Source organism: Pseudomonas sp. NS1(2017) (assembly GCF_002269425.1).
GTDB classification, from domain to species: Bacteria; Pseudomonadota; Gammaproteobacteria; order Pseudomonadales; family Pseudomonadaceae; genus Aquipseudomonas; species Aquipseudomonas reactans.
Window position 1 is genome coordinate 5113925 of record NZ_CP022960.1, and the last position, 57671, is coordinate 5171595.

Here is a 57671-nt window from a genome sequence, read left to right on the forward strand (position 1 = left end):
TTTTTCGCCGGCAAGCCGGCTCCTACACGGGACCGCGTATCTACGATGCGAAGCGAGTCGCTCTTGATTTTGATCTTAGGCGCCCCGTTAAACACGCTGGCCGAACGCAGGCTTGAATCCGTGGGTAACCCGGCAGGACGCCGGGTTAGCCGCGCTGGGCCAAGGATGGCCCATCGCGGCGGCCCACGGATTCAAGCCGGAGTGAGGGCACACCGAGCCTAGGCGAGGTGCCGAGTGTTGGGGCGAAGCGTTTTTGGTTACTTTTGGCGCTCTTCCAAAAGTGAACCGCTGTAAGAGCGGAACCATAGGCAGCCGTTACCTAAATAACGGATATGCACACCGAACGACCGCTATCGCAGCCCCACCCACACAGCCTCAAGCAAAAAACGAATAAACCACCGCAGTAATCGCCACCAACCCCACCGCCGTGACAAACACATTGGACGCCTGCCCACGGTACTTGGCCATAGCCGGCACCTTGCGAATGGCATACATCGGCATCAGAAACAGGATCGAAGCAATGATCGGCCCCCCCAGCGCCTCAATCATCCTGAGAATGCTTGGGTTCAACGTCGCAACGATCCAGCACACCACCAACATGAACGCCGCCGTCATCCGGTCCAGACGCTTGGCCTCAGGACGACGACCAGTCTTCAGCACCAACCCCTTGAGGCCTTCACTCGCACCGATGTAATGCCCCAGGAACGACTTGGCAATCGCCACAAACGCGATCAACGGTGCCGCAAACTCGATGGTCGGATTATTGAAGTGGTTTGCCAGGTACGACAGGATCGACAAATTCTGTGCCTTCGCCTCGGCGAGCTGCGCCGGCGACAGGGTCAGCACGCAACTAAACACGAAGAACAGCACCATCACCACCATCAGCAGATGCGCGCGCGACAGGATCTGCGAGCTGCGCTCATCCGCGTGGACGCCGTACTGGCGCTTCTGGTCCACCGCAAAGGCCGAGATGATCGGCGAATGGTTAAACGAAAACACCATCACCGGGATCGCCAGCCACAAGGTATTGAGCAGCGCGGACGGCGCCGGGACCTGGCTGGCGGTGCTGAGGATGCCGCCATTCCAGTGCGGGATCAGGTACACCGCCAAGAACAGCAACGCGACGATAAACGGGTACACCATCAAGCTCATGGCCTTGACGATCACCTGCTCACCGCAACGCACCACGGCCAGCAGACCGAGGATCAACACAAACGACAGGAGCGCCCGTGGTGGCGGCATGATGTGCAGTTGATGCTCCATGAAGCTGCCGACCGTGTTGGTCAACGCCACGCTGTAGATCAGCAGGATCGGAAAGATTGCGAAGAAGTACAGCAAGGTGATCAGCGCGCCGGCCTTGATGCCGAAGTGCTCTTCAACCACATCGGTGATGTCGGAGCCTTCACGGCCGGACAGCACGAAACGGGTCAGGCCACGGTGGGCGAAGAAGGTCATCGGGAACGCCAGCAGCGCGAGGATCACCAGTGGCCAGAAGCCGCCCAGGCCCGCGTTGATCGGCAAGAACAGCGTACCGGCGCCAATGGCGGTGCCGAACAGGCCAAGCATCCAGGTGGTGTCCTGGCGGCTCCAGCTTGTGAGGGTTGCAGGTGTCGTTGCATAGCGTTCGTCGACGCTATTGGCCTGATCATTCATCCGGTCGGATCTCCGCATTTACACGGCCGGGACGAGTCAGAAAAACCTGACAGGCAGCGCCCCGACCATAGAAGGGGCCGGATTGTCCGGGATTCTTGTGAATAAGCAAAGACTTAGCTGAGGAACGGTGGTGCGGTGCAGGCCCGCAGGGGCACCTGTATACGGCGGTATTCGGGGCGTGCGGCTGAATGCGGAATATACATTCCCACACAAATCTATTTTAGAATCGCACGTGATCCTGTAGTTTTCATCCAGCATCCGCCGTTTATCCAGAGAGCCCTGCCATGCCGCGCGTTTCCCGCAAACAAGCCGAACTCAATCGCGAAATCATCGTCGAGGCTGCCACGCATCTGTTTCGCGAACGCGGTTTGCACGGTATTAGTCTGTCGGACGTCATGGCCGCCGCCGGCCTGACCCACGGCGGCTTCTACGGCCACTTCGCCTCCAAGGAAGCCCTGGCTACCGAAGCCTGCCAGCAGGCGTTCGAGCAGGCGAACCTGGGCTGGCAGGCAAAAATCGATCGCAGTGAAGATCAGCAGGCTGCCCGCGAGGCCGTGATGGGGCCTTATCTGACTGCCACCCATCGCGACAACCCTGGCGATGGCTGCCCTGTGTCGGCCTTCGCCCCGGACATGTGCCATGAGCCCGCCGACACTGCTTTGCAGCACACGTTTATTGAGGGCGTCGAGAAGTCCCTGGAGGTCTTTGCGCAGCTACAGGAGGGAGATCGCCAGGCAATGCTGGCCAACTACGCGATGATGATCGGCGCAGTGACCCTGGCGCGTGCAACACGTGGCAATGACCTGTCGGATGAATTCCTGGCTGCTGCACGAAATTCCCTACTGGCCGTTGACAGCCCTTCCTCCGTCCCAGCATGATCGGGCCATGAACATTTTCCAGCGCTGCCTCACCCGCACCACCACCACGACCGCTTCCGGCGGGTCGCGCGGTGGCTGTGAGTGCTTGAGCTAGACACTTCACAGATTCAACCCAAGGCCCCGCCAGCAATGGACGGGGCCTTTTTATTGCTCCGCCCGTTCGGCAACCACAAGGAGCAACACCATGGCTGACGCCCTGCTGATCATCGACATGCAAACCGGCTTATACGATGGCCCGGAAAAGCCCTTCGAGCGCGAACGCGTGCTCGCCACTATCAACCTGCTGATTCAGCGTGCACGCCATGCTGACGCCCCGATCTTCGTCGCCCGCCACACCGGGCCGGCAGGCTCACCGATTGAAGCAGGGAGCCCGCTCTGGCAGTTGTGGCATGGGCTGGAGGTAGACGAATCTCGCGATCACCTGTTCAACAAGACCCGCCCCAGCTGCTTCCTAGGCACAAATCTGGAACAGCAACTAAGAGCAGCGCAGGTCAAAGACCTGGTGATCGCCGGTATGAAAACCCAGTTCTGCATCGACACCACTTGCCGCGTAGCCGTGGAATTGGGGTTTGCCGTGGTGCTACCGGAAGACGGCCATACCTGCATGGACACACCGGCACTCAAGGCCGAGGCGATTATCGAGCATCACAATGCGACCCTTGCCGGTGCGTTTGTGAAGCGTACATGCGCGGCCGACGTCCGCTTCTGATCGCACAAATACGGCATACTCCTCCCCTCAAACCCTTCAGGAAGAGCCTTCCGATGACCGCTACTGTTTTGGTCCTGGTTGAAACCATCAACGAATACCTGCCCATCATCGAGGGCAATGATTTTCATGTGATCCTGGCGCCGACACCCGCCGAACGCGCCGAAGCCATCAAGGCCCATGGCAGCCAGATCAAGGCCGTGCTGACCCGCGGCCCGCTGGGCTTGTACGCCGAGGAAATCGCCGCCCTGCCCCTGCTGGAAATCATCTGTGTGATCGGTGCCGGCTACGAGCACGTAGACCTGCAAGCCGCCAGCAATCGCGGGATCGTCGTGACCAATGGCGCCGGGGTGAACGCGCCATCGGTGGCCGATCACGCCATGGCGTTGCTGCTCTCGCTGGTGCGCGGCATCCCGCAGACCGACGCCGCCGTACGCCGCAGCGAATGGCCGAAAGTGATGCGCCCATCACTGGGCGGCAAGCAACTGGGCATCCTCGGCCTGGGTGCTGTTGGCCTGGAAATCGCCAAGCGTGCAGCCCTGGGCTTCGGCATGGAGGTGAGTTACCACAACCGCCAGCCGCGCGATGACGTGGATTACACCTACTGTGCCACTGCGGTGGAACTGGCGCGCACTTCGGACTTCCTGATCCTCGCTACACCCGGCGGCGCCAGCACCCGCCACTTGATCGATCGCCACGCCCTGGATGCCTTGGGCCCGAATGGCTACCTGGTCAATATTGGCCGTGGCAGCGTGGTGGTCACCGCCGACCTGGTCGCGGCCCTGGAGCAACGCCGCATCGGTGGCGCCGCATTGGATGTATTCGACGACGAGCCCCAAGTGCCCGACGCCCTCAAGAAGCTCAGCAACACCGTGCTCACCTCCCATGTGGCCGGCCTGTCGCCCGAAGCCGCCCATGACACCGTGCAGCGCGTGGCCGACAACCTGGTGGAATACTTCGCCGGTCGCCCGGTCCTCACGCCGGTCGCCCTGCCCCCGCCCACTAAATGACCGATCAGGCACGCTGATCATCATCCAACACGCTAACCTATTAAGCCGCCCCGACCTTGTCGCTGGGCGGTTGTGCGCATTAGATTAGGAAATAGTCCAAGGCCTTTAGAATAAGCAGAAGGGATAAGCATGGCGCTGAACGACCAATCGACCCAGATTCGCCCAGGCGAAGAACTTGATGCCAGCCTGATCGATCCCTACCTCAAGGCCCATATCCCGGGCCTGAGCGGCACACCCACCATCAGCCAGTTTCCCGGTGGCGCGTCCAACCTGACCTACCTGCTGGAATACCCTGGCCAGGAATTCGTGCTGCGCCGCCCGCCCTTTGGCCATAAGGCCAAGTCCGCCCACGACATGGGCCGCGAGTACCGCATTCTCAACCAACTCAAAGACGGCTTCCCCTATTGTCCCAAGGCCTACGTGCATTGCACGGACGAATCGGTGATCGGCGCCGAGTTCTATGTGATGGAGCGCGTCAACGGCATCATCCTGCGCTCCGACCTGCCGCCTGAACTGGGCCTGGACGCCGCCAAGACCGAAGCGCTGTGCAAAAGCTTTATCGACAAGTTCGTCGAACTGCACCAGGTGGACTACAGCGCCTGCGGCCTGGCCGACCTGGGCAAGCCGGAAGGCTATGTAGAGCGCCAGATCCGTGGCTGGAGCGATCGCTACGAAAAAGCCCTGACCCCCGACGCGCCGCGCTGGGAAGCAGTCCGCGCCTGGCTCAACGACAAAATGCCGGCCGACCACCCGACGTCAAGCATCGTGCACAACGACTACCGCTTCGATAACGTGATCCTCGACCCGCACAACCCGATGCAGATCATCGGCGTGCTCGATTGGGAGCTGACCACCCTCGGCGACCCGTTGATGGACCTGGGCAACACCCTCGCCTACTGGATCGAAGCGGCCGACCCGGCGCCGGTGCAACTGATGCGCCGCCAGCCGAGCAACGCGCCGGGCATGCTCACCCGCCGTGAATTCGTCGACTACTACGCCGAACGCGCAGGTCTCCAGATTGACAACTTCGACTTCTACTACACCTACGGCCTGTTCCGCCTGGCCGGCATCGTGCAGCAGATCTACTACCGCTTCTTCCATGGCCAGACCCAGGACAAACGCTTTGCGCAGTTCATTCACATGAACAAGCTGCTGGAGCAGATGAGCCTGAACGTCATCAGCAAATCGTCCCTTTAAGGAACCGCTATGTCCAAGACCCACCTGTTCGACCTCGATGGCAAGATCGCATTCGTTTCCGGCGCCAGCCGTGGCATCGGCGAGGCCATCGCCAAGCTGCTGGCCCAGCAAGGCGCCCACGTGATCGTGTCCAGCCGCAAGCTGGAAGGCTGCCAGCACGTGGCCGACGCGATCATCGCCGATGGCGGCAAAGCCACGGCCGTGGCCTGCCATATCGGTGAAATGGAACAGATCACCCAAGTGTTCGCCGGTATCCGCGAACAGTTCGGGCGCCTGGATATCCTGGTCAACAACGCCGCGACCAACCCACAGTTCTGCAACGTGCTGGACACCGACCTCGGTGCGTTCCAGAAGACCGTTGACGTGAACATCCGTGGCTACTTCTTCATGTCCGTGGAAGCCGGCAAGCTGATGCGCGACAACGGCGGCGGCAGCATCATCAACGTCGCGTCGATCAACGGGATCTCCCCCGGTGTATTCCAGGGCATCTACTCGGTGACCAAGGCCGCCGTGATCAACATGACCAAGGTGTTCGCCAAGGAATGCGCAGCCTTCGGCATTCGCTGCAACGCCCTGCTGCCGGGCCTGACCGACACCAAGTTCGCCTCGGCGCTGGTGAAGAACGACGCGATCCTGAAAATGGCCCTGGCGCAGATCCCGCTCAAGCGCGTAGCCGACCCGAGCGAGATGGCCGGCGCGGTGCTGTTCCTGGCCAGCGACGCATCCAGCTACACCACCGGTGTGTCGCTGAACGTGGACGGTGGTTTCCTGTCCTGATCTCACAAACGACACCCCACCCTGTAGGAGCGAGCTTGCTCGCGAAGAAAGTCACGCCACCGCGAGCCTCCAGACAGCCCGCGTTATCGTTGACGACCCTCGCGAGCAAGCTCGCTCCTACAGAGGTGAGGCATTCGGCGGCTGCTGTCGAAAACTCACCGCCAGGCGGTTCCAGCCACTGATGCTGGACACCGCCATGGTCAGGTCCACCAGTTCCTGCTCGCTGAACTCCAGCCGCACGGCGGCGAACAGTTCATCCGATACCGTCGAGGTCGGCAGTGTCGCGACCGATTCGCTCCAGGCCAACGCGGCCTTTTCCCGCGCCGTGAAGAACGGCGAATCGCGCCAGACGCATAACGCGAACAAACGTCGCTCGGTCTCGCCGCGCTGAAGTGCCGCCATCGAGTGCATGTCCGTACAGAAACCACAGTGGTTGAGCTGCGAGACACGGATCTTGATCAGTTCCAGCAAAGGCTTTTCGATGGACAAGCCGAAGGTCGTCGCCTCCAGCATCAGCATGCCTTTGAGCGCCTGCGGCGAGGCGGTGTAGTAATCCAGGCGGGGTTCCATGGGGGCGGCTCTCTGGCGGTAGGTGCAATGACTGTCCAGCCTAGAACCCACAGGGCATAAGCCCTATAGCCAATCGGCCGGTTTCTGCAGAGACCATTTTGCGCCTGCCGCGCACGCGCGTACGCTTGGCGCAAAGTAAATGCCCGGAATAAGACATGGAACTGCACGTTGTGATCAATGGCCGCAAGGATCTGGCCGAACAGTTGTACCAACAGTTGCGTGAAGCCATTGGCTCCGGGCGCCTGGCGGCCGGCGCGCAGCTGCCGCCCAGCCGCTTGCTCGCCGAGCAATTGGGCGTGTCGCGCAAAACGGTGTCGGATACCTACGCCACCCTGACCTACGAGGGATTGCTGATCGGCAAGACCGGCCGCGGCACCTTCGTCAACGCCCGTGCACCACAGACCGAACGCCTGCAAACCGCCACCGACCTGGCGTGCGCCGCCAACCTGGCGAAGTGGCAATCACTGCCCTCGCCCATGCGCCATCCCACTCGCGACAGCACGCTGCGCTATGAATTTATCGGCGGCGCCACCAGCCGCAACCAGTTCCCCCAGGATGAATGGCGGCGCTGCACCCAGGACGCCCTGCGGCGCATCGCCCAGAACAGCGGCTTCTACAGCCAACCCGAAGGCTTGCCCGCACTGCGCAGTGCCATCGCCGGGCATATCGCGTTCTCACGCGGGGTCAACTGCCGTGACAGCGACATAGTGGTCACCAACGGCGCGCAACAGGCGTTGGACCTGATCGCCCGTGTCGTGCTGGAACCCGGCAGCATTGTCGCCATGGAAGACCCCGGCTACAGCCCCGCGCGCCAGATGTTCATGGCGATGGGCGCCAGCGTCGCCAGTGTGCCGGTGGATGAACAGGGTATTCAGGTCGAGCGGATTCCCGACGGCACACGCCTGATCTACGTGACGCCCTCGCACCAATTCCCCCTCGGCATGCCGATGAGCCTGCCGCGCCGTGAAGCCTTGCTGGCGCGGGCGTTCGAGCTGGGCGCGATCATTATCGAGGACGATTACGACAGCGAATTCCGCTACGAAGGCAGGCCCACCGACTCCCTGCAAAGCATGGACACGCGTGGTGTGGTGACCTACGTCGGCACGTTCTCGAAAACCTTGCTGCCGGAGCTGCGCCTCGGTTACGCGGTGCTGCCACCCGCAATTTATGGCGCAGTCCTCAAGGCCAAGCAACTGACCGACCAGCACAGTTCCACACTGCCGCAATGGGCCTTGGCCAAGTTCATCAGTGAAGGCTACTTGCTCAAGCATATCCGTCGCTGCCACACGGTCTACGCCGGGCGCCGTGAACGCATCCTGCAACGTCTGGCGGGCGACTTGTCGCCCTGGTTCGAAGCGGTACCTACTGTGGCCGGGTTCCACATGGCGGCGCTGTGCAAAGTACCGGTGAACATCCCGTTGCTGATGGAGCTGGCGCGCCGGGTAGAAGTGGGTTTGTACCCCTTGGATGTATTTTTCCACGATGCGCCGGTACGCCCTGGTTTGATCATCGGCTTTGGCGCCATCGAAACCCTGGACATCGACCCGGCGCTGGACAAGGTGCGCGATATTCTCCAACAGATTGGCTAGCGGATTTTCCGCCGGATTGGTCATTGGTCCTGGCTCAGTCTGGCTCTAGCCTGTGCACTGACCCGACCTCGGAGACTATCGCCATGCCAGCCTGTGCCTTTAACACTGTCCATGTCCGTGCGGCAGCCGGGCGCTCAGCGGAACTCGGCGAGCGCCTGCAGCAGATAGCCGACGCCGTGCGCACCGCCCCCGGCTGCCTGGATTACGGGGTGCAGCGCGACCCGATAGACCCCGACCTGTGGACCGTCACGGGACGCTGGTCCTGTGCCGAGCAGCTCAGCACACACTTCGCATTACCCGCCCTGCAAGGCTTTATCGAATTGACCCGTGAACACCTGGCCCGTCGCCTGGACTTCGACCACTGAAGCATTGGTCTCCTGGTCTTAGCCAGGATTGGTCATTGGTCACCCAGGCCTTGCGGCGTAGGGTGAAGAGGTCTCGAACTACTCGGAAACTTCGCCATGAAACGACTGCTCGCCGCCGCCCTGATGCTCACCTCGCTCAGCGCCTTTGCCCATGAACCGGTTTATAACCAGGAGTCGATCAAGGTCTTGCAAGAACACGCCTTGACCAATGTCCCCGGCAAGAAAACCATCATGCTCACCGTGGACTACGCCCCTGGTCAGGCCACTGTTCCCCATAGCCACACCGGTACTGCCGTGGCCTATGTGCTGGAAGGCGCGATCACGTCGCGGGTGAATGATGAAAAGGCCAAGACCTACCAGGTCGGCGAATCGTTCTACGAACCTGCCGGTTCCCGGCACTTTGAATCGAGTAATGCCAGCCAGACAAAACCGGCCAAGTTACTGGTGGTGATGGTGCTGGATGACAAGGCTGAAGTGCTGACGCCCCTCAAGCAGTAAGCACTAAGGTCGCTGGAACCGCCGGCGCAGGTCCTCGATCTGTGGCCGGCACGCACAGCCTTCCAAATGATCATTGACCATCCCCATCGCCTGCATCAACGCATACATCGTGGTTGGACCCACATAGGTCCAACCGCGTTTCTTCAGGGCTTTGGACAAGCGCACCGAAGCCGGTGACGTGGGGTTGCCCGCCCAATACGCCATGTCCACCACCTCAGGGCGCTCGTCTTCACTGGGCTCAAACGTCCACAGCCAGCGCGCCAGCGAACCCGTCTCATCCACCAGCTCACAGGCCCGGCGCGCGTTGTTGATGGTGGACACGATCTTGGCCCGATTGCGCACGATGCCCGGGTCCTGCATCAAGCGCTCGATATCTGCCTCGCCGTAATGCGCCACCCTTCTGAAATCAAACCCGTCGAACGCCACGCGAAACTGCTCTCGCTTGCGCAGGATGGTGATCCACGCCATGCCCGCCTGAAACCCCTCCAGGCAGATTTTCTCGTACAGCTGGACGTCATCCGCCACCGGTACGCCCCACTCCTGGTCGTGGTAACGCGGGTATTCCGGCGCAGTCGTGCGCCAGGTGCAGTGGGTCTGCCCGGTTTCGTCAGTGGTCAGTCCTGGTGTGTCCATCCATCACCTCATGTGCCGAGCGGCGGATGATAAGCGAAAAAATTTCCACGGCGCCAACCGCTCAAGCATCGCCCTCACCGACCAACTGGTCAGACCGGGACCTGGCAACCGCCAAATAATTGCTTGTGATTTCAAAAATACCGGGCGTAGACTGGCCGCGCACTGGACTTACCGGTAAGACCACAACAATTAAGCCCTGGAACCACCAGGGCACCGAATAGAGATCCCTCCCATGCTCAGATGGTGCTCGCGTTCGATTTTCCTGCAAGTCGTGATTGGCCTGATGCTCGGCATAATCTGCGGCATGGCCCTTCCCGAATTCTCCTCGCAACTCAAACCCCTGGGTGACGGCTTTATCAAGCTGATCAAGATGCTGATCGGCCTGATCGTGTTCTGCGTGGTGGTCAGCGGCATTTCCGGCGCGGGCGACCTGAAGAAAGTCGGGCGCATCGGCCTCAAGTCGGTGATCTACTTTGAAATCCTGACCACCGTCGCCCTGGTGATCGGCCTGGTGATGGCCTTCAGCACCGGTATCGGCCAAGGCGCCAATATCCACCTGGAGCAGTTGTCGTCCGCCGGCCTCAATGAACTGGCCGACAAGGGCCAACACATCCGCGGCACCAGCCAGTTCCTGATGGACCTGATCCCCAACTCGGTGATCGGCGCCTTTGCCGACAACAACGTGTTGCAGGTGTTGCTGTTCTCGGTGCTGTTCGGCAGCGCGTTGAACCTGGTGGGCGAAGCCGCCTCGGGTATCTCGCGGCTGATCAACGAACTGAGCCATGTGATCTTCCGCATCATGGGCATGATCGTGCGCCTCGCGCCCATCGGTGTGTTCGGCGCGATTGCCTTTACCACCAGCACCTACGGCCTGGATTCCCTGCAACACCTGGGCAGCCTGGTGGGATTGTTTTACCTGACGTGCTTTGCCTTCGTCGGGCTGATCCTCGGCCTGGTGATGCGCCTGTCGGGCCTGCGCATGTTGCCGCTGCTCAAGTACCTGCGTGAAGAACTGCTGATCGTGATGGGCACCGCCTCCTCCGACGCCGTGCTGCCACAGATCATGCGTAAACTCGAACATCTGGGCATTGGCAGCTCCACCGTGGGCCTGGTGATTCCGACGGGGTACTCGTTCAACCTCGATGGGTTCTCCATCTACCTGACCCTGGCCATCGTGTTTATCGCCAATGCTACCGGCACGCCGCTGTCGATGACGGACCTGCTGACCATCCTGCTGGTATCGCTGATCACCTCCAAAGGCGCCCACGGCATTCCCGGGTCGGCGCTGGTGATCCTGGCGGCGACGCTCACGGCGATTCCGGCGATCCCGGTGGTGGGCCTGGTGCTGGTGCTGGCGGTGGATTGGTTCATGGGCATCGGTCGCGCATTGACTAACCTGATCGGCAACTGCGTCGCCACTGTGGCCATCGCCCGCTGGGAAAAAGACATCGACCTCCAGCGCGCCAACAAGGTGCTGGACGGCCAGCAAGGGTATGCCTTCCAGGCCAAGAAACCGGTGTTGCCGGCGCATCAGGAGTTCTGATTTTGCGGGGCCGGGTGGCCGGCCCTTCATTCATTCTTAAGGAGCGTACGACGTGATCAGCACCTCAACCGTCGTCAATTCAGTGGTAGAAAAACTGCGCGCCGCCTTGGCGCGTGGCCAGTGGCGCCGGGGTGAAATGCTCCCCGGCCAACGCGAACTGGCCGAACAGATGGGCATCAGTCGCCCCAGCCTGCGTGAAGCAGTGATCGTATTGGAAACCCTCGGCCTGGTGCGTTCCATGCCCGGTAAAGGCGTGGTGGTACTGGAAACCAGCGTCAGCGAGCCGCAACCCAGCGATGCGGTGGCCGACGCCAGCCTGGAAGACATCCTGCAACTGCGCTACACCCTCGAACCCTTCATCGTCGGCCTGGTGGCCCAGTCCATCAGCAGCAAGGAAGTCGGCCAACTGCGCCTGACCCTGATGGACATGCGCGAAGCCCTCGACGCCGGCGACGCCGAAGCCGGGATGAACGCCTACATCGGCTTTCACGAAGAACTGTTCGCCCTCACCTCCAACCCGATCTTCCAGAACGTGGTGCAACAGACCAGCAACGCCCTCAAGCAAAGCGCCCAGGTGCTGCGCAACTCGCCGGAACACCTGGCTGAACGCCTGCAGGAAAACGAAGCCGTGGTGCGCGCCATCCGCAACAAGAACAGCGCCCTGGCCAGCGCCGAGATGCGTCGGCACATCCTTCAGGAAGGCTTGCGCATGGGCATTCGCTTGAACATCCCGGACGACCATCTGGGCAGCTGATTTTTTGGAGACAGGCCATGACCGCCCACGCCTTGCACTACGAACCGATCCTGCCGACCCTGCGCCTGGTCGCCGGTAAAAAGCCTTCGGTCGATGACATCTACCCGCGCCTGTTCGATGCCATCCTGGAACAGCGTATCGCCCCGGCCAGCCGCTTTACCGAAGAAGGCCTGGGCGAGATCTTCGGGGTGAGCCGCAGCGTGATTCGCCGCGTATTGGCAAAGCTGTCTCATCAGCAAGTGATCATTCTGCGACCCAACCAGCGCGCCCAGGTGGCTGCGCCGGATGCGCAGCAAACCCGGGAAATCCTGGAAGCGCGGCGGCTGACGGAAATCACCGTGGTGCAACTGGCTTGTGCGCAAGCCACCCCGGTACAAATCCGCCAGTTGCGTGAGCTGATCGCACGGGAACGCGACTACATCGAGCGTGATCAGCGTGGACCGGCGATTCGGTTGTCCGGGGAATTCCACCTGCAACTGGCCGCCATGGCACGCAACGCACCCCTGGCACAGTTCCTCAACAGCCTGATTCCGTTGACGTCGTTGATTATTTCGCAAGATAAAAATCATTCTATTCTTGACGAAACATGGCCTCACCGCATTGCCATTACAAACTCAATCGAAAGCGGCGATGTAGACGGGGCGAAAAGCTCAATGGACCTGCTACTTCTTGTCCTTGGAGCGAAACCAACCATCGCGACGCCCGTCGAAACTAAAAGAACTCACAAGACTAAAACCGTGTAGCAAGCCGGCTCGCCATTTCAGCACGCGAGCCAGCGCACCACACATCAAAGCCCGTCTTCAGCGTCTTTGATTTGCTTTTGAACTTCTTCGTAAGCCCCCATCCAAGGGTCATAGTTGTTCTTATAATGATCTATGAGCCATTGTGGCGTTTTGGGTCTCACCGCCTGAGTTTCATTTATAGGGGACAACTCCAACCATTTAATTTCCACGATTGGCGTTAGTGCAATTTCATCGCGAGTACCCAGTCGCCGTTGGTACTCCTCACCGCTGACAACACCATAAATTTCTGGATCAATTATATTGGCACACCTGAGCACCTGCCCGACTGCGAGGTATCCAGCATCTTCTTTCAGCACGTATGATTTAAACCAACCAAGGGAAATTTTATAAAGATTAGGGTCTAACGCATCCTCCGCGACAAGCGAGCCGAAGTACTGCTGTAGCAGCGCCCCCTTGCCTCTACCAATTACCGCCTGAATCTGCTGCCACAATGTGTTACTTATATACGGATAGACCATAAAGCCACCAGCCAACTTAGCATCCGCATGCGTAGAGGCACTAACCTTATGTATAGAGCCTTGCGCAAGAGTTGCAATTTTCGCCGACAAGAGAAAACCAGTTCCGCTTGCTGCCGTGGACGAAATCGCACACCCCACAAGCTCGTCACTTTTATATGTCGCTACACTACCTTCCTCGATACATTGCATTTTCTATACTCCTCAGCAGTAAATTCACGCCTCTTAATCTGCTCGCCCGCTCCGCCCCTGGCTACTGTCAAACTTAACAGGTCAACCATTGAGCCGAACTGAAAACACCTGAACACACAACAGAAAAATAATAAAAAACAATACCTTATCACCTTTCAGTCAGTACAAGCCAAACACCGCTTGTCGTATTACTCAATGCGTAACTCCACCCTTATTATTTTTTGTTTTAATACGGCGCAAGCTTAATACCTTTATGTTCGCCGATGCAGGCTTACCAATTACACTCGCCAATAATAAATATGTGTGAGAGCAATTTCGTATGAACCGCGCGGGGGTCGATCCGGTTATTGTTTACAACTGGCCGCCATGATAGGTGCCCTCTCGGCACAACCTCTCAACAGGCTGGTACCATTGACTTCACTGATCATTGCGCAATTTGAAGCGAAAGCCTGCACGTATTGCGCGTGGCAGGAGCACTGGGCAGCCCACCCTGACTGACTACAATTACAACGCTGATCTACGAAATCCCCGACAGCACGGACGGTTATAGAACTGCAGAATTGCATTCATTCCCAAAGCCTTGCACATGGATGAATAGCACTATGCACCCCCTCACTTTCGCACTGGTCATTGGCCTGGTTGTGACACAATTCAGTGCCTATGTACGGGCCAGCGACGCGTTAACTGCCGGGACTTACATCATCACCCCGGCAGCCCCCGTGTGGTTGCTTGAACAACCCTACGCGGATGGCCCGATGTTAACCGCCCGCACCTTCGGTGGCAGCGCTTACGGTGACTACCACGTCAAGGCCAGCCTTGAGATCAGCTGTCACCCACAGAGCCCGACCGCCAGCCTTGCACTGCAGATCACTCCGGCTGCGCTGGGCTTTGACGTCACCCCCTTCGAAGGTCCAGATGCCAGCGCCGATGGGCCGTTGCGCATCACTACGGCGACACGCACGAGCATCGAACACTCGGTAAACGGCGTCTGGACCTACGGCGGGGCATTCCAGATCGGTACAGTATTTGCGCTCAATGCGACTGTTCCCCACGACGAACTAGCCTACTGGGCCAGCGATGCCTCGCGCGGCCAGACACTAAAACTCTCAATAGCGCCCGCCAAAGAGGGTGACAAGCCGCTGACCGCAACGTTCTTGTTGCCTGCCAACAACAACGGGTTGAAAAGAGTCATTCAGCCCTGCCTCGGTAACGCCAGTTTCTGAGCAAAAAAAAGCCCCGTATCTCAAGATACGGGGCTTTTCGTCTTACCGCTGAATCAAGCCGGTTGCAGCACCGACTGACCGCTCAACGCCAGGTCCAGCAACTCACGGTTGGCCACCGCGTACATGGCGTAGTCCGTACCCACAGCGGCACGAATTTCCACCATCATCGCCACCCAACGCTCCGCCATGTCCTTGTGCTGCTCAAGCCACAGGGCCACACGGGCTTCCATGTCTTGTGGCGCGTCGGCCATTTGCAGCACGGAGATGGTGATTGCGCGTTGCTGCCAGTCCACGTCATCGCGGAAGGCTTCACGGGCCTGGGCCTGCCAGTTGTTGGCCACCGGCAGATCACTGATCTGCTGCAGGTACCATGGCAGGTCCAGGGCGCTGCCGACGGCGAAGTAGGCCTTGGCCACTTCGGCGGCGTCATGCCCGGTCACGTCAGCGGCTTCGATGATCGGCAGCAAGGTGTACAGGTGCGTCGTGCCTGCAACCATACGCGCCAACAACTCCGGCACACCGGCTTCGGTGTATTTGCCGTAGCGGTTCTGCCAGCCTTCGCGGGTCGGGCCTTCCAGCAGTTCGTCGAGCTTGAGGCCCAGCGCTGCCAGGTGCGGACCGAAGTGCGCGGTGTCACGACCAGCGTCTTGCTCGTTGCGACGGCTGCGCAGGAACCAGCGTGTAGCACGGCGGCCCAGGCGCATCAGTTCGTCCATCAGCTCCAGTTGCACGTCAGCGGAAACCTGGTGGTCCAGGGCTTCAATCTGACGGAACCAGTGCGGGAGGTGGAAGATGTCACGCACGATCACATAAGCCCCCGCCACGTTCGCCGGGCTCATGCCGGTCGACTCTTTGAGTCGTTGAACGAAGGTGATGCCCATGTGGTTGACCAGGTCGTTGGCGATCTGGGTGCTGACGATCTCACGCTTCAGGCGGTGGCGACGCATGGCCTCGGAGAACTTGGCGACCAGGCTCGGCGGGAACGCGGTCTCCATGTCACGGGTCAGGTAGTCGTCATCCGGCACCAGGGACTTGAGCAGCGCTTCCTTGAGGTCGATCTTGCTGTACGAGATCAGCACCGACAGCTCCGGACGGGTCAGGCCCTTGCCATTCGCGGCGCGCTCGGTGAGCTGCTCCTCGGTCGGCAGGTACTCGATGGCGCGGTCCAGCTTGCCACGGCCTTCCAGGTCGCTCATCAGGCGCTTGTACTCGGCGGCACGCTCGTAGGCACGGCGTGCGGCCAGGGACAGGGCCTGGGTCTGCTTGTAGTTGTTGCCCAACACCAGGTTGCCGACTTCGTCGGTCATGCTCGCCAGCAACTGGTTGCGTTGCTTGTCGGTCATGTCACCGGCCTGCACCACTTCGTTGAGCAGGATCTTGATGTTCACTTCGTGGTCGGAGCAGTCCACGCCACCGGCGTTGTCGATAAAGTCAGTGTTGGAACCGCCGCCATTGAGGCCGAATTCCACGCGACCCAGTTGGGTCATGCCGAGGTTGCCGCCCTCGCCCACTACCTTGCAGCGCAGTTCGTTGCCGTTCACGCGCAGGGCGTCGTTGGCCTTGTCGCCCACGTCGGCATGGCTCTCGGTGCTGGCCTTGACGTAGGTGCCAATACCGCCGTTCCACAACAGGTCCACCGGTGCCTTGAGCAAGGCGTTCAGCAGTTCGGTCGGGGTCAGTTTGTCGGCTGAGATGTCGAAGCGTTCTTTCATCTGTGGCGAGATGGCAATGCTCTTCGCGCTGCGCGAGAAGATACCGCCGCCTTCGGACATGATGCTGGTGTCGTAGTCGGTCCAGGCCGAACGCGGCAGCTCGAACATGCGCTGGCGCTCGACGAAGCTGGTCGCCGGGTTCGGGTTTGGATCGATGAAGATATGCAGGTGGTTGAACGCTGCGACCAGTTGCAGCTTGTCGGACATCAACAAACCGTTACCGAACACGTCACCGGCCATGTCGCCGACGCCGACCACGGTGATGCTGTCTTCCTGCACGTTGATGCCGCGCTCACGGAAGTGACGCTGCACACCGACCCACGCGCCCTTGGCGGTGATGCCCATTTTCTTGTGGTCGTAACCAGCGGAACCGCCGGACGCGAACGCGTCACCCAGCCAGAAGCCGTAGTCGATGGCGATGCCGTTGGCGATGTCGGAGAAGGTCGCAGTGCCCTTGTCCGCTGCGACGACCAGGTACGGGTCATCGTCGTCATGACGCACGACGTTGGCCGGTGGCACCAGGGCGCCATCCTTCAGGTTGTCGGTGATGTCCAACAGGCCCGAGATGAAGATGCGGTAGCAGGCGATGCCCTCGGCCGCAATCTCGTCACGGCTGCCGCCCAGTGGCAGGCGACGCGGCAGGAAGCCGCCCTTCGCACCCACCGGCACGATGACCGAGTTTTTCACTTGCTGGGCTTTTACCAGGCCGAGCACTTCGGTACGGAAGTCTTCTTCACGGTCGGACCAACGCAGGCCGCCGCGCGCGACGTTGCCAAAGCGTAGGTGCACGCCTTCAACCCGTGGCGAGTACACGAAGATTTCAAACTTCGGCACTGGCTTAGGCAGTTCAGGGATCGCGTGCGGGTTGAACTTGAAGCTGAAGTACGATTTGTTCTGGCCGTTGGCGTCAGTCTGGTAGAAGTTGGTGCGCAGGGTGGCCTTGATCAGGTCCAGGTAGCGACGCAGGATGCGGTCTTCGTTGAGCACCTGGACGTCGTCCAGGGCCGAAAGAATCGCTTGTTCCAGGCGTTGCTGCTTGTCTTCCAGGTCTTCGGCGGTGAGCTTGCGCGCCAGGTAGAAACGGGTCTTGAACAACCGGGTCAACTCGCGGGCGATATCGGTGTGGTTGTTCAGGGTGCTGGCGATGTAACCCAGGTCGAAGCCCAGGCGGATCTGCTTCAGGTAACGGGCGTAGGCACGCAGCAGCGCCACGTCGCGCCATGGCAGGCCGGCAGTTAGCACCAGACGGTTGAACGCATCGTTTTCGGCGTCGCCATGCACGATGTGCACAAACGCATCCTGCAGGGTGTCGTTAAGCTGCTGGATGTCCAGGTTCACGCCTTCGGCGGCGATGAACGCAAAGTCATGGATCCAGAACTCACGGCCATTGGCATGACGCAGGCGGTACGGGAATTCACCCAGCACACGCAGGCCCAGGTTTTCCAGGATCGGCAACACGTCGGACAGCGCCAGCGGGGTGTCGGCGTGGTAGAGCTTGCAATGCAGCTCGCGTTGATCGGACCCCTGCCCCATTGGCTGATAAAAACTCATCACCAGTGGGTTGGCTTCGGTCAGGCTGTTCAGGTGCTGCATATCGACTACGGCCGAATGCGCAGCGAAACGCTCGCGGTAACCGGCCGGGAAGCCTTTCGGGAAATCCGCCAGCACGTTGGTGCCGTGGGCCTCGCCAAAGCTTTCGACGACGAGGCTGGAGTAGTCGTCCTGCCAACTGCGGCACGCCTGTACAACTTCTTTTTCCAGTTGCAGCGGGTCGATGTCCAGGCGGTTCTTCGGGTCTACGCGCAGGATCAACTGCACACGGGCCAGCACGGACTCGGAGAAGAAGGTCCAGAACTCGCAGTCCGAGGCCTTCAGGCGATCCATCAGCACTTGCTGGATCTTCTGGCGCACTTCGGTGGAATAGATGTCGCGTGGCACGTAGGCCAGGCAGTAGCAGAAACGACCGTATGGGTCTTTGCGCAGGAATACGCGGATCTTGTTGCGTTCCTGGATCTGCACGATCGACATCACGGTGCTGAACAGCTCGTCGACCGGGGTCTGGAACAGGTCGTCACGTGGCAAGACTTCAACGACTTGTGCCAGTTCCTTGCCCAGGTGAGCCTTGGGCTGGAAGCCCGAACGGCGTTCGATTTCCGCAACCTTGCGACGGATATACGGAATCACCCGCACGCTTTCGCCATACACCGACGAGGTGTACAGGCCCATGAAGCGGTGTTCCTTGATCACTGTGCCGTCGGCGCTGATTTCGCGGATCGACACGTAGTCCGGATACGCCGGGCGGTGCACGCGGCTCGGGTGTGCAGCCTTGGCGAACGACAGCACCGTCGGTTCACGCAGGTAGGCCACGGCGTAGTCTTCGATGCGCAGGTCGTCGGCGGTGAGGCCGGCGCGCAGCAGTTTGGTCAGGCCGAGGAACGAGCTGGCGTCATATTCGATATGACCGCCGTCGGCCTCGTCACGTACCACGAACTCCTCATAGCCGAGGAAGGTGAAGTGGTTGCCCACCAGCCATTCGAGGAAGTTCTTGATCTCGGCTTTTTCTTCGCCGTCGATGCTGAACTGGCTGGCGTCGATACCGGCCAGCAGGTCCTGGACCTTGGCTTTCATCGGTTCGAAATCGGCCACGGCCACGCGCACTTCGCCCAATACCTGCTCAAGCTCTTTGCTCAGCACATTCAGTTCGGCGGCGTTGGCACAGCGGTCGATCTCCAGGTACATCAGCGATTCTTGCAGGATGCCTTCGCCCTGGGTGCCTTTTGGCAGGATCTCCAGCAGCTCGCCCTTGGCGCCACGGCGTACGCTGAGCACGGTGGTCTGCAAAGTGTGGATGCTGTAGCCGCGACGGTTCAGCTCGGTACGCACCGAGTCCACCAGGAACGGCAGGTCATGGTGCAGCACTTCGACCGCCGTGTGGGTCGACTGCCAGCCATGACGTTCGTAATCGGGGTTGTAGACCCGCACTTGCGGTTGGGTGTGGTCAAAGCGCTCAAGCAGGCGCCACGCAGAAAGAGTGCAACCGGCCAGGTCGGAAAGGCGACGCTGGGTCAGTTCGTCCAGGGAAATGATGCCGAAGAATTGTTCAGCAAACAGCGCCACTTGTGGCAGTGCCTGTTCACTGATGTGCTGCGCCAGTGCCGCTTGCAGTTGATGCTGGAAGTCGGCCTTGCTGGCTGCGGTGAAGAACGCCATCTGTGGTACTCCGCTTGGGCTTGTTATTGATGGAAGCGTCGCGTGTTATCCCCTTGCGGGGAGACCGTCAGCGCTGTTCGCTGGTACTGATATAAGCACACTAGCGAATCAGGGTGACAGGTGGGTGAAGCTGGACAAGACAATGAGGTCACATACAACTTCCATAAGATGCGCACCTTGCCGGGTGACGGTACGACGGGCAGGTCAGGCGCCTGGCTCATGCACATCCGTTGCGCAGCTTAACGAGTGTGGGAAGCCCACTGCTTGCGACGCTGCGACATATTCGGTCATCGGTAAGCAGGCGTGGGGTTGCGACTTGGGCAACCCTCAATATCCGGCAAAAAAACCGGCTATTTCAATGTCCGCGAGTACCAGAAATGACTGATATTGCCCGTCAGGTCATGCACTGGGTCTGACACAGGATGCAGCACAAAATTCGCCGCAATGGCACAATTGCCCGCATTACGCCCTACCCCAGACAGGATTCCCGATGTTGCAATTGAAAACCGACGCCCTGATGGTCACCCCGTGCGACGACGAAGAAGACAATATGGCGATGCTGTGCTGCCACGGCAAGAACGGCGAGATGTTCATGCTGACCCGTTACCCGGATGAAGACGAAGTGGAACTGACCTGGGATTACGAACCGTCGACCCTGGATGGGCTGAAAATCACCCTGGGCGCCACAACCCTGCTGGTTGAGCTGGCCGCAGGCGATGCCGATGCACTCGGCGGCAAGGACCAGCTTGAGATCACCCACGCCACTAGCGCGTCGGACCTGGCCGAAGTCGAGGAAACCCTGCAAAACATCCTCAAAGGCACTGGCACCTACGTCCGCGCGTGATGCCTCGCACACAAAAATCCTACAAGTTTTGCCAAAAATACCCGTTACGCCGTTAGTCGCCAGCCCCTTCGATGCATTAAAGTAAGCCTCCCAAGCCCGGTGTTTTTTCTCGACCACCGGGCTCATCTCTCCAGGAACCGTCATCGATGGAACATCGTGAAGCGCTGCTTGCGCTGCGAACCTTTCTTTCTACGCAGATTCTCGGCCAGGAAAAACTCATCGATCGCCTGTTGATCGCCTTGCTCGCCGACGGCCATATGCTGGTGGAAGGCGCGCCGGGCCTGGCCAAGACCAAGGCCATTAAAGAGTTGGCCGAAGGCATCGAAGCGCAGTTCCATCGCATCCAGTTCACCCCCGACCTGTTGCCCGCCGACATCACCGGCACCGAGATCTATCGCCCGGAAACCGGCAGCTTCGTGTTCCAGCAAGGGCCGATCTTCCACAACCTGGTGCTGGCGGACGAAATCAACCGCGCCCCGGCCAAGGTCCAGTCGGCCTTGCTGGAGGCCATGGCCGAGCGCCAGGTCAGCGTCGGGCGCAGCACGTATGACTTGTCGCCGCTGTTCCTGGTGATGGCCACGCAGAACCCCATCGAGCAGGAAGGCACCTACCCGCTGCCCGAAGCCCAGCTCGACCGTTTCCTGATGCATGTGAAAATCGGCTTTCCGGACGCCGCCGTCGAGCGACGCATCCTGCAACAAGCCCGTGGTGAAGCGCTCAACGGCGAAACCAAGCCAGAGCGGCGTGTCAGCCAGCAAGCCATCTTCGCCGCGCGCAAGGAAATCCTCGGTCTGTACATGGCCGACGCCGTGGAGGAATACCTGGTGCAACTGGTGATGGCCACGCGCACGCCGGCCAAGTTCGACCCGGAAATGGCCGAGTGGATCGCCTACGGTGCCAGCCCACGCGGTTCCATCGCCCTTGACCGCTGTGCCCGCGCCCATGCCTGGCTGGCCGGTCGCGACTTCGTCAGCCCGGAAGATATCCAGGCGGTACTGTTCGACGTGCTGCGCCATCGCATCATTCTTTCGTTTGAAGCCGAAGCCGCCGGCATTGACCAGGACCGTGTGGTGCAGCGCATTCTCGACGTCGTTGCCGTCGCTTGAAACCCATGAACGCCGGTGATGGGATCCGCGTCACGCTCAGCGAATTGATCGAGATGCGCCATCGCGTGCGCGAAGTGCAGCTATTTTCCACGCCGAGCCAACGCAGCCCGTTGATCGGCCTGCATCATTCCAAGCTGCGCGGGCGCGGGGTCGACTTCGACCAGGTGCGCGTATACCAGGCCGGCGACGATGTGCGCACCATCGACTGGCGCGTGACCGCACGCACCCAGGAGCCGCACACCAAGCTGTTCCATGAAGAGCGCGAACGGCCGATCTTCATCATGGTGGAGCAAAGCTGCCGGCTGTTTTTCGGCTCGGGGCAGATGTTCAAGTCGGTGCTGGCCGCCCAGGCCGCCAGCCTGATCGGCTGGGCCGCGCTGGGGCATAACGACCGTGTCGGCGGGCTGGTGTTCGGCGACAACGAGCACTACGAAATCAAGCCGCGCCGCAGCAAGCAAAGCCTGCTGCAATTGCTCAACCGCCTGGTGCGCGTCAACCAGAGCCTGAGCACCGAAAGCCGCCCTGAAGCCGACGCCCTCGGCATGGCCCTGCGCCGTGGCCGCGAAGTGCTGCGCCCCGGCAGCCTGGTGATTGTGATCTGCGATGAGCGCGCGTTGACTGAAGGCGCCGAGCAACAGTTGAGCTTGCTGTCGCGGCATTGCGATCTGCTGCTGTTGCCGATTTCCGATCCGCTCGACCACGCCCTGCCCGCCGCCGGGCTGCTACGTTTCGCCGAACGCGGCGCCCAGTTGGAACTGGACACGCTGAATTTCGACCTGCGCCAGGCCTACAAGGCCCAGGCCGAAGCGCGCATTGCACGCTGGGAGCTGCTCGCGCAGAAACTGCGCGTGCTGTTGATGCCCCTGAGCACCCAAAGCGAAATGGTCGAGCAACTGCGCGAATACCTCAACCCGCAACGTCCGGTTAAAAAACAATGAGCAGCCTTGACCAACTGCAACCGCTGATCGCCCCACCCGCCATCGGCTTCTGGCCGCCCGCGCCGGGTTGGTGGCTGTTGCTGCTGGTGATTCCGTTGCTCGGTTGGGGCCTGTGGTCACTGCGCCGTTTTCTGCCGACTCGCCGCCCCATCGCCCGTGCCGAACAACCGCTGGACCCGCTGCGCATCGCCGCCCTCGCAGAGCTTGCGTTAATGCCCAAGCCTTACGATGGCGCGCCTGCCGGTGCCTGGCTGCAACAACTCAATGGCCTGCTCAAGCGCCTGTGCCGCAACGACTACCCCTACAGCCAGAGCCACACCCTCAACGGCCGCAAATGGCTGGCGTTCCTCGACAACCGCTGCCCCGCCGCCGGCCTCACGCGCTGGATGGTATTGGTAGAAGGCGCCTACAAACCCGAATGCAAGCTCGATGACAAGGCCATCGCCGGCCTGACCCAGGCCGTCGACACCTGGATTCGCAAACATGTTTGAGTTCGCCTGGCCGTGGATCTTCGCCCTGTTGCCCTTGCCGTGGTTGATGCGCCTTGTGCTGCCGGCCGCCGACAGCGGTGAGCCCGCCTTGAAGGTCAGCTACCTCAGCGACCTTGAAGGCCTGGCCCGTCGCCGCGCCCGCGTCAACCTGCCCGGCTGGCGCCAGCAAGCGCCGTTCGTGGTGCTGTGGTTGCTGCTGCTGACCGCTGCCGCGCGCCCGGAATGGCTCGGCGAACCGTTACCGATTGCCGCGAGTGGCCGCGATCTGCTGGTGGCGGTGGACGTTTCGGGGTCCATGGACTTCCCGGATATGAATTGGCAGGACGAGGACGTGAGCCGCTTGACCTTGGTCAAACACTTGCTCGGCGACTTCCTCGAAGGCCGCGAAGGTGATCGCGTCGGCCTGATCCTCTTCGGCAGCCAAGCCTACCTGCAAGCACCACTGACCTTCGACCGCCGCACCGTGCGCGCCTGGCTGGATGAAGCGCGCATCGGCATCGCCGGCAAGAACACCGCCATTGGCGACGCCATCGGCCTGGCCCTCAAACGCCTGCGCCAGCGCCCGGCGCAGAGCCGCGTGCTGATCCTGGTCACTGACGGCGCCAACAACGCCGGGCAGATCGACCCGCTGACCGCCGCGCGCCTGGCGGCTGAGGAAGGCGTGAAGATCTACCCGATCGGCATCGGTGCCGACCCAGAACAAACCGGTTCCCTGGGCATCCTGGGCGTGAACCCGAGCCTGGACCTCGACGAACCAGCACTCAAGGCCATCGCCGAAGCCACCGGCGGCCAGTACTTCCGTGCCCGCGATGGTGAAGAGTTGCAGGCGATCAAAGAAACCCTCGACCAACTGGAACCGGTCGAACAACAACCCACCCAAGCGCGCCCGGCCCTGGCGCTGTACAGCGCGCCGCTGGCCCTGGCCTTGGTGCTGAGCATGTTGCTGGTGATTCAGGAGCGCTGGCCGAACAACGCACTGCAACGGCTGTTCAATAAATTGTCGAGCAAGGGGATATTCCTGCAACAACACCCTGAGTGGCGTCAGCGCCTCAAGCGCCTGCGTTTGCGGAGGCGCCGATGATCGACCTGTGGCCGCACTGGTTTCGCCCGTGGTGGTTGTTGCTGCTGCCGTTGCTTGGCTGGCTGCTGTGGCACCTGTGGCACCGGCAAAAGCGCGCCGGGCGCTGGCAGATGATCCTGCCGCCGGCCTTCCACGCGGTGTTGCTCAGTGGTGGCAGCGGTCGCGAGAGCAAATCGCCTTGGGTAGTGCTGGGCATTGCCTGGCTGCTGGCCGTGCTGGCATTGCTCGGCCCGAGCTGGCAGCGCGTGGAGCAGTCCAGCCAGAAGCCTTCCGACCCGTTGGTGGTGCTGCTGGAACTGACCCCGGAAATGCTCGCCACCGACAGCCCGCCCAACCGCCTGGAGCAGGCACGCCGCAAGCTGTACGACTTGTTGCAGGCGCGCACCGATGCGCAAACCGCCATCGTTGTGTATGCCGGCAGCGCACACACCCTGGTGCCACTGTCGGACGACCTGGCTACCAGCCGCAACCTGCTGGAAGCCTTGCGCCCGTCGATCATGCCCGAGCCCGGCCATCGCGCCGACCTGGCCGTCGAGAAAGCCCTCGGCCTGCTCAAGCAAGGTGGCCTCGGCCAGGGTCGCCTGCTGCTGATTGGTTCGTCGCTGTCCAAACAGGAACGCCAGGGCATTCGTCTGATACTACAAAGCGCCCAGGCGCCCACCCTGTCGATCCTTGGCATCGGCAGCCGCGAAGGCACGCCTGTCACCCAGGAAAGCGGTGAGTTCCTCAAGGACGAACAAGGTGCGATCCTGGTACCGCGCCTCGACAGCCCGACACTCAAGGCCTTCGCCAGTGAAATGGGCGGCCGCTACCGCGCTGCGCGGCTGGACGACAAGGACCTGCGTCAACTCGGCGTGCTTGACCCGCCACAAACCTTGCGCAACGACGGCCAACTGCTGCACCTCGACACCTGGGCCGACCAGGGTTACTGGCTGCTCCTGCCCTTGTTGCTACTCGCTGCCTGCGCCGGGCGGCGTGGCTGGTTGTTCTGCCTGCCGCTGCTGCTGTTGAGCGCGCCGCAGCCCAGCTATGCGTTCGGCTTGCAAGACTTGTGGCTGCGTCCCGACCAGCAAGGCCAGTACCTGCTGAAGAAAAAGCGCCCCGCCGAAGCCGCCGAACACTTCCAGGACCCGCAATGGAAAGGCGTGGCGCTTTACGAGGCCGGCAACTATGCCGAGGCCATCAAGCTGTTTGCCGAGGGCAATGACGCCTACTCCCACTACAATCGGGGTAACGCCCTGGCCAAGTCCGGCGAACTGGAAGCCGCCATCGACGCCTACGAACAGGCCCTCGAAGCCCAGCCCGACCTGCAACCAGCGCTGAAAAACAAGGCGTTGGTGGAAGCCCTGATGCAGGAACAGGCCGAACCGGAACCCACCGAGCCTGCAAAAAACGAGGATGACGAAACCACCCAACCCGGCCAAACTGCGCAACCGGGCGCCAGTGGGCAAAACGCCACAGGTGGCGAGCCGTCATCCCAAGGGCAAGGCGAAACCGGGACTGACGACACCCAACCCGGCAACACGCCGCACACCACGGGTAACGAAGTGCCGGGCAGCGAACTGGGCGACGAACAGACCACCACCCCGCCGCTGCGCCCCAATGATGCCAGCCTCGACGGTGAGCACCGCCAGGCCCTGGAGCAATGGCTGCAGGAGATCCCGGACAACCCCGGCGAACTGCTGCGCCGCAAATTCTGGTACGAACAGCAACAACATCAGGACAAGACTCGATGAGCCGCCGCACCACCCTACTGCTCCTGCTCGCCCTCTCGGCAGGCCACGCCCAGGCGGCGAACCTGACCGCCAGCGTCGACCGCAGCCGCGTCAACTCCGGGGAAACGGTGGAACTGACGGTGGAGTCCAGCGACGTTACGCAGTTCGGCAAGCCCGACTTGTCGCCGCTGGATGCGCAGTTCGAAGTCAGCGGCACGCGCCAGATCAACCAACTCACCACCCTGGGCGGCGATAACCACGCCACCACGCGCTGGATCATCACCCTGCTGCCCAAGGAAAACGGCACAGTGGTCATCCCGCCCCTGCAAGTGGGCGAGTACAAGACCCAACCGATCAGCCTGCAAGTGGTCGAAACCGCCAGCCAGAACACCGCCGCCGAGCTGGCACCGGTGTTTGTCGAGGCCAACCTCGACCAGACCAGCGTCTACGTCCAGGCCCAGGCACTGTTGACCGTGCGCGTCTACCACTCGGTGTCGCTGTATGACGACAGCAGCCTCACGCCCTTGCAGATTGCCGATGCGCGCGTGGAGCAGTTGGGCGAGTCGCGCACCTACGAAAAGGTCATCAACAGCATCCGCCATGGCGTGATCGAAACCCGCTACGCGATCTATCCGCAGCACAGCGGCACCCTGGCGATCCCGGCGCAGACCTTCAGCGCGACGCTGGTGGAGTCGCGCCCGCCCCAGGAAAACACCCTGCAAGGCACCAAGCCCGGCAAGCTGATCCACGTCAGTTCTGCGCAGTTGCCGCTGGTGGTCAAACCCAAGCCCGCGCTGTACCCCGCCGATACACCATGGCTGCCGGCACGCAGCCTCACCCTCAGCGAACACTGGAACCCAGAGCCTGAGCATGTGCAGGTCGGCGACTCCCTGACCCGCAGCCTCACGGTCAAGGCCGAGGGCCTGTCCAGCGCGCAACTCCCGGCCCTGCCCAGCACCGAGATCAACGGCCTGCGCCGCTACCCGGACCAACCGGTGCTCGGCAACCAGATCAACGAGCGTGGCCTGATCGGCAGCCGCGAAGACCGCGAAGCCCTGGTGCCCACCCGCGCCGGCAGCCTGGAACTGCCCGCCGTGGACGTGGTGTGGTGGAACACCCATGAAGATCACCTGGAGCGCACCAGCCTGCCCGCGCGCACCGTGCAGGTCGCGATCAACCCGAGCCTGGCAGTGGACACCCCGGCCACGCCCACCGTCATCACCGCCCCGGACGATGAACGCCTGTGGCTGTGGCAACTGAGCACGTTGGTCCTTGCCTGCACGACCCTGCTGGGTTTTGGCCTGTGGTGGCGTGCACGTCGACAACCGGCCGTGCTACGCGCCGCGCAAACCGGCCCGAGCCCGCGTACGCTGCTCGACGACCTCAAGCGCGCCACCCAGGCCAACGACCCGCAAGCCACCCGCCAGGCGCTCGACGCCTGGGCGCGGCAGCAGCCGGAAACGCTCGCGGATATGGCGGCGCGGTTTGTGCCGCTGTCGGATGCGTTGGATGGGTTGAATGGCGCGCTGTACAGCGAGAGTGGGCATTTCTGGCTGGGTGAGGATCTGTGGCGTGCGGTGAAGGCGATTCCGATGGCTGAGCGTGAGGTGGATCCGGCGGCGGATACCACCAGCTTGCCGCCGCTCTATCCCAAATAACCCGCCTGCTGTGGTAAGCGAGCTTGTTGTGGTGAATGGGTTTGTTGTGGCCAGTGGGCTTGTTGTGGCGAGCGGGCTTGCCCCGCGTTGGGCTGCGAAGCAGCCCCATTCAGGATTACCGCGATACCGAATTGTAAGGTTTTAGGGCCGCTTCGCGCCCCAACGCGGGGCAAGCCCGCTCGCCACAGTCAGGTCGCTCGGCAGATCCTGTGTCATGCATTGTTAAAGGCCAGCAATCCATATCGCTTTAATTTGCAGGAAGTTTCCTAGACAATCCCACGGCCTTGCGCCTGCTCACTCCACTGGCTAGCCTTCGCTCCGTCGCTGCACATCAGCGATCGGGTGTGAGATCCCGTGAATTTGTAGGCGCCATGAGCAACATGCTCTATGGCAGCTGTGTGCGGGCAGACTTCGGTCTGGCCGGGTGCGCCTACAAATCCGGTATCTCACCCCGCACATAGCTGCCACCTTTTGACGTGTGAGATCGGCAAAAGAATGGCTCCAAACCCTGTAGGTACTTCCATGAACAAAATCGTCCCCGACCCACCGCCCACCTTCACCGTGCACCACGATCTCAGCTTCGAAGACGCCCTCGCCCAGATCTGCGACCTGCTGCGTTGCGCAGCCGCGACCGCTGCTGGCACCACCCAGGCGCTGAGCAGTGATCAGCGCCACATGGCCGGCGCCACCGAGCACTTGATCAACAGTGCCAAAACCCTGGCCGACCGCGCACTGGAATGCCTGAAACTCCCCTGACTCCGGCCAATGTCTGCGCGCATAAGCGCGCAGATATTGAAGGGGTAATATTTTACAGGCGGAAAATCATCACCCGCTTACGGTCTCGCACGTACTGCGTCGGCTCCGGATGAACCCAGGGTGATGGTTCCGTATCCCCATGAGGATCACGACATTCAACGCCACCTTCCCCTGTCACCCTCTCCCCGGGCTGTTGTGGTACTTCGCCCTGAGTGACTGATGAGGGAAGCGCGTACAGCAGCGCCGCAGGCAGCCCGATCACATTGAACAGCAAGCCGCCGCCGAACGCATGCCCACTCACCCAACCGCTCAAGATCACTACCATCAGAATTCTCACGATTTCGACACTCTCCCGTAAGGCCTATCCTAAAGCCGCCCACGCGCCATCCGAGCATCGATGGCATCGCCCGCGAATCGGTTTTGCATGAAGACACATTTGCCTGGATGAGTCAGGACGACTCGACGCTGATCAGTACCCTGGACTGTCGCTATTCTGGGCTGTCGCCCCCTGGCAGGTAGTCCAGAATATCGCCGGGCAGGCAATCGAGGACTTCACAGATGATCTCCAGGGTTGAAAAACGGATGGCCTTGGCCTTCCCGGTTTTCAGGATGGACAGGTTTGCCTGGGTAATTCCGGTTTTTTCGGACAGCTCCCCGAGGCGCATTTTCCGCTTGGCAAGCATGACATCCAGATTGACAACAATCGGCATTGGGCACTCCTTAAATAACCGCCTCCAACTCCTGCTCAGCCGTGGCAAGCCGTTGGGCTGCCATGCTGCCGATAGCGAGGGCGATGCCCGTTGAAAACAGCGGGAAATTGATCTCAATGTTCCATAGATAAACACCGCTGCTGGCGCCTGCTATCCAACCGTTGAGAATGTGCGTGAGAAAAGACGCCACTGGCCAAGCCAGGGTCACGATAGCGAAACGCCGCATGCACTGGGCAATACGCAGGGCCGTGGGGTACATGCGCAAGCTGGCGAGCAGGGCTTTCAAGGCCATGAACAGCGCAATGGTAAAGCTTGTTTCTACGACAAGGGTGATTAATGCACCTGACAAACCTTCGGACGCCGCGATGGTGATGGTCAGGCCGTTGTTGGTTTCTTTTGACGGTGCCCCTTCGTACACCAATGGCACTTCATACGAATTGCCGAACAGGTTGATTGCCTGGCCGTCAATAGCGGTCAGGAAAAATGCCGCAGAACCGATAATTGCCGCCGCCGCAGACAACAACACGCACGCACCTTCGAGCCCTTTGAGCAATTTCTGTGACAGCGTAAAGCCCGACACCGGCCGGTTGTAATGAACTGGATTCAACATGACACTTCCCCGTTTGAGTGGTGGGGCCATCCTAGCGATAATTTCTCGCTTTTCAATTCATATTTATCGTTTATCAATAAATATTAAAAAATTCACAATTGGCCCTCGGGGCATTGAACAGTGTCTGTTTGCAAGGGCATTTACAGGTAAACTCCCTTCCTTTTCACCGCCCCTTTCTGTTCCCGGCGGCCATTCACTTTTTTGCTTTCACGGAGTTCACTTTGCGTCTGTTTCACACCTCCGACTGGCACCTGGGCCAAAACCTTCACGGCCAGGAACGCGACTTCGAACACGCCTGCTTTCTTGAATGGCTGCTGGGCCAACTGAACACCCATCTGCCGGATGTACTGCTCATCGCCGGGGATATCTTCGACACGGTCAACCCGCCACTCAAGGCCCAGGAGCGTCTGTATGACTTCATCATCAGCGCCCACGAACAGAACCCCAAGCTGACCATCGTGATGATCGCCGGCAACCACGACTCCGGCTCGCGCATCGAACTGCCCGCGCCGTTGATGCGCCGCCTGCGCACTCATGCGCTCGGCCGCGTGTTGTGGCTGGATGACGGCCAACTCGACGCCGAGCGCCTGCTGATCCCGCTGCCGGATGCCAAAGGCAAGATCGCCGCCTGGTGCCTGGCGCTGCCGTTCCTGCGCCCGGCGGAAGTGACCGGTGCACAGTTGGGTGACGACTACCTGCGCGGTATCGGCCAGGTACATGAATGGCTGATCGCCGCCGCCAACGCCAAGCGCAAGAAAGGCCAGGCGCTGATCGCCATCAGCCACGCGCACATGGCCGGTGGCTCGGTGTCGGAAGACTCCGAGCGCAGCCTGATCATCGGCAATGCCGAGGCGCTGCCGGCCAGTCTGTTTGATCGAAGTGTCGCTTACGTTGCCCTCGGTCATTTGCACAAGCCGCAGAAGGTCAATGGTGAGGAACGCATTCGCTATAGCGGCTCGCCGATTCCGCTGTCGTTTTCCGAAATCGGCTACAAGCACCAGATCCTCGACGTGACCTTCCAGGGCCAATGCCTGGTGAGTGTCGAACCGATCCTGATTCCGCGCTCGGTCGACCTGCAACGCCTGGAAGCCGCGCCCCTGGCCGATATCCTCAAGGCCCTGGCCGAGTTGCCCGACGTCGACCTGTTGGCCGAAACCCAGCGCCACCCTTGGCTGGAAGTCCGCGTACGCCTCGACGAACCACAACCCGACCTGCGCCAGCAAATTGAAAGCGCCCTGCAAGGCAAGGCCGTGCGCCTGGTGCGCATCGCTGCCGAATACGCGGGTAAAGGCAACCGTGAGGACGAAGGCGACGACCGCCTGATCGAACTCGACCAGCTCACGCCCCAGGAACTGTTCAGCCGCGCCTGGCAGGACAGTTACGGCAGTGAAGTGGATGAACAGACCTTGAAGGACTTCGCCGTGCTGCTCCAGGAAGTGCAACAGGAGGAGGAACAGCCATGAAGATCCTCGCCATCCGCCTGAAAAACCTGGCTTCACTGGCCGGCCCGTTTGAAATCGACTTTACTGCCGAACCCCTGGCCAGTGCCGGGTTGTTCGCAATTACCGGGCCGACCGGCGCCGGTAAAAGTACCCTGCTCGATGCCTTGTGCCTGGCGTTGTTTGGTGCGGTACCGCGCCTGGGCGACACCGGCCAGGCGAAGATGCCGGATGCCGACAGCGACATTTCCATCGGCGACCCGCGTACCCTGCTGCGGCGTGGCACCGGTGGCGGTTATGCCGAAGTGGATTTCGTCGGCGTGAGTGGCCGTCGCTATCGCGCGCGCTGGGAAGCCAATCGCGCTCGCGACAAGGCCAGCGGCAAGTTGCAGAACAGCCGCCAGAGCCTGATCGACCTGGACAGCGACCAACTGCTGGCCAGCCAGAAAACCGAATACAAAACCCAGCTGGAACTGGCCCTGGGCCTGAACTTCGAACAGTTCACCCGCGCCGTATTGCTCGCACAAAGTGAGTTCAGCGCCTTCCTCAAGGCCAACGACAACGAGCGCAGCGAACTGCTGGAAAAGCTCACCGACACGGCCCTGTACACCCAACTCGGCCGGCGCGCGTTCGACAAGGCCAAAGAGGCCCGGGATGCGCACAAGCAGTTGCAGGACCAGGCCACCGGCGTGGTGCCCCTGGCGCCCGAGGCTCGTGCGGAGCTGGATCAGCAGTTCGATGCGGCACAACAGCAACTCAAGACCCAGCAAGCCCAACTCAAGCAACTTGAGCTTCAGCACACCTGGCTCAAGGAGCTGCGCGAATGGCAGGAACGCCAACTCGCCGCCACCGAACAACTGCAGCGCGCACAAACCGAATGGGATAACCAGCGCCAGCAACGTGAAGACCTGAGCCGCCTGGACCAATTGGCGCCTCAGCGTCACCAGTTTGCGCGCCAGGCCGAACTCGGCAGCGTGCTTACCCCGTTGGCCGTGCAGATTCAGTCGCATATCCAACAGCAAGGCGAACTGCATACCCGCCAGGAGCAGGCCCAGCAGCAACAAGCCAGCGCGCAAACTGCGTTGGCTGAGGCCCTGAAAAATCAAACAGATGCCGTGCCGTTGCTGCGACAGGCGTTTGAAGAGCAAAGCGCCCTCGCCCACTTGACCAAAGAGCTGGCCAAGCGCACCGAGGAAAAACAGCAGTACCAAAGCGCCTGCACCGAAGGTCAGGCCCAACTCACCGGGCTGCTGGAAAAACAGCGCCACGTCGCTGAACGCCTGCAACGCCTGGCGACCGAGCTTGAGCACAGCGCCGTCCTCGCGCCACTGAGTGATGCCTGGACCGCCTATCGCGACCGTCTGCAACAGTTGATGCTGATCGGCAATCGCCTGAATAAAGGCAAGGCCGAACTGCCGCAATTGGAACAACGCGCGACCAGCGCCGCCGAACAGTTCACTCAGCAACGCGAAGCCCTGGACCTGCTGTATCAGGAAGCCGGTGCCGAACCTCATGCCGTGGCCGAGCAGATCCAATTGCTGGCCAGCCTGCTGCAAGACAATCGCAAACAGCAACGCGCCTTCGAAGACCTGACGCGCCTGTGGGACAACCAGCAGCAGCTGGACCAACACGCCGCCAGCCTGACGCAAAAGCTCACCGACGCCCAACAGCAACGCGAACAACTGAACCAGACCGGTCTGCAAACCAAGGCCGAGCTGACCGTTGCCGAACAGACGCTGAACGTGACCAAGCAACTGTTGGAACGCCAGCGCCTGGCCCGCAGCGCCAGCGTCGAGGAATTGCGCGAGCAGTTGCAGGACGACCAACCCTGCCCGGTGTGCGGCAGCCACGAACACCCGTACCACCAGCCCGAAGCCCTTCTGCAAAGCCTCGGTCGACATGACGAAAACGAAGAAGCCACCGCACAGAAAGCCGTGGACAGCCTCAAGGAAAAACTCACCGAGTTGCGCGGCGAAGTGGGCGGTTTGATCGCCCAGCAAAAGGAATACCTGCAACAGCAGGAACACCTGGCCACGCAACAGCAAGCACTCCAGCCAAGCCTGGATGCGCACCCGCTGGCCGCGTCGTTGCTCAACCAGGAAGCCGCCAAACGCAGCATCTGGCTTGAGCAGCAATTGGGCCAACTGAGCCAAAGCATCACTCAGGACGAACAACGCCAAAGCGCCCTGCTCAACCTGCAACAAAACGCCGGTCGCCTGCAGCAACAACTGCAAGCCGCCCAGGAAGCCAGCCAGCAGACCCGTCAATTGCTGGTCGATCAGCAACGCGAGCTGACCAGCGACCGCGAACGCCTCGACCAGGAACTGAGCGCCTTCGCCAGCCTGCTGCCCGCAGAAACCCTGGAGGGTCTGCGCGCCGAGCCGGCTGCTACCTTTATGCAGCTGGACCAGCAAGTCAGCCAGCGCCTGGAGCAGTTGGGCCATCAACGCGATGAACTGGCCGAGCAACAAGAACGCCAACAGGCGATCGAGAAGGAACAGACCCACCAGCAACATCGTCAGCATCAGCTTGATGCGCTGATTCAGCAGGTCACCGAGCTGACTGCCCAGCAACAGACGGCCCAGGAAAAACTCAGCTCGCTGCTCGGTGGGCACACCAGCGCCGAACACTGGCAGCAACAGCTGGAACAGGCCGTGACCCAGTCACGCCAAAGCGAAACCGACGCCAACAAACACCTGCAAGAAATCCACAACGCCCTGATTCAACTGGCCGCCGACCTCAAGGCCCAGCAGGAGCGCGAACAGGCGTTGCAGGCCGAACAACAGGCCCTCGTCGCGCGTATCAGCGAATGGCGCGCCTTGCACCCGGAACTCGATGACGCCGGCCTCACCCGCTTGCTGGCCTACGATGACGCTCAGGTCAGTCAATTGCGCCAACAGGTGCAGCACAGCGAAAAAGCCGTCGAACAGGCCAAGGTACTGCTGCAAGAACGCGAACAGCGCCTGGCGGACCATCAGGCCCTGCACAATGGCAACCTCGCAGCCGAGGAGCTGGACAGCACCTTGGCCACGCTCAACCAGCAACTGGCCGAGAGTGAGAAACACTGCGCCGAATTGCGCGCGCGCCAGTCCGAAGACCAGCGTCGCCAGGACGCCAACCAGGCCTTCGCCGAGCAGATCGCCAAGGCCTATGACGAGTGGCAGCGCTGGGCACGCCTGAACGCGCTGATCGGCTCGGCCACTGGCGACACCTTCCGCAAGATCGCCCAGGCCTACAACCTCGACCTGTTGGTGCACCACGCCAACGTGCAACTGCGCCAACTGGTACGACGCTACCGCCTCAAGCGTGGCGGCAGCATGCTCGGCCTGTTGGTGATGGACACGGAAATGGGCGACGAGCTGCGCTCGGTGCATTCATTGTCCGGCGGCGAAACCTTCCTGGTCTCACTGGCGCTGGCCCTGGGCCTGGCGTCAATGGCCTCCAGTACATTGAAAATCGAATCACTGTTTATCGATGAGGGCTTCGGCAGCCTCGACCCGGAATCCCTGCAATTGGCGATGGACGCACTGGATGGCTTGCAGGCTCAGGGCCGTAAAGTGGCGGTGATTTCACACGTGCAGGAAATGCACGAACGCATTCCGGTGCAGATCCAGGTCAAGCGTCAGGGCAATGGCTTGAGCACGTTGGAGGTCAAGTGAGCGAGGCGCTGCTGTATTCGTTCCGGCGCTGCCCCTATGCGATGCGGGCGCGGCTGGCCCTGCGCTACTCGGGCGTACCGATGCGCATCGTCGAGGTGAGCCTCAAGGCCAAGCCCGCAGAAATGCTGGCGCTGTCGCCCAAGGGCACGGTGCCAGTGCTGAACGTTGACGGGCAGGTGATTGAAGAAAGCCTGGAGATCATGCAGTGGGCCTTGGCGCAGAACGACCCGGATAACTGGTTGCTGCACGGCGATCCGGCGGTATTCGCGTTGATCGCCGAGAACGACCAGGACTTCAAGTATTACTTGAATCGATACAAGTACGCCGAGCGCTACCCGGAACAGCCGATGGAGCATTATCGCGCCGAAGGCGAGGTGTTCTTGCAAAAGCTGGAAGCGTTGTTGGCAGAGCGCGACTACCTGTTGGCTAACCACCTGACCCTGGCGGATGCTGCACTGGCGCCGTTTGTGCGCCAGTATGCCCATGTGGATCGAGTGTGGTTTGCCGGTACATCGTATAAACGGTTGCAAGCTTGGCTTGAGCGCTTTCTGGATTCAGGGTTGTTCATCGCGGTGATGGCAAAACCCTGAATACCGCGCCAGCGGGCTCACTGCTGAGTCTTGTGATCCAGAGCAGCATAGAAGTTGGCGCTTTGTTGCAGGTATTTCTGGGTGTAGGCGCTGGTGCTGGATTTTTTGCCGGAGACTTCCACGCTGGCCGCGGCTGGCAGGGCAACAGTGGCGGAAACAGCGGAAGCGGCGATGATGGAGAAGAGATTCAGATTCATGTCGGTAACCCTTGTGTTCGTTTGGTTGAGTGGCCGGGGAAGGCCTTGGAACCAAACTTACGCCCGAGGGCTAAGCCTTAGAAATGCTTTGAAACAGTAGCCGCTATTAATGGAATTAATAGAAAGGCTCAGGCCCCGCATGGCGGGGCCTGTGGCTTATTGACGCACCAGGAACTTGAGGTCGCTGGGTGCATCGATCGGCAATTTCTGCACGGTTTTACCCAGCAGGCCGGTTTTGGGGTCGCGTTCGACCACCACGATTTCGTTGCTTTTCTGATTGGCGATCAGCAAGAACTTGCCGCTCGGGTCCAGGCTGAACTCGCGCGGGTGGTCGCCCTCCACGGAACGGCGTTGCAGTTCCTTGAGGTGCGCGGTGGCCGGGTCGATGCTGAACACCAGCAGTTGATTGGCCGTGCCACGGTTGCTCACGTAGAGGAATTTGCCATCGCTGGAGGCGTGCAGCGCGGCGCCGGCCTTATCGGCCACCGGTTGCCCGGCGGCGAAGTCCACCAACTGCGTCTGGGTCAGTTGGCCGTCCTTGTAGTCGAACACCGCCACCTGCGCGCTCATCTCGGTGGTCAGCCAGGCATGCTTGCCATCGGCGCTGAACAGCAGGTGGCGCGGGCCGCTGCCGGGCGGCAATTGCACCGAGGCCGGGTTGGCCGGGGTCAACGGCAGCTCATGGTTGGCCTTAGGGTCGTAGTGGTAGGCAAACACCTTGTCCGCACCCAGGTCCTGCACAAACACGTACTTGCCATCCGGCGACGACACCACCGAATGCACGTGGTTGGACGCCTGGCGCTCAGGGTTGACGCGACTGGCCGGGTGCCCGCTCAGTTGCACCGGCGCCGACAGCTTGCCTGTGGCATCTACCGGCAGCACCGCCAGGCTCCCGCCCGGGTCTTCCAGCACCGAATAGTTGGCGACGAACAGGTAGCGTCCATCGGCAGCCACGCTGGAATGGGTCGGCTCATTGCCCAGGCTCTGCACCTGGTTGATCAACGTCAGCTGATGGTTCTTCGGGTCGATGCTGTAGCTGCTCACCCGCCCGACCGGGTCTTTTTGGCCGGGGCCGTTCTCGTTGACCACAAACAGGTGCTTCTGGTCCTTGGAGATCGTCAGCCACGACGGATTGGCCGCCTTGGCCGCCAACACCGGCTGGCCTTGGAACTTGCCAGTGCGGCTGTCGAATTGCAGGCGATAGATGCCTTCGCTGCTGCCGGCGGTGTAGCTGCCCACCAACAGTTCATAGGTGTCGGCCGGCGCGGCTTGCACCGACATGGCACCGACACTGCCCGCCATCAGCAGGGGCCAGAATTTACGCATCATCATCCGCTTCATCCTCGTCGTTATTGTTGCCGGTGAACGCGCTCATGCAGATCAGGCGGTGCTCACCCGAGTCACCGGTAAGGGTCCAGCTTTGCAAGGTGTCATCGAACGTGGCGGCCTGCACTTGCTCCAGGCTGAAGCGCCAGCGTTTTTCCGCACGGCCGTCCATGGCGGTGATCAGCAGCTTCTCTGCATCAAGCTCGAAGTCGAAGGCGTGCAGCCCGTCGATCTCAAGCATGTCGGAAGTTTCAAGGACGGCACGCAAATTATCAGTCATCACAGTCTTTCATCAGGTTCAAAGGCACCATGATAGGACAGTTTACGAGCCAGGCCTAAATTCATAACGGGCTACCGCATCAACGTCTGCCGGCAGATTACCGTGCATGGGCGCGTCCTTATTGAATGTAAAGGAATACCCATGCCAGACCCGAACAGCTCCGCTGCCGCACACCCGATCCAACTCGCCGTTGAAGCCCAGTTTCGCAGCCGCCCGACCTTGCGCTCCGTCACCACGAACCTACTGGGCCAGGGGTTGAGGGAAAAATACCCGACCTTAGTCACGACCGTGAGTGACCTTCGACTGGCCCTGCCCCGCGAAGGCGGCGGGCGTACCTTGCTCCCGCTGCTAGAGGCAACGCTGCAGCATCTCGCCGACGGCAGCGTTCCCGATTTTTCCGCTCGTCACGGCCTGGATTGCTACTTGAGCGGTGCAACCGGTAACCGGCTCAGCTATCAAATCGACGGGCGCCTGCGCGATTATGATCTGGGCCTTATCGAAGCCGTGATCCGTGAATTGCCGTCAATTCTGTTTATCGCTTTTCAAGAGGCCTTGGCCACCTATTGGGGCCAGGACAGTGATGCCGGTGCCAGCCGCTGGAAGTGGCTGGCCGAGGTGCTCCAAGGCTCGTTGCTGGAATCCGCCACACGCCAGGCCAGTGGCACGGCGCAACACCTCAATACGCTGAATATTTTGAACCGTTATCCCGACCGGGCAGTGCGCGCGCGCCGGCCGGCACCGGATAGCGCGGTCCACGCCTACACGGTGCAAACCCATCTGCTGCGCTCACGTGATCTGCTCACACTGCAAGCCACCGATATTCTGGTGGTGTGCCGCGAGCAGGTGCTGCTGTGTCGTCTGTCCGGCGAGATCGAACCCTATTCAGACCTCGACGCCTTCGGCCAAGCCTGGGGCGAGCGCCTGCAACAGCGCTTTACCGCTGACAGCATCACTTGGCAGCAGTACGAGCCCGACGGCAATATTTTCGAGGTACAAGCCGCGCTGATCCTGAACCAGCAACTGGACGATCTGGCCGCCATTCAACTGCCCGCCCGGTCCACGGTGCAGGCACTGGAGCAACGGTTTGCAGTGATCACCAAACCGACGCAATGGCTGGCCCGATCCGCTCTCACACCCTTGGCGAGCCTGACGTCCCTCCAGGCTACCCTACCCGCCCGCCTGCAGAGCGCGACTGCCGCCGAGCGCCTGGCTTACCGCCAATGCCTGCTGGAGCAAGCCGGCATCCGGCGCCTGACCCTGGGCGACTCGGACTTCGATGGCCTGGAAACGCTGCGCGGCTACGCCGCCGAACACTTGAACCAGCAACTGTGCCTGGACCGCGCAGTGGCCCTGGGCGGCCCGCGCCGTTGCGATCATAACGCACTGTCAGCCGGGTATCAGGCTGACGACCTGCAACTGACTTTTCATGTCCCGGTGGGCGACCTGCGTGGCGGCTACATTGAGCCGGTCGTCATGAGCCTGGTGGACCTCGCACTGCAAAACCTCTCCGGCAGACCCAAAGGCGCCCTCACGCTGGGCCATCGCACAGGCCGCGCGATCGAAACGTGGTTGACCCCCGCCTACGTCCTCGAACTGGTACAGCGGGTCAATATCGGCAGAAACTACCCCGCCTACCTGCGCCGAGAGCTGACGAGCGATACCGAAGCCGCGCGCAAACGCCAGCAACTGTTCCAGCAACTACGGCCCGTGCACCTGAAAACCCAGGCGCTGGAGTGCCTGTTCAAGGGTGAAGCCGGCCTGACATTTCGCGGCTTTCGTTGCGTCAGTGCCCTGGTCAATACCAACCCGCTGGACCGCCAGGTCGATGGCGATGAGATTGTGATTCGCTCACTGGCGTTTCTGCGTAGCCCTGGCGCGACCGCGGATGTCGCACGCAACATGTTTATCATCGAACCGCGGGACACGCAGTTGGGCCCGCACTTGCTGTATCGCCCGGCGTATCGCGATGCGCTGCTGGAATATGCGAGTCGCGACCAACTGCTGGCGGCCATTGTTCAACCCGGGCCGGTGCAAGAAAGCGTGCTGACTTGGTTGACGGATCATGCCCGGCCGATCTACAGCAACGGCGGGTTTGCCGAACCTCACATCCTGCGGATCGGTATCGGCTCGGACTTCGATAGGCTGCCCAGCGTGCCCAAACCCGCAGAATTGGCCAAGGCCGGTGACGTGAGCAGCGACGAGATTCTGCAGGCACTCAGCAATGGCAGTCTCATGGAGTACCTGTTCGGCAGTGAAACCCGGCAACTGGTGGATCAGGCGGAACGGGAGTCGACCTCCAACAGCGAAAGCCGCTGGGCGGTGATTGTGGAAGGCTTCGGATTGGCGTTCAACACGCTGTTACTGGTTATTCGCGGGCCGTTGGCAACCGTTGGTTGGCTGATGCAAGCGACTCAAGGGCTCGTGCAAGATCTGCCCGCGCTGGAGAGTGACGACCCTACGGCAAGGGAGCTGGCGTGGATTGATCTGCTACTTAATATCAGCATGTTGTTGTTGCACCATGGGTCACTCACCGCCCCCCTGGAAGGCCCTTCGCTCGATGAGCAGGGCGTCACGCGCGAGCCCTTCAAACGCCCAACCGGTCAAATCACAAAGCAACCCGTGGTTGAACGGGGCACGATTGGTCTACCCTCCGAGCCGCCCGGCGGCGGCCACACCCTGCTGGATTTCGACCATTCGGTGGCCGGTGACGGCTCAGCTGCCGCGCTGCTGGAAAAACTGCGTGCAGTCAACGTTCCCTGGCCAGTGCCCGCACCTGAGCCCATCAACATCGGGTTGCATAAAGGTTTGTACAGCATTGATGGTCTGATGCACGGTTCGGTAAGCGGCCTGTTGTTCAGGGTCAGGATTGTACCGGGCTTCAATGAGGTCTTTATCATTCACCCACTGAAAACGGACCATCCTGGCATCAAGCTTAAAACCGACGGCAACGGTCATTGGTCGCTGGACCGTGGCCTCAAGCTGCTGGGCGGTGGGCCGAAACGGATAGCCGCCTTGCGCGAGGAAAACCAACGCCGCAAAGCTGAATTGCTCGCTCGCATGAATGCACTCAATGAAGAGGTGACACACCTGATGGCGCCGTTTCTGTCTTCAATTACAGGCGTGTCGTCGGCCCTCGACACCCTGTCGCAACAACGCAAAACCGTACAGTTGGTTCGGAACCTGTTGCAAAAGGCCGCTAATGAACAAAAGCCGGTGCTGGAGGGACGGCATCAAACCGAAACTTTCAAGCACCAGCAGTTGCGCACGCAGTTCAAAATCCTGGTAGGCAACCTGGAAGTTCAGTTCGCGCAGTCACTGACTCCGCGCTTGGAAATGGTCAAGCTGGGGCAGGAATTGGAGAGGGTCGGTGGAGCGGCTGTGCATGTGCATGACCGCGCAAAAATCCTCAAAACCATATGGGACCAGCAGTTGTTCATCAACGAGATGCTGCTGGGCCGGTTGAACGCCCTGCACTTTTCCAGCGCAGGCGAGCCGATGGAAGCCATGGCGGGCCGCATGTTTGTTGAAAGCTTACTGGGTGATCGCTCGGTCTACGACGAATACATCCGCAATGCGAGCGAGTCAGCGGATATCCGCGAACATATGGCTGAGGTCTCCACCGCGATGGAAACCACCCTTCAGCAACTGGAAGAGGACTCAGTGGCAGGACGCACGATACGCGATCAATTGCTCGCGACAATCAAATACCCGCAGAATTTCTTCCCCGACAACCTGAAGCTCAACGCGTTGAACTATCTTGCCGTCACCAGTGTGGAGATGAGCCAGGTGTGGCTGCCGCCACAAGAAGACCTCTACGTCAAACGGCTTGAGCGCAACGACCTTTATGAAGCCCTGCTGTCTCACGTCGAAGTACGCAGCAGTAACGAATACCCCTTGGCCGAACAACGCGACGTATACGAGACGGCACTCAACACGTACCGCCGCCATGAGGTAGCGATCCGCGCCCTCAAGACCCTCAGCCCGCGCCGCCTGCGACCCGAAGCCGAACGGCTGCTGACGGGACTTGAATACGCTCAATCACTGGCGCAAACCGAGCTGGAGGCCGTAGTGCGCAAGCAGGAGGCCTTGGAGGTCAAGCTGCCCCTTTCCAAAACCCTGCGCGCCAAAGCGGCCACGAAGCGCGTGTTCAAGACCCGCAACAAGAGCTACCTGATCGGCGACCTCAAACCGGCTGACGCACAGAATGCCGAAGAGCACTTCACCATCACTGATACGTTGACCGGTCAAACAGTTGCCTCATTCAGCAAACATGTGGAGGGTTGGGAGGCCATCCCACGCGAAGCGGCCCCCGCGCCGCCGCCCACACCGGCGGGCAGATCGCTGGCAACCCTCAAAGGCCTGGCCAGAGCCCTCATCGAACAGCGCAAAGGCATCGAACAGCTGATTACGACCGAGCAGAAAAAACTCGATTCACCCCTCACACGCCAACAGGTCACCCCGAGCGACTGGGACGAACTGCTAAGCCGTCAAGCCAAAGACCTCACGGCCCTGGCCGATGAAATAAAACGCACTCACCCCGATAAACCCACGGCCCAGGCTCTGATCGATGAATACCTGGCACAGGCTCGCGACATGACGCGGCTGGCGGAGAGCGCTTGCAGCGATGCCTACAAGCGGCAATGGCCGACCCAGGAGAGCCTCAAGTACCTGTGGGACCATCGACAAATCGATATCAACCTGACCAGCACCGCCGATCCGCAGCGCCCAACCCTCAGTGGTGACTTCTTCACCGAATACGCTGTGTACGACAAGGCCAAAAAGCCGCCGACGGTGCTTTGGTACGCGCACTTCCACTATGCAAGCGCTGATGCATCGCCCTCCAGCTATACCCGCGCCCACCTGAAACTGATGGAGCAACGCAAGTACACCCAGAAGGATCTGCTCAAACAACACGTGCAGGCCAATTTGCGCGACCCGCAGGCGCCCGGTGCACAACCGGTCACGAATATTCTCTACGTCCTGATCACCCCTCCCGTGGATAACCTGTTCCTGGCCATCGCGCCGGCGCCACGGGCAAATCCCTGATGCCCGCTTGACGCTCATAGTGGGGTCTTAACCGCCCTTACTGCAGCGGCTGTGATCCAGGAGCACACGCCGACCAAGGCTATTGATTGAATGAAAAAAGCCGCAGAGGCTGCGGCTTTCCCATCGACTGAAGGCTTAGTGTGCAAACAACGAGTTGCCCTTCTGCCCCGCCAGCTTCTCCGGCTTGATCAGGAACCGCGCCAGCGCCGGCAGCAGCCACAGCGCGCCGAACATGTTCCACAGCAGCATGAAGGTCAGCATCAGGCCCATGTCGGCCTGGAACTTGATGGCCGAGAAGATCCAGGTGCACACGCCGATTGCCAGGCACAATCCGGTAAACAGCACGGCTTTACCCGTGGACTTGAGCGTCTGGTAGTACGCCTCTTGCAGCGGCAAGCCGGCGCGCAGGAAGCTTTCCAAGCGGCTGTAGATGTAGATGCCGTAGTCCACGCCAATCCCCACGCCCAGCGCCACCACCGGTAAGGTCGCCACCTTGACGCCGATGCCCATGAACGCCATCAACGCGTTGCCCAACACCGAGGTCAGCACCAGCGGCAGCACGATGCACAGGGTCGCCGCCCAGGAGCGGAAGGTGATCATGCACATGGTCGCCACGCACAGGTACACCAAGATCAGGATAGTCAGCTCGGATTCCTTGATCACCTCGTTGGTGGCCGCCTCGATCCCGGCGTTACCGGCGGCGAGGATGAACTCCAGGCCGTCCTTGTTGTTTTCCTTGGCGAAGTCCTGCACCGCATGCACCGCGCGGTCGAGGGTTTCGGCCTTGTGGTCGTTGAGGAACACCAGCACCGGCGCCAGGGAGCAGTTGTTGTTGTACAGGCCATCGGCACGGGCGATGGAGTTGTTCAGCACATCCGGGTTGCGCGACAGGGTTTCCCACTTCAGGTTGCCCTCGTTCATGCCCTTGATCATTTGCTTGGACACGGTCACCAGCGAGATCGCCGACTGCACGCCCTCGGTGTTCTGCATCTTCCACATCAACTGGTCGATGGGCGCCATGGCTTCATAGCGCGAGCAACCTTCGGCCTTGGTCTTGACCATTACCACCAGCACGTCGGAACTGGTGGAGTAGTTGCTGATGATGAAGTTGTTGTCTTTGTTGTAGCGCGAGTCCGGGCGCAGTTCCGGCGCGCCTTGGTCGAGGTCGCCGATCTTGAGGTTCTGGCTGTACCAGAGGCCACCGCCAAAGGCGATCAGGGCCAGGAAGATCGAGACCGGTGCGACTTTTGGGCTGGCGAATTTCGACAGCAGGCGCCAGAACGGGTGTTCGCGGTTCGCGTCTTTCTTGCTCTTGGCGATCGCGCGTTTGCTGATGCCGACGTAGGAAATCGCCACCGGCAGCAGGATCAGGTTGGTGAACACGATCACCGCCACGCCGATAGAGGCACCGATGGCCAGTTCACGGATCACCCCGATGTCGATGATCAGCAGCGTGATAAAGCCCACCGCATCGGCGAGGATCGCGATCATTCCCGGCAGGAACAGTTGGCGGAAGGTGCGGCGTGCAGCGGTCAGCGCGTTGTCCGCTTCGCTGGATTGCAGGGCGATACCGTTGATCTTCTGCACGCCGTGGGAAATACCGATGGCAAAGATCAGAAACGGCACCAGCATCGAGTAGGGATCCAGCCCGAAACCAGCGGCATGCATCAGGCCCAATTGCCAGACCACCGCCACCAGGGTGGTGCTCAACACCGCAATGGTGCTGCGCAGGCAGTTGGTGAACCACAGCAGCAGGACCAGGGTAATACCGAACGCCACGCCGAAGAACAGCACCACCATGATCAGGCCATCGATCAGGTCACCGACTTTCTTGGCGAAGCCGACGATGTGGATCTGGACGTTGGGGTTCTGCTCCTGGAACTTGGTGCGGATCTTGTCTTCCAGCTCATGGGAGAACTTGCGGTAGTCGAGGGCCAGCAACTTGCCCTGATCCTGCGGGTCCGGGTAGGACTCCAGCAGCGGAATGTCGACGATGCTCGACTTGAAATCGTTGGCCACCAAGCGCCCGACTTGGCCGGACTTGAGCACGTTGTTGCGCAGTTGATCGAGGCTTTCCGGCGAGCCGTTGTAGCTCTGCGGGATCACTTCACCGCCGGCAAAGCCTTCTTCGGTCACTTCGGTCCAGCGTACGCTGGGGCTCCACAGCGACTTGAGGCCCGAACGGTCGACGCCGGAGATGTAGAACACTTCGTCGTTGATCTGACGCAGGGTCTCCATGTACTCCTTCGTGAAGATGTCACCGTCCTTGGCCTCCACCGAGATGCGCACCGTGTTGCCCAGGTTCGCCAGGTCATTGCGGTGCTCCATCATCTTCTCGATGAAGGGGTGCTTGAGCGGGATCATCTTTTCAAAGCTGGTGGACGGGCGAATCAAGGTCGCCTGCCAGAACAGGAAAATACTCACCAGCAGGCAGATCACGATCACTGCCGGGCGGTTGTTGAAGATCAGGCGCTCAAGAAAGGTCGCTTTATCGTTGTGATGACTGCTCATTCTTTCCCCGCCTTCTTATTGTTTTGTCGGTTCGGCGCCATCGGCTTTAGCGACGCGAACGCCCCCCTGCCCGGCCAGAATCAAGTTGCCATTGCCTGCGGCCGTGACGGACGAAAGCGAAATGCGGTCCGCACGGTTGAACACGCTGAAGGTCACGCCGTCGTCATGACTGACCACCACGCTGCCGCCGTTGCCGACCACGACAATCGAGCCGTCTTCCAGCAAGGTCGCGCCCGACAACCCAAACTCCAGCGCTCCCCGCGCAGCGTTCAGTTCAACTTGCTCCCAGGTGCTGCCAAAATCCGTGGACCGGTACAGGTTGCCGCGCAAGCCATAGGCCAGCAGGGTGTGCGGCTGAGCGGTGCCGATCACACCAAACAGCGAGCCCTCGTAGGGGCCTTCGAGTTTTTCCCAGGTCTGGCCGTCGTCGCTGGAGCGGAACATGCTGCCCTGCTCGCCAACGATGAACAGGCCGGCGTCCTTGATCTGGGCAATGGCGTTGAGGTGGTACTGGTCTTCGTTGTCGAGGCGGTCGCTGACGTCTTGCCAGGTCTTGCCGCCGTCGGTGGTTTCGATCAACGCACCGTAGGCGCCGACGGCCAGGCCGTGGTTGGCGTCGTTGAACCACACGTCGAGCAGCGGGGCTTCGCGTTTGAGGTCCTGGTACTGCTGGGTCCAGGTGGCGCCGCCGTCGGAACTGGCAAGAATCTGCGCATCGTGGCCCACCGCCCAGCCCTGCTTGTCATCGACGAAAAACACTGCCGTGAGCAACTGTCGAGTGGGGACTTTGGCTTGGGTCCAGGTGTTGCCCTGATCATCGGAATAGAGGATGTGCCCGCGATCACCAACCGCCACCAGGCGCTTGCCCGCGTGGACCACATCGATCATCAGGCCTTTGGCGGCCTTGGGGGATTCAATCGCAAACGAGGTGTCGCTGGCGGCCTGGACGGCTGCCGGTAACACAACAGCGCCAAACAGCGAGAGCGCTGCGGCCAGCATCGCAACCCTGCGTGCGGCGCGTGGGCGGCAGACAACCCAACCCATGACAGGCTCACTCATAGACCTTTCTCCCATTTATTATTGTTATCGCTGCCTTCCGGGGCCTTGAAACCTGCAATCTAGAGCGCCTGGAGGAAGCAGGGGCCATCCTATCGGGCTTTCGAATCGTCTGACAATCGGCGCTACGTTATCTTTTGTTAACTGACGCCCTTTCGTCAGAGGCTGAATATAGCTGCATTCGCTGGAGTGATCGGCGAGGCATGAATGAATTTTTATTCCATCTATTGAAATGCGGGAATTTTTATTCCATTAATAGTGTTCCTGAAAACAATAATCCAAAGGACCACGGCGATGCGTGAACTCGGAATCGGCTTGATCGGCACAGGCTTCATGGGGCGCGCCCACGCCTTGGCCTTCAATAACGCCCGTGCGGTATTCGAACTGCCGGTACACCTCAAGCTGGCAGCACTGGCCGACGCCGACACCGAGCGCGCCCACCGCTGCGCCAAGGATTGGGGCTTTGCCCAGGCCCATGGCGACTGGCAGGCGTTGATCAATGATCCCAACGTCGACGTAGTCGCCATCACCACCCCCAATCATTTGCACTACCCCATGGCCATGGCGGCTATCGCGGCGGGCAAGGCGGTGTACTGCGAAAAACCCCTGGCCGTGAGCCTGGAACAGGCCGACGCCATGCGCCGCGCCGCCAGTGCTGCGGGCGTGGTGACGCGGGTGGGCTACAACTACCAGCACAACCCGATGATCACGCTGGCGCGGCAGATGATTGCCAGCGGCGAGTTGGGCGAGATCATCAGCTTCCAGGGCGAGTTCAGCGAAGATTTCATGGCCGACCCGGCCTCACCATGGTCGTGGCGTTGTGAAGTCGAGCATGCCGGCGGTGCCCTGGCGGACCTGGGCAGTCACTTGCTGTCGATGGCGCGCTATCTAGTGGGCGACGTAGTGAGTGTGTGTGCCGACACCCAGACCGTCCACGCCCGGCGCCCTGCCGTCAAAGGCAGCACCGACCTTAAATCGATTGCTGTGGATGACCAAGTGCACGCCCTGCTGCGTTTTGCCAATGGCGCACGCGGTACGGTGAGCAGCAGCTGGCTCAAGCAGGGCTACAAGAACCACCTGAGTTTCGAAATCAGCGGGACGAAAGGCACCTTGGCATTCGATCAGGAGCGCTTGAATGAATTGCAGCTGTGTCGCGTCGGCCAGGACGGGTTCCAGCGTGTGCTCGCAGGCCCTGCCCTGCCCGGTTATGCGGCGTTCAGCCCAGCGGCGGGGCATCAGTTGGGGTACAACGAGTTGAAAACCCTGGAGGTGCAGGAGTTGATTCTGGCGTTGGCCGGTCAAGGTGCGGATGGCACTGACTTTGAGGCAGCGTGGGAAGTGGAGCGGTTGGCGACGGCGATTCGCGTGGCGGCCAAAGAGGAGCGCTGGGTAACCGTGAACTCACTCTAAAATCCACCACAGAACTTTGTAGGAGCTGGCTTGCCTGCGATGGCGGTGTAACAGGTACACCGCTATCGCAGGCAAGCCAGCTCCCACATTTGGATCACCTGAACCTTCAAATTAGCGCAGTGCCCTGCGCAGAACTTTACCGACGGTGGTCTTCGGCAGCTCAGTGGTACGGAACTCCACGTACTTCGGCACCTTGTACCCCGTCAGGTACTCCCGGCAATGCGCAAGAATCTGCTCCTGGGTCAGGCTCGGGTCCTTGCGCACCACGATGATCTTGACCTTCTCCCCGGTCACGCCATCTTCCACACCAATCGCCGCCACTTCCGCCACACCAGGGTGCAGCGCTACCACGTCCTCGATTTCATTGGGGTACACGTTGAAGCCGGAGACCAGGATCATGTCCTTCTTGCGGTCCACCAGGCGGATATAACCGCGCGTGTCCATCACGCCGATATCACCGGTCGACAGCCACCCTTCGGCATCCAGCACCTCGGCAGTGGCCTCCGGACGCTTCCAGTAGCCCTGCATCACTTGTGGCCCGCGCACTTGCAGTTCGCCCTGCTCGCCAACCTCAGCCAACTCACCGTCTTCGCGGATAAACCGCACCCAGGTCGAGGGCAATGGCACGCCGATGCTGCCGGTGAATTCCATCTCGCGCATGCGCGCAATGTTGATCGGGCTGATGCTCACCACCGGCGAGCATTCGGTGAGGCCGTAGCCTTCGATGATCGGCAGCCCGGTGACTTCCTTCCAGCGCTTGGCCACCGCCGTGTGCGTGGCCATGCCGCCGGCGATCACCATGCGCAGGTCGGAAAAGTCCCGTGCGCAGAACTCCTTGTTCTCGAGCAGGCCGTTAAACAAGGTGTTGACCCCGGCAATCCCGTTGAAGCGCTCCTTGCGCAGGATCATCTGCACGCGCTTTACGTCCCGTGGGTTGGCAATCAGGATGTTGCGCCCGCCCAGGCACATGAACATCAGGCAATTCACCGTCAGGGAAAAGATGTGGTACAGCGGCAACAAGGTGACGTTGGTTTCCTGCTTGTCCTGGTCCAGTTGGTCGCCAACCCAGGCCTTGGCTTGCAGCAGGTTGGCGATGATATTGCGATGACTGAGCATCACGCCCTTGGCATCGCCGGTGGTGCCGCCGGTGTATTGCAAAAAAGCCAGGTCGTCGAGGTGCATCTCCACCGGGAAATGAGTGAGCGCCCGTCCCTGTTTCAGCACCTGGTTGAAGCGCAGCGAACCGCGCAGGTTGAACGCCGGCACCTGCTTTTGCACACGGCGCAGGATGAAATTCATCGCTGCGCCTTTGAACGTGCCGAGCAAATCGCCGATGGCCGCGACCACCACACGCTTGACGCTGCTGCCGGTGATGACTTTTTCCAGGGTGTGGGCGAAGTTCTCGAAGATCACCACGGTTTCCGCGCCACTGTCCTTGAGCAGGTGCTTGAGTTCGTGGGAGGTGTACAGCGGGTTGACGTTGACCACAACCGCGCCGGTCAGGATGGTACCCAACAGGCAGATCGGGTACTGCAGGCAGTTAGGCATCATCAGTGCCACACGATCACCTTTCTTGACACCCTGCCCCTGCAGCCACGCGGCAAAGGCATAGCCTTGCACCTGCCAGTCGGCGTAGGTCATTTCGGTGCCGATGCTGACGTACGCCACTCGCTCGCGAAATTTTTCCAGGTGCTCCAGGAACACCTCGCGCAGCGACGGGTAGTCCTCGATAGCGGCGTCGATATCCGCCGGGACGCCGGGCAGGTAAGCGTTCAACCAGATCCGTTCGGCTTGTTCCAGGCTTACAGCGTTCATGGCAGTGTCCTTATTGTTGTTTTGGATAGCGCTACTTTTCGATGATGGCGGTAATGCCCAGCCCGCCGGCCGCGCAGATGGAAATCAGGCCGCGCCCGCCGCCGTTCTCATGGATGATCTTGGCCAGTGCCGCCAACTGCCGGCCACCGGTGGCGGCGAAGGGATGGCCGCAGCCGAGCGAGCCGCCGTTGACGTTCATCTTCGCGCGATCGATGGTGCCCAGAGGCGCTTCCAAGCCTAGGCGCTCGCGGCAATAATCGGGGTCTTCCCAGGCCTTGAGCGTGCACAACACCTGGGCCGCAAAAGCTTCATGGATCTCGAAGAAGTCGAAATCCTTGAAGCTCAGGCCTTCGCGCTGGAGCATGCGCGGCACTGCATAGGCAGGTGCCATCAGCAGGCCTTCGGTGCCGTCGACGAAGTTCACCGCCGCTGTCTCGCCAGTGCGCAGATAGGCCAATACCGGCCAGCCGTTGGCGGCTGCCCATTCTTCGCTGGCCAGCAGCACTACCGAGGCGCCATCGGTCAGGGGCGTGGAGTTGCCGGCTGTGAGGGTGCCGTTCTGGCGGTCGTAGGCTGGAGACAGGCCAGCGAGCTTTTCCAGGCTGGCATCGGCGCGCAGGTTGTTGTCCCTGGCCAGGCCGCGATGGGGGCTGATCAAGTCGTCGAAGAAGCCGCGCTTGTAGGCCGCGTCCAGGCGCTGGTGGCTGGTGAGGGTCAGCTCATCCTGGGCCAGGCGTTTGATCTGCCAGCGCTTGGCCATTTCTTCGCAATGCTCGCCCATGGACAGGCCAGTGCGCGGCTCGCCGTTGCGCGGCAACAGTGGTTTGAAGAACATTGAGGGCCGGACCTTGAGCAACGTCTTCAACTTGTCGCCCATGCCCTTGGCACGATTGGCTGCGAGCAAGGTGTGGCGCAGGGATTCATTGATACCGATGGGCGCGTCGGAGGTGGTGTCGGATCCCCCCGCAATGCCCACCTCGATCTGCCCGAGGGCAATCTTGTTCGCCACCAGCAATGCCGCCTCCAGGCCGGTGCCGCAGGCTTGTTGCACATCGTAGGCCGGCGTATCCGGCGACAAGGTGGTGGACAGCAACGACTCACGGGCCAGGTTGAAATCCCGCGAGTGCTTGATCACCGCACCGGCGGCAAACTCACCGAGGCGTTGGCCGTGCAGGTTGTAGCGGTCGACCAAGCCCTGTAGCGCGGCGACCAGCAGGTCCTGGTTGCTGTCGTGGGCGTACACCGTGTTGGAGCGAGCAAACGGGATGCGGTTGCCGCCGATGATCGCGACGCGGCGGACCGGGGCCGGGTTGAAGCTGTAGTCACTCATTCCAGGTTCTCTTTCCAGATGAAAAGGCCACGCATATGGGGTTTGTCGCCGGCGAAATTGCGCACTTCGAATTCGCGGTGCGGGCTGGTCACCGGGTGGCTCCACAGCGCGACCTGGCCGGGCAGGAAGATCGGCAGCTTGAAGTCACAATGGGCCTCGGCCTGGTCCAGGCCACCGGGCGGTTGCTGGGCAGCGAGCGCACGGCCCAGGGTCCACATGCCATGGGCGATGGCGCGGCGAAAGCCGAACAGCTTGGCGCCGATCACCGAGGTGTGAATCGGGTTGAAATCCCCTGACACCTTGGCAAAACGCCGGCCCAGGTCGGCGGGCAACACCCAGCGCTGGGTGCGCAACAAGCCCGCCTCCTGCAAGGGCAACACGTCACCCCAAGGTTCGCCAACCGGGTCCTTGACGTCCCGGCGCAGGTACAGGCTATCGCTTTCCCACACCAGCGTGTCGGCACCGTAGGCACGGGTGGCGATGCTCAGCGCCTGGCCCTTGGGATGGGCGACCCAGCGCTCGCAATACACCTCAATGCGCAACGCCTGGTCTTCGTGCAAGCGTTGGTGCTGACGGATGCGATTGGCCAGGTGCACCATGCCGCTGGCCGGGTACGGAAAGCTGGGGCGCGTCAGCAGCATCAAGTGCAAAGGGAACGCCAGCACATGGGGATAGGACAGCGGCACACCCTGCTCGCAGCGAAAACCACAGGCACGACCATAGGCGGCGATGTCGGCGGCAGACAACGCCACTGCCGAACGCACCAGGCGTTCCGTGGGCAGCACAGGCGCACCGTCAAGCTTGGGCTTGCGCAAGGCGCGCACGCCGTCCAGCAGCAAGCGGGTGCGTGAAGGCGGCGGGTCAATGATCTGCGTCACGTAGTCCATGGCTCAGGCTCCCAGCAGGCTTTGGCCGCACACCCGTACGACTTGGCCGTTGACCCCGCCGGACGCCGGATGCGCCAGCCAGGCGATAGTTTCGGCCACGTCGATCGGCTGCCCGCCCTGGGACAGCGAATTCATGCGCCGCCCGGCCTCACGGATCATCAGCGGGATCTTGGCGGTCATCTGGGTTTCGATGAACCCCGGCGCCACCGCATTCACCGTCACTTGCTGCGCCGCCGCACGCGGTGCCAGGCCCTGCACCAGGCCGATCACACCGGCCTTGGAGGTGGCGTAATTGCTTTGTCCGAGGTTACCGGCGATGCCGGAAATCGACGAGACACAGACAATTCGTCCTCCAGGATTCAAGCCTTGGCAGTCCAATAACGCAATGCTGAGCTGCAACGGCGCTTCGAGGTTCACCGCCAGTACGCTGCGCCACGCGGCCTCGGTCATTTTGGCGATGGTTTTGTCACGGGTGATCCCGGCGTTGTGCACCACCACGTCAAAGGCGCCGTATTGGCTGACATGGGCCTGCAGCAGTGCGGCTGCGTCCGTCGCGGTGATGTCCAGGGGCAGCGCCGAACCGCCGACACTGTCCGCCGCCTGTTGCAACGCTGCCTGGGCATGGGGCACATCCACGCACACCACGTGGGCGCCGTCCCGCGCCAACACCTGGGCAATCGCCAGGCCGATGCCACGGGAGGCGCCGGTAACCAGGGCGCGACGGCCGGCGAAGGGTTTGTCCCAATTGACCGTGACTGGGCCGTCCACCGGTTTTTCCAGGCGTACCACCTGCCCCGACACATAGGCCGAACGGCGCGATAGGAAGAAACGCAAGCTGCTGTCCAGCGCGTCTTCGGCACCCGGCGCCACGTAGATCAACTGCACGGTGATCGCCCGGCGCAATTCCTTGGCCAGCGAGCGCACCAACCCTTCAAGGGCGCGTTGGGCGATGGCCTGGGGCAAATCCTGGCAATGCTCCGGTGCGGTGCCGAGCACCACGACGCGGCCATGGTGGCCAAGGCGCTTGGCGTTGGCGTGGAAGAACACATACAGCTCGTCCAACTGGTGCAGGTCGGCCACGGCGCTGGCGTCATACACGGCGCCCTGCACTTTCACCGTGGACGGCGCCTTGAGCGTGGCCGGGGTGGCACTGACGGTGTCCGTTGCCGCGAAAATCCGCTGCACCTCGCCGGCCAGGCGCCCTGCCCCGGCGATAATCACCGGGTTGACCAAGCCCTGCTGGCCGCTGCGGTGGCGTTGCAGTGGCAGGGGTTGCGGCAAGCCGATGGCCTGGGCCAGGCGACGGCCCCAGGCGGAATTGACGAAAGAAAGGTAGCTGTCACTCATAGGTAGTTCTACTCACAACGCTGTCTTGGCTGTAAACCCGATCAGTGTGGGAGCGGGCTTGCTCGCGAATGCACCGTTTCAGTCAGCCAATGCATCGACTGATGCACCGCATTCGCGAGCAAGCCCGCTCCCACATTTGGACCGTGTTTCTCCTAATTGACCGAGGCGTTTTCACCTTGGGCGGTTCGGCGCTTTGGCACAGGCTCCAGCGCTTGCTTGCGCTGCTGCAACGCCTCCAGCAATCCGAAGTCCTGCGGGAAGTCATCCACCTGGATGCCGTGGTCGGCGTATTCCACGTAGCGGCCGAGCAAGGTGTCTTCGTCGTCGCTGATCAGGTCCAGCGCCCGCGCCTTGACGCGCCAGGCGGTGAAGGCGGTGGCCGAGATAGGCATCGGTTCGATCAGGCCCTGCTTCACAGCGGACTTGAGTCGCGCCTCAATCAACTCGACCTGCGGCAACAGACGGAAACCCAGTTCGCCGTAGGCCAATTTGTCGATTTCCGGACGCGGGATGTAGGAATTGGCCAGCAAGCGGTCGCGGGTTTCGCCCGGTGTCTGCACCACGTCAGCCACCTGGGCCAGCAGACGATCCGAGGGCTTGCGCAGTGGGATACCGAACGGGAACGTCAGGCCACGCAGCACCGCTGCGGCAGGTTTCGAGGGGTAGTTATCGAGCACTTCCGCCAGCGCTTCGTGGGCCCGCAGCAACGCATCCTGGGCCGCCCAGTGCACCAGCGGCAGATCCGCCTGGGGCCGGCCGTCGTCTTCAAAACGCTTGAGCACGCAGGACAGGATGTACAGCTGCGACAGAATATCGCCCAAACGCCCGGTGATACTTTCCTTGCGCTTGAGGGCACCGCCCAGCACGCCCATGGAAATGTCCGAAATCAGCGCGAGCACCACTGACAGGCGATGGGCCTGGCGGTAGTAGGACGCCAGCGCGGGGTCGGTCTTGGCCGGGGCAGAAATCAACCGGCCTCCTGTCAGGGAATGCACCGCAGCACGGACGGTATTGGCCAGCACAAAGCTCACGTGGCCGAACATGGCGCTGTCGAAGGCTTCCAGCGCTTGACGTTTGTCCGGATTGCGCGCCGCTTCCATCTCACGGAATACATAGGGATGGCAGCGGATCAGGCCCTGACCAAAGATGATCAGGCAGCGCGTCATGATGTTCGCGCCTTCCACCGTAATGGCAATGGGGCTTTGCTGGTAGGCACGGGCCAGGAAGTTGTTGGGGCCCATGCAGATGCCCTTGCCGGCGACGATGTCCATGCCGTCATTGACGATGATCCGCGCACGCTCGGTGACGTGGTACTTGGCAATCGCCGAGATCACCGACGGTTTCTCACCCGCGTCCAGGGACGCCACCGACACCTTGCGCACCGCATCGCAGGCATACAGATGCCCAGCCATGCGCGCCAAGGGCGCCTGCACGCCTTCGAATTTGCCGATGGGCAGGCCGAACTGTTTGCGCATCGCGGCATAGGCGGTGGTGCCACGCACCGCCACCTTGCCCAGGCCGACGTTGGCCGACGGCAAGGAAATCGCACGGCCGGCCGCCAGGCACTCCATCAACATGCGCCAACCGTTGCCGACTTGCTCGCGGCCGCCAATCACCCACTCCAGCGGGATGAAGACGTCCTTGCCGGTAGTAGGACCGTTCTGGAATACCGCGTTCAGCGGCCAGTGACGGCGGCCGCTGTTCACGCCCGGATGGGACGTCGGGATCAGCGCGCACGTGATACCGAGTGAACCGGCAGCGCCGAGCAACCCATCCGGGTCTTCTGCGCGAAACGCCAGGCCAAGCACCGTGGCAATCGGGCCCAGGGTGATGTAGCGCTTGTCCCAGGTCACACGGAAGCCCAGGACTTCCTCGCCTTCATGGGTACCTTTGCAGACGATGCCCAGGTCGGGAATCGCCCCAGCATCAGAACCGGCATACGGGCTGGTCAGGGCAAAACACGGGATGTCTTCACCCCGCGCCAGGCGCGGCAGGTAGTAATTGCGCTGGGCATCGGTGCCGTAATGCAACAGCAACTCGGCTGGCCCCAGGGAGTTGGGCACCATCACCGAAATCGCCGCCGCCGAACAACGCGTCGACAGCTTCATCACCACCTGCGAGTGCGCGTAGTGGGAGAAGCCTTTGCCACCGTATTGCTTGGGAATGATCATGCCGAGGAAGCCGGCCTCCTTGGTGTATTGCCAGCCTTCGGGCGACATGTCCTGCCACACCTGGGTGGTTTCCCAGTCGTTGGCGATGTCGCACAGGGTTTCCACTTCGTTATCTAGGAAGGCTTGTTCTTCGGCGCTCAGGCTGGCCGGTGCGGCTTGCAGCAAGCGCTGCCAGTCGGGCTTGCCGCTGAACAACTCGGCGTCCCACCACACGGTGCCGGACTCGATGGCGGCGCGCTCAGTGTCCGACATTGCCGGCATGATCGTACGAAACAGGCCCAAGGCCTTGCTGGTCAGCAGGGTGCGGCGCAGGGGTTTGATCGTCATCAGCAGCGCGGGCGCGACCACCAGTATCGCCGCGACAGTGGCGCCGAACCCGGCAACCACGTTGAGCCAGTAACCCGCTACCAGCCAGACCAGGCCTGCACCCAACCAGTGAAGGGCAACGGCCTGTCGATACGCCAGGGCAATCGCAGCTGCGAAACCCACCAATAACCAGATAACCATGGGATACCTCTACTTGATTCAGGGCAAGGCTTAGGTGCGGCAGGTCGGAATGACCCGCGACGTAAAACCACCTTACAAACTCGGGAACAAAAATTAAAATAATATTTTAAATTTTTATTTAATTAACGGGCAAAAAAAATAACCGCTGAACCGGTCAGCCAGATTTCAGTGGGCCGTTGGAATTGGAACGGGTCGCATGGGCGACCCGTCGATGCGGTAAACCCGCGGAGCAACAGCAAGATGCGCTGACTGACTGCTCCACCACCCCATGCATTAGAACTTGTAAGTAGCCGACAGGCTGACAACCTCACCTTTGCTGTCGACTTTGCCATCCAGGCGCGCCGCGCCCAGGCGGTCGACGTTGACGGTTTTGAGTTTCACCTGCTCGACAAACTGCCGTGAGTAGGCACCGTCGATACTCAAGCCGGGGATGGCCTTGATATCGTAGCCAAAGCCAAGAGAAGCGAAGTAACGATCGCCGTCGGGGATACGTGGGTCACGCGTGGAATTGCGGGTGGGGGTCTGGTCATAGGCAACACCGGCGCGCACGGTGAAGTCATCGGTAAGCTTATAGTCGCCCCCCAGGGAATACATCATGACGTCCCGGTACTTGTAGGGAATCGATACGATGGTATTGCCATCGGACTTCAGGGTCAGCGCCTTGAATGACGACCATTGGGTCCACAGCATACTGGCGCCGAGGCTGAATCGGTCGTTGAACACATGCACCCAGTCGATGGCGGCGGTGGCCGGAATGTCCAACTGAGTGGATGCGTTCGCGCCGTCCGGAAACAGTTTGAGGCCGGGGTAAGCACGCTCGACCAGCGTCAAGCCATCCCCTCCGGCATCGGTCATCAGCAGCCTGCTGCCTGGATCAGCATAGATGTTGTATTTGCCTTCCATTTTGTTCTTGATCTTGGCGTGGTAGTTGAAACCCAGCGTGTCTTTCTCAGTGGGTTTCCAGGCCAGGCCGGCGAACCAGCCCACCGAGGTGTTATCGACCTTGACGCGCATCAGCGACTGCCCTACCCCCGATGGGAACGGGATGCCGAGACCACCCAGCCCCGGCGAGACCGCCGCCGCCGCATACAGGTCGACGTTCTGGCTCACGAACCCTGTGCTGTGCTGAACAATGGCACCTGCACCAATAGAAAACTGGTCATTGACCTTGAACGACAGCGAACCGGTCAACCCTACGGTTTCAATTTTGGTGTCAACGGCAAAGTCACGGCCTTTCCAATCCTGATCCCAAGTGGACTTCATGCCCTGCGGAACGACCTGACTCAAGCCAAAACTGAAACGGTCGTTGATGGGTATCACCAGGAAGCCGGTGGGCAACCAAGCCGTAAAGCCCGCTTCCCCCCCATTGCCTTCACGCGGCGTGGAGGTCACACCGCCGAATTCGTCCATGACCCCGGAGGACGTCGGGTCCCCTTTGTAGTCATAGGCATTTCCCTTGAATTTGATATTGATACGCGCATAGATAACGTTCTGCTGCGCGATGGTTTGGTCAATGAACGCCATGGCGGCCGGGTTGTTATAGGCTGAAGAAGGGTCATTCTTGAACAGTGAACCACCGCCAAACGCACGGCCCCAGCCTTGCGCGCCAAATGTAGGAGTCGAGTACCCGCCAGCCTGAACGGGCCCGGCTGCGACCATAAACCCGCTCAACAACGCCAGGCCAAGTAACGCCTGGGCCTGTTGTTTCTTATTATTCATGCTCCACTCCTTATTATTTTTATCCACCACAGCCGGAATCACCGTCTTGGCTTGCCTTAACAAGTGCCCTTTGCAGGGCACTTGCGTTTCAACGTGTGATCATCACGTCAAGCGCACGCCTATCAAGGGTTGACAGTGAGCGTTGGGGTTGGCGTCGCGGTCAGCGCAGTGATTTTGCAACTGCCGACGGTTTGTGCCGATGGAACAGTGATGGTGTGGGTGCTGTTGTTGTAGACCACATTGATGGTGGCGGGAGCGCTTGCGCAGTTGCTGACGATCTTGAAGTTCACGCCCGAAACAGTGCCTGCAAAGGTGTCAGGCCCGGTGGCGGTGGAGGCGGTCAAGGTCCATGGCAAACCCAGCAACACTGGCACACCGCAAAGTGGGTTGGAGCCGCTCACAGTGGCACCGGTGATCGAAGCGTTGGCACCACTCGCAGCCACGCTGCCGGTAAAGACGATGGTGCAAGCCACGGGCGCCCCGAACGACGCAGGCGATGTAACAGTGATAGCACCTGCGGGCGTGGTGAAACCCGCGCCAGGAGGAGAAATGGTAGCGGCATTCACCATGGAAGCAGCACCCATGCAAACAGTCAAAGCAGTCAACGACACGAGAGTTTTCAAGCTTTTCATTGTTTTTCCTCACATGTTATGGCGAATTCATTTCGCCAGGGGTAATGGCCATGATCGAGAGGTCACGGTGTA

At 61.0% G+C, this 57671-nt stretch carries 44 protein-coding genes and 1 pseudogene; 26 read left to right on the forward strand and 19 right to left on the reverse strand.

Annotated features, from left to right (window positions below):
• Positions 1-375 precede the first annotated feature (375 nt).
• Complete coding sequence (locus tag CI807_RS23845) at positions 376-1653, reverse strand: serine/threonine transporter (protein WP_095016490.1); 1278 nt, start codon at positions 1651-1653, stop codon at positions 376-378.
• Between the two features lie 284 nt (positions 1654-1937).
• Between CI807_RS23845 and CI807_RS23850 the strand changes: the two genes are divergently transcribed.
• The 5 genes from CI807_RS23850 (at position 1938) to CI807_RS23870 (ending at position 6221) form a co-directional block, all read left to right on the forward strand.
• Positions 1938-2531 (forward strand): TetR/AcrR family transcriptional regulator, encoded by a 594-nt coding sequence (locus CI807_RS23850; protein WP_095016491.1) that lies wholly within the window; start codon positions 1938-1940, stop codon positions 2529-2531.
• 184 nt (positions 2532-2715) lie between these two features.
• Positions 2716-3240: a cysteine hydrolase family protein gene (locus tag CI807_RS23855; RefSeq protein ID WP_095016492.1), complete on the forward strand. Its 525-nt coding sequence runs from the start codon at positions 2716-2718 to the stop codon at positions 3238-3240.
• Positions 3241-3293: 53 nt separating this feature from the next.
• Positions 3294-4247, forward strand: coding sequence for a 2-hydroxyacid dehydrogenase (locus tag CI807_RS23860; RefSeq protein WP_016980156.1), 954 nt, complete (start codon positions 3294-3296; stop codon positions 4245-4247).
• Between the two features lie 129 nt (positions 4248-4376).
• Entirely contained in the window at positions 4377-5444 is a 1068-nt protein-coding gene (locus CI807_RS23865; protein ID WP_016980157.1) for a phosphotransferase family protein, read from the forward strand.
• A gap of 9 nt (positions 5445-5453) precedes the next feature.
• Entirely contained in the window at positions 5454-6221 is a 768-nt protein-coding gene (locus tag CI807_RS23870; RefSeq protein ID WP_016980158.1) for an SDR family oxidoreductase, read from the forward strand.
• Positions 6222-6338: 117 nt separating this feature from the next.
• Here CI807_RS23870 and CI807_RS23875 read toward each other — a convergent pair whose 3' ends face one another.
• Positions 6339-6791, reverse strand: coding sequence for a carboxymuconolactone decarboxylase family protein (locus CI807_RS23875; RefSeq protein ID WP_016980159.1), 453 nt, complete (start codon positions 6789-6791; stop codon positions 6339-6341).
• Positions 6792-6946: 155 nt separating this feature from the next.
• On the opposite strand from CI807_RS23875, the gene CI807_RS23880 reads away from it, so the two are divergent.
• The 3 genes from CI807_RS23880 to CI807_RS23890 all read left to right on the forward strand — a co-directional run bounded on the left by CI807_RS23880 (position 6947) and on the right by CI807_RS23890 (position 9243).
• Positions 6947-8380, forward strand: coding sequence for a PLP-dependent aminotransferase family protein (locus CI807_RS23880; RefSeq protein ID WP_016980160.1), 1434 nt, complete (start codon positions 6947-6949; stop codon positions 8378-8380).
• Between the two features lie 83 nt (positions 8381-8463).
• Positions 8464-8745 carry a putative quinol monooxygenase gene (locus CI807_RS23885; protein WP_095016493.1) on the forward strand — a complete coding sequence of 94 codons (282 nt, stop codon included), beginning with the start codon at positions 8464-8466 and terminating at the stop codon, positions 8743-8745.
• Positions 8746-8841: 96 nt separating this feature from the next.
• Positions 8842-9243, forward strand: a complete 402-nt coding sequence (locus CI807_RS23890; RefSeq protein ID WP_095016494.1) for a cupin domain-containing protein — start codon at positions 8842-8844, stop codon at positions 9241-9243.
• Between the two features lie 3 nt (positions 9244-9246).
• Here the strand turns inward: CI807_RS23890 and CI807_RS23895 are convergent, their stop codons facing one another.
• Positions 9247-9876, reverse strand: a complete 630-nt coding sequence (locus CI807_RS23895; RefSeq protein WP_095016495.1) for a DNA-3-methyladenine glycosylase I — start codon at positions 9874-9876, stop codon at positions 9247-9249.
• 217 nt (positions 9877-10093) lie between these two features.
• On the opposite strand from CI807_RS23895, the gene CI807_RS23900 reads away from it, so the two are divergent.
• From CI807_RS23900 to CI807_RS23910, 3 genes are read left to right on the forward strand one after another with little or no spacing between them, the layout of a single operon-like run.
• Positions 10094-11419, forward strand: coding sequence for a C4-dicarboxylate transporter DctA (locus CI807_RS23900; RefSeq protein WP_177409643.1), 1326 nt, complete (start codon positions 10094-10096; stop codon positions 11417-11419).
• A gap of 52 nt (positions 11420-11471) precedes the next feature.
• Complete coding sequence (locus CI807_RS23905) at positions 11472-12173, forward strand: FadR/GntR family transcriptional regulator (RefSeq protein ID WP_095016497.1); 702 nt, start codon at positions 11472-11474, stop codon at positions 12171-12173.
• A gap of 17 nt (positions 12174-12190) precedes the next feature.
• Positions 12191-12916, forward strand: a complete 726-nt coding sequence (locus CI807_RS23910; RefSeq protein ID WP_256578609.1) for a GntR family transcriptional regulator — start codon at positions 12191-12193, stop codon at positions 12914-12916.
• 44 nt (positions 12917-12960) lie between these two features.
• Here CI807_RS23910 and CI807_RS23915 read toward each other — a convergent pair whose 3' ends face one another.
• A complete protein-coding gene (locus CI807_RS23915) occupies positions 12961-13623 on the reverse strand; it encodes a hypothetical protein (protein WP_095016498.1) in 663 nt (220 codons plus the stop codon).
• A 351-nt stretch (positions 13624-13974) separates the two neighbouring features.
• Between CI807_RS23915 and CI807_RS31905 the strand changes: the two are divergent.
• Positions 13975-14106 (forward strand): annotated as a pseudogene (locus tag CI807_RS31905) (GntR family transcriptional regulator); the annotation flags it as partial.
• Positions 14107-14225: 119 nt separating this feature from the next.
• Positions 14226-14846 (forward strand): hypothetical protein, encoded by a 621-nt coding sequence (locus tag CI807_RS23925; protein ID WP_095016499.1) that lies wholly within the window; start codon positions 14226-14228, stop codon positions 14844-14846.
• 53 nt (positions 14847-14899) lie between these two features.
• Here CI807_RS23925 and CI807_RS23930 read toward each other — a convergent pair whose 3' ends face one another.
• Positions 14900-19768 carry an NAD-glutamate dehydrogenase gene (locus CI807_RS23930; RefSeq protein WP_095016500.1) on the reverse strand — a complete coding sequence of 1623 codons (4869 nt, stop codon included), beginning with the start codon at positions 19766-19768 and terminating at the stop codon, positions 14900-14902.
• A gap of 490 nt (positions 19769-20258) precedes the next feature.
• Here CI807_RS23930 and CI807_RS23935 point away from each other — a divergent pair, with 490 nt between their 5' ends.
• From CI807_RS23935 to CI807_RS23970, 8 genes are all read left to right on the forward strand, one after another.
• Positions 20259-20612, forward strand: coding sequence for a hypothetical protein (locus CI807_RS23935; protein ID WP_095016501.1), 354 nt, complete (start codon positions 20259-20261; stop codon positions 20610-20612).
• A gap of 146 nt (positions 20613-20758) precedes the next feature.
• On the forward strand, positions 20759-21718 hold the full coding sequence (locus tag CI807_RS23940; protein ID WP_003174327.1) for a MoxR family ATPase: 960 nt from the start codon (positions 20759-20761) through the stop codon (positions 21716-21718).
• A 5-nt stretch (positions 21719-21723) separates the two neighbouring features.
• Positions 21724-22656, forward strand: a complete 933-nt coding sequence (locus CI807_RS23945) for a DUF58 domain-containing protein (protein ID WP_095016502.1) — start codon at positions 21724-21726, stop codon at positions 22654-22656.
• Positions 22653-23147: a DUF4381 domain-containing protein gene (locus tag CI807_RS23950; RefSeq protein WP_028616472.1), complete on the forward strand. Its 495-nt coding sequence runs from the start codon at positions 22653-22655 to the stop codon at positions 23145-23147. The genes CI807_RS23945 and CI807_RS23950 overlap by 4 nt, the downstream gene beginning before the upstream one ends.
• On the forward strand, positions 23140-24228 hold the full coding sequence (locus CI807_RS23955) for a VWA domain-containing protein (RefSeq protein WP_095016503.1): 1089 nt from the start codon (positions 23140-23142) through the stop codon (positions 24226-24228). Before CI807_RS23950 ends, CI807_RS23955 begins: the two co-directional genes overlap by 8 nt.
• Complete coding sequence (locus tag CI807_RS23960; RefSeq protein WP_095016504.1) at positions 24225-25964, forward strand: tetratricopeptide repeat protein; 1740 nt, start codon at positions 24225-24227, stop codon at positions 25962-25964. Before CI807_RS23955 ends, CI807_RS23960 begins: the two co-directional genes overlap by 4 nt.
• Positions 25961-27601 (forward strand): BatD family protein, encoded by a 1641-nt coding sequence (locus CI807_RS23965; protein ID WP_095016505.1) that lies wholly within the window; start codon positions 25961-25963, stop codon positions 27599-27601. The genes CI807_RS23960 and CI807_RS23965 overlap by 4 nt, the downstream gene beginning before the upstream one ends.
• Positions 27602-28123: 522 nt before the next feature.
• Entirely contained in the window at positions 28124-28357 is a 234-nt protein-coding gene (locus CI807_RS23970; RefSeq protein ID WP_095016506.1) for a DUF6124 family protein, read from the forward strand.
• Positions 28358-28845: 488 nt separating this feature from the next.
• Here the strand turns inward: CI807_RS23970 and CI807_RS23975 are convergent, their stop codons facing one another.
• Positions 28846-29067 (reverse strand): helix-turn-helix transcriptional regulator, encoded by a 222-nt coding sequence (locus CI807_RS23975; RefSeq protein ID WP_016980176.1) that lies wholly within the window; start codon positions 29065-29067, stop codon positions 28846-28848.
• 10 nt (positions 29068-29077) lie between these two features.
• Complete coding sequence (locus CI807_RS23980; protein ID WP_095016507.1) at positions 29078-29677, reverse strand: hypothetical protein; 600 nt, start codon at positions 29675-29677, stop codon at positions 29078-29080.
• A gap of 221 nt (positions 29678-29898) precedes the next feature.
• On the opposite strand from CI807_RS23980, the gene CI807_RS23985 reads away from it, so the two are divergent.
• Genes CI807_RS23985 through CI807_RS23995 form a run of 3 tightly spaced genes read left to right on the forward strand, consistent with a single transcriptional unit; the run spans position 29899 to position 35365 of the window.
• A complete protein-coding gene (locus CI807_RS23985) occupies positions 29899-31140 on the forward strand; it encodes an exonuclease SbcCD subunit D C-terminal domain-containing protein (RefSeq protein WP_095016508.1) in 1242 nt (413 codons plus the stop codon).
• A complete protein-coding gene (locus CI807_RS23990; protein ID WP_095016509.1) occupies positions 31137-34775 on the forward strand; it encodes an AAA family ATPase in 3639 nt (1212 codons plus the stop codon). Before CI807_RS23985 ends, CI807_RS23990 begins: the two co-directional genes overlap by 4 nt.
• Positions 34772-35365: a glutathione S-transferase gene (locus CI807_RS23995; RefSeq protein ID WP_095016510.1), complete on the forward strand. Its 594-nt coding sequence runs from the start codon at positions 34772-34774 to the stop codon at positions 35363-35365. The genes CI807_RS23990 and CI807_RS23995 overlap by 4 nt, the downstream gene beginning before the upstream one ends.
• A 17-nt stretch (positions 35366-35382) precedes the next feature.
• Here the strand turns inward: CI807_RS23995 and CI807_RS24000 are convergent, their stop codons facing one another.
• The 3 genes from CI807_RS24000 to CI807_RS24010 form a co-directional block, all read right to left on the reverse strand.
• Positions 35383-35562 (reverse strand): hypothetical protein, encoded by a 180-nt coding sequence (locus CI807_RS24000; RefSeq protein WP_016980181.1) that lies wholly within the window; start codon positions 35560-35562, stop codon positions 35383-35385.
• A 156-nt stretch (positions 35563-35718) separates the two neighbouring features.
• Positions 35719-36894, reverse strand: a complete 1176-nt coding sequence (locus CI807_RS24005; RefSeq protein WP_095016511.1) for a lactonase family protein — start codon at positions 36892-36894, stop codon at positions 35719-35721.
• Positions 36881-37168, reverse strand: a complete 288-nt coding sequence (locus CI807_RS24010) for a DUF5629 family protein (RefSeq protein ID WP_095016512.1) — start codon at positions 37166-37168, stop codon at positions 36881-36883. The genes CI807_RS24005 and CI807_RS24010 overlap by 14 nt, the downstream gene beginning before the upstream one ends.
• Before the next feature lie 141 nt (positions 37169-37309).
• Between CI807_RS24010 and CI807_RS24015 the strand changes: the two genes are divergently transcribed.
• A complete protein-coding gene (locus CI807_RS24015; protein WP_095016513.1) occupies positions 37310-42214 on the forward strand; it encodes a dermonecrotic toxin domain-containing protein in 4905 nt (1634 codons plus the stop codon).
• A gap of 135 nt (positions 42215-42349) precedes the next feature.
• Here CI807_RS24015 and CI807_RS24020 read toward each other — a convergent pair whose 3' ends face one another.
• Positions 42350-44725 (reverse strand): RND family transporter, encoded by a 2376-nt coding sequence (locus CI807_RS24020; protein ID WP_033902391.1) that lies wholly within the window; start codon positions 44723-44725, stop codon positions 42350-42352.
• A gap of 15 nt (positions 44726-44740) precedes the next feature.
• Entirely contained in the window at positions 44741-45769 is a 1029-nt protein-coding gene (locus CI807_RS24025; protein WP_177409644.1) for a YCF48-related protein, read from the reverse strand.
• Positions 45770-46075: 306 nt separating this feature from the next.
• Here CI807_RS24025 and CI807_RS24030 point away from each other — a divergent pair, with 306 nt between their 5' ends.
• Positions 46076-47191 carry a Gfo/Idh/MocA family protein gene (locus CI807_RS24030; RefSeq protein ID WP_095016515.1) on the forward strand — a complete coding sequence of 372 codons (1116 nt, stop codon included), beginning with the start codon at positions 46076-46078 and terminating at the stop codon, positions 47189-47191.
• A gap of 111 nt (positions 47192-47302) precedes the next feature.
• Here the strand turns inward: CI807_RS24030 and CI807_RS24035 are convergent, their stop codons facing one another.
• From CI807_RS24035 to praB, 7 genes are all read right to left on the reverse strand, one after another.
• Positions 47303-49006: an AMP-binding protein gene (locus CI807_RS24035; RefSeq protein WP_095016516.1), complete on the reverse strand. Its 1704-nt coding sequence runs from the start codon at positions 49004-49006 to the stop codon at positions 47303-47305.
• Between the two features lie 31 nt (positions 49007-49037).
• Positions 49038-50336, reverse strand: coding sequence for an acetyl-CoA C-acetyltransferase (locus CI807_RS24040; RefSeq protein ID WP_095016517.1), 1299 nt, complete (start codon positions 50334-50336; stop codon positions 49038-49040).
• Complete coding sequence (locus CI807_RS24045) at positions 50333-51223, reverse strand: MaoC/PaaZ C-terminal domain-containing protein (protein ID WP_095016518.1); 891 nt, start codon at positions 51221-51223, stop codon at positions 50333-50335. The genes CI807_RS24040 and CI807_RS24045 overlap by 4 nt, the downstream gene beginning before the upstream one ends.
• Positions 51224-51226: 3 nt before the next feature.
• The gene (locus CI807_RS24050) at positions 51227-52570 is read right to left on the reverse strand and encodes a 3-oxoacyl-ACP reductase (protein ID WP_095016519.1); all 1344 of its coding nucleotides are present in this window, start codon (positions 52568-52570) and stop codon (positions 51227-51229) included.
• 152 nt (positions 52571-52722) lie between these two features.
• On the reverse strand, positions 52723-55248 hold the full coding sequence (locus tag CI807_RS24055) for an acyl-CoA dehydrogenase (protein WP_095016520.1): 2526 nt from the start codon (positions 55246-55248) through the stop codon (positions 52723-52725).
• Between the two features lie 273 nt (positions 55249-55521).
• Positions 55522-56967 carry an outer membrane protein transport protein gene (locus CI807_RS24060; protein ID WP_095016521.1) on the reverse strand — a complete coding sequence of 482 codons (1446 nt, stop codon included), beginning with the start codon at positions 56965-56967 and terminating at the stop codon, positions 55522-55524.
• Between the two features lie 122 nt (positions 56968-57089).
• Complete coding sequence (gene praB, locus CI807_RS24065; RefSeq protein ID WP_095016522.1) at positions 57090-57599, reverse strand: alkane oxidation protein activator PraB; 510 nt, start codon at positions 57597-57599, stop codon at positions 57090-57092.
• Positions 57600-57671: the final 72 nt, after the last annotated feature.

Coding starts and splice junctions, on each gene's coding strand:
- CI807_RS23845 (WP_095016490.1), bottom strand. CDS start 1,653: ATGAATGATCAGGCCAATAGCGTCGACGAACGCTATGCAACGACACCT.
- CI807_RS23850 (WP_095016491.1), top strand. CDS start 1,938: ATGCCGCGCGTTTCCCGCAAACAAGCCGAACTCAATCGCGAAATCATC.
- CI807_RS23855 (WP_095016492.1), top strand. CDS start 2,716: ATGGCTGACGCCCTGCTGATCATCGACATGCAAACCGGCTTATACGAT.
- CI807_RS23860 (WP_016980156.1), top strand. CDS start 3,294: ATGACCGCTACTGTTTTGGTCCTGGTTGAAACCATCAACGAATACCTG.
- CI807_RS23865 (WP_016980157.1), top strand. CDS start 4,377: ATGGCGCTGAACGACCAATCGACCCAGATTCGCCCAGGCGAAGAACTT.
- CI807_RS23870 (WP_016980158.1), top strand. CDS start 5,454: ATGTCCAAGACCCACCTGTTCGACCTCGATGGCAAGATCGCATTCGTT.
- CI807_RS23875 (WP_016980159.1), bottom strand. CDS start 6,791: ATGGAACCCCGCCTGGATTACTACACCGCCTCGCCGCAGGCGCTCAAA.
- CI807_RS23880 (WP_016980160.1), top strand. CDS start 6,947: ATGGAACTGCACGTTGTGATCAATGGCCGCAAGGATCTGGCCGAACAG.
- CI807_RS23885 (WP_095016493.1), top strand. CDS start 8,464: ATGCCAGCCTGTGCCTTTAACACTGTCCATGTCCGTGCGGCAGCCGGG.
- CI807_RS23890 (WP_095016494.1), top strand. CDS start 8,842: ATGAAACGACTGCTCGCCGCCGCCCTGATGCTCACCTCGCTCAGCGCC.
- CI807_RS23895 (WP_095016495.1), bottom strand. CDS start 9,876: ATGGACACACCAGGACTGACCACTGACGAAACCGGGCAGACCCACTGC.
- CI807_RS23910 (WP_256578609.1), top strand. CDS start 12,191: ATGACCGCCCACGCCTTGCACTACGAACCGATCCTGCCGACCCTGCGC.
- CI807_RS23915 (WP_095016498.1), bottom strand. CDS start 13,623: ATGCAATGTATCGAGGAAGGTAGTGTAGCGACATATAAAAGTGACGAG.
- CI807_RS23925 (WP_095016499.1), top strand. CDS start 14,226: ATGCACCCCCTCACTTTCGCACTGGTCATTGGCCTGGTTGTGACACAA.
- CI807_RS23930 (WP_095016500.1), bottom strand. CDS start 19,768: ATGGCGTTCTTCACCGCAGCCAGCAAGGCCGACTTCCAGCATCAACTG.
- CI807_RS23935 (WP_095016501.1), top strand. CDS start 20,259: ATGTTGCAATTGAAAACCGACGCCCTGATGGTCACCCCGTGCGACGAC.
- CI807_RS23940 (WP_003174327.1), top strand. CDS start 20,759: ATGGAACATCGTGAAGCGCTGCTTGCGCTGCGAACCTTTCTTTCTACG.
- CI807_RS23945 (WP_095016502.1), top strand. CDS start 21,724: ATGAACGCCGGTGATGGGATCCGCGTCACGCTCAGCGAATTGATCGAG.
- CI807_RS23950 (WP_028616472.1), top strand. CDS start 22,653: ATGAGCAGCCTTGACCAACTGCAACCGCTGATCGCCCCACCCGCCATC.
- CI807_RS23955 (WP_095016503.1), top strand. CDS start 23,140: ATGTTTGAGTTCGCCTGGCCGTGGATCTTCGCCCTGTTGCCCTTGCCG.
- CI807_RS23960 (WP_095016504.1), top strand. CDS start 24,225: ATGATCGACCTGTGGCCGCACTGGTTTCGCCCGTGGTGGTTGTTGCTG.
- CI807_RS23965 (WP_095016505.1), top strand. CDS start 25,961: ATGAGCCGCCGCACCACCCTACTGCTCCTGCTCGCCCTCTCGGCAGGC.
- CI807_RS23970 (WP_095016506.1), top strand. CDS start 28,124: ATGAACAAAATCGTCCCCGACCCACCGCCCACCTTCACCGTGCACCAC.
- CI807_RS23975 (WP_016980176.1), bottom strand. CDS start 29,067: ATGCCGATTGTTGTCAATCTGGATGTCATGCTTGCCAAGCGGAAAATG.
- CI807_RS23980 (WP_095016507.1), bottom strand. CDS start 29,677: ATGTTGAATCCAGTTCATTACAACCGGCCGGTGTCGGGCTTTACGCTG.
- CI807_RS23990 (WP_095016509.1), top strand. CDS start 31,137: ATGAAGATCCTCGCCATCCGCCTGAAAAACCTGGCTTCACTGGCCGGC.
- CI807_RS24000 (WP_016980181.1), bottom strand. CDS start 35,562: ATGAATCTGAATCTCTTCTCCATCATCGCCGCTTCCGCTGTTTCCGCC.
- CI807_RS24005 (WP_095016511.1), bottom strand. CDS start 36,894: ATGATGATGCGTAAATTCTGGCCCCTGCTGATGGCGGGCAGTGTCGGT.
- CI807_RS24010 (WP_095016512.1), bottom strand. CDS start 37,168: ATGACTGATAATTTGCGTGCCGTCCTTGAAACTTCCGACATGCTTGAG.
- CI807_RS24015 (WP_095016513.1), top strand. CDS start 37,310: ATGCCAGACCCGAACAGCTCCGCTGCCGCACACCCGATCCAACTCGCC.
- CI807_RS24020 (WP_033902391.1), bottom strand. CDS start 44,725: ATGAGCAGTCATCACAACGATAAAGCGACCTTTCTTGAGCGCCTGATC.
- CI807_RS24025 (WP_177409644.1), bottom strand. CDS start 45,769: ATGGGTTGGGTTGTCTGCCGCCCACGCGCCGCACGCAGGGTTGCGATG.
- CI807_RS24030 (WP_095016515.1), top strand. CDS start 46,076: ATGCGTGAACTCGGAATCGGCTTGATCGGCACAGGCTTCATGGGGCGC.
- CI807_RS24035 (WP_095016516.1), bottom strand. CDS start 49,006: ATGAACGCTGTAAGCCTGGAACAAGCCGAACGGATCTGGTTGAACGCT.
- CI807_RS24040 (WP_095016517.1), bottom strand. CDS start 50,336: ATGAGTGACTACAGCTTCAACCCGGCCCCGGTCCGCCGCGTCGCGATC.
- CI807_RS24045 (WP_095016518.1), bottom strand. CDS start 51,223: ATGGACTACGTGACGCAGATCATTGACCCGCCGCCTTCACGCACCCGC.
- CI807_RS24050 (WP_095016519.1), bottom strand. CDS start 52,570: ATGAGTGACAGCTACCTTTCTTTCGTCAATTCCGCCTGGGGCCGTCGC.
- CI807_RS24055 (WP_095016520.1), bottom strand. CDS start 55,248: ATGGTTATCTGGTTATTGGTGGGTTTCGCAGCTGCGATTGCCCTGGCG.
- CI807_RS24060 (WP_095016521.1), bottom strand. CDS start 56,967: ATGAATAATAAGAAACAACAGGCCCAGGCGTTACTTGGCCTGGCGTTG.
- praB (WP_095016522.1), bottom strand. CDS start 57,599: ATGAAAAGCTTGAAAACTCTCGTGTCGTTGACTGCTTTGACTGTTTGC.